The sequence below is a fragment of the Pseudomonas sp. Pse1 genome, assembly GCF_024519635.1.
Classification (GTDB): domain Bacteria; phylum Pseudomonadota; class Gammaproteobacteria; order Pseudomonadales; family Pseudomonadaceae; genus Aquipseudomonas.
On record NZ_JALJRO010000002.1, the window covers coordinates 339,040 to 396,710 of the forward strand.

Consider the following 57,671-nt stretch of genomic DNA (forward strand, 5'->3'; position numbering starts at 1 on the left):
CGCCAACAATTCCACACATGTTATTTCTCCTGGCTGACGGCCGCGCAAATCAAATGAATGCCGCGGGCCCGAATCTGATCGCGCGCGTCATCAGGCAGGCGATCATCGGTAATTAGGGTATGGACACTGCTCCAGGGCAGTTCCAGGTTGGGAATCTTGCGGCCGATCTTGTCGGATTCGACCATCACGATCACTTCACGGGCCACTTCGGCCATGACCCGGCTGAGACCCAGCAGTTCGTTGAAGGTCGTGGTGCCGCGGACCAGGTCGATGCCATCGGCACCAATGAACAACTGGTCGAAATCGTAAGAGCGTAGTACCTGCTCGGCGACTTGCCCCTGGAACGACTCGGAATGCGGGTCCCAGGTGCCGCCGGTCATCAACAGCACGGGCTCATGCTCAAGCTCGCTCAAGGCATTGGCGACGTGCAGGGAATTGGTCATGACCACCAAACCCGGCTGCAGGCCAAGCTGGGGAATCATGGCGGCGGTGGTGCTGCCGCTATCGATGATGATACGAGCGTGCTCACGAATCCGCGTGACGGCGGCGCGAGCGATGGCTTGTTTGTGCTGGGAAACGGTTTGGCCCGGCTCACTGACCAGTTCATGGGGCATGGTGATCGCGCCACCATAACGGCGCAGTAGCAGGCCATGGCTTTCAAGTGCGGCCAGATCCTTGCGGATCGTCACCTCCGAGGTCTCAAAGCGCTTGGCCAATTCATCCACACTGACTTCACCCTGCTCGGCGAGCAAGGCAAGGATGTTGTGGCGACGCTGAGGGGTGTTGCGCTTCGACATGCTGACAAGTTTCGTTTCGAAAGATAACGAAAGCAATCAAAACCTATCAGAGGAAATTCGTCAAGCGGACAGGAGAAAAAATCCCTGTGGATAAAAAGACTTGTGGGCAAGTCGTTGTAGATGCGACTTGCCCACAAATGAGCACTATCAGCTTGTGCATAACTGCTGATGGGGATAACTCAGGGCTTTTTGACTTTTTCCGGGCGCTTCCAGCCATCAATGTTTTTCTGGCGCGCGCGGCCCACCGCCAACTGGGACTTATCCACATTGGAAGTGATGGTCGAGCCGGCCGCAGTGGTTGCACCACTGGCGATATCCACAGGCGCCACCAAGGAATTATTGGAACCTATGAACACGTCCTCACCCAAGGTGGTCTTCCACTTGTTCACACCATCGTAATTGCAGGTGATGGTGCCGGCACCAATGTTGGTCCGCGCGCCAATTTCGGCGTCGCCCAGGTACGCCAAATGACCAGCCTTGGCACCTTCGCCCATATGCGCATTCTTCAGTTCAACGAAGTTACCCACATGGGCCCGGGCCTCCAATACAGTGCCTGGACGCAAACGGGCGAATGGGCCGGCATCACTGCCCTCACCCAGTACAGCACCTTCGATATGGCTGTTGGCCTTGATCACCACACCTTTGCGCAGGGTGCTGTCCTTGATCACGCAGTTCGGGCCGATCACCACGTCGTCCTCGATCACCACCCGGCCTTCAAGAATGACGTTGATGTCGATGAGTACATCGCGCCCTACCGTCACTTCACCGCGCACATCGAAACGGGCCGGATCACGCAGAGTTACGCCTTGGGCCATCAGACGACGACTGGCGCGCAGCTGGTAATGACGCTCCAGTTCGGCGAGTTGTTTGCGGTCGTTGGCGCCCTGCACTTCCATGGCGTCATGGGGTTGCTCGGTGGCCACCACCAGGCCATCGCTGACCGCCATCGCGATCACGTCAGTGAGGTAGTACTCGCCCTGGGCATTGTTGTTCGACAGTCGGCCCATCCACTCACCCAATCGCTCGAATGGCAGCGCGAGGATTCCGGTGTTGCCTTCGGTGATTGCCCGCTCGGTTTCGTTGGCGTCTTTCTGCTCGACAATCGCCGCTACTTTGCCCGATGCATCGCGCACGATACGACCGTATCCCGTTGGATCGTCCAGCTCGACGGTCAGCAGACCCAACTGTTGTGGCGTGACCTGAGTGAGCAGGCGCTGCAGGGTCTCGACTTCAATCAGCGGTACATCGCCGTAAAGAATCAGCACGGTATCGGCAGTGATGAACGGTACTGCTTGGGCTACAGCGTGACCGGTACCCAGTTGTTTGTCCTGCAGGACGAAATTCAGATCGTCCGCCGCCAGGCGCTCGCGCACCGCGTCAGCACCATGACCGATGACCACGTGGATACGCTGTGGCTGAAGCTGACGGGCGCTGTGGATAACATGCCCCAGCATCGAATTGCCTGCGACCGGGTGGAGTACTTTCGGCAGGGCCGAACGCATACGAGTACCTTGACCCGCTGCGAGGATAACGATTTCTAGCGACATGACTGGCTACCAATCCTGGGTGGTCAGCGGCTGCGACCAAGAGATGAATATCTGAAAAAGAAAAAGGGTAGCCGAGGCTACCCTTTTTAATCAATCACGCAGTCGTTGCAACGGCTAATGCCGTCTTACTTCTTGCGGATCTGCTGGAGAGTACGCAACTGAGCTGCGGCCTCGGCCAGACGTGCTGCGGCGGCACCGTAATCGAACTCGGCGCCTTTTTCGTGCAGAGCCTTCTCGGCAGCCTGGACGGCTTCCTGAGCGGAGGCTTCATCCAGGTCGGCAGCACGTTGCACGGTGTCGGCAAGTACCTTGACCATGTTCGGCTGAACCTCGAGGAAACCACCGGAGATGTAAAACACCTCGGCTTCCCCGCCCTGCTTGATCAGGCGGATCGGGCCCGGTTTCAGATTAGTGATCAGCGGCGCGTGACCCAGGGCGATACCAAGATCACCCAGTGCACCGTGCGCAATCACCATCTCGACCAGACCGGAAAAGATTTCCCCTTCCGCGCTGACGATGTCGCAATGGACTGTCATATTAGCCATCTGATTGCCTCAACCTGATTAGCGCCCGTTTCCGGGCGCCGGAATTACAGTTTCTTGGCTTTCTCGATCGCTTCTTCGATGCCGCCTACCATGTAGAACGCTTGTTCTGGCAGGTGGTCGTAGTCACCGTTGAGGATGCCTTTGAAGCCAGCAATGGTGTCTTTCAGGGAAACGTATTTACCCGAAGCACCGGTGAAGACTTCAGCCACGAAGAACGGCTGCGACAAGAAACGCTGGATCTTACGAGCACGGTTTACCAACTGCTTGTCGGCTTCCGACAGCTCGTCCATACCCAGGATCGCGATGATGTCCTTCAGTTCTTTGTAGCGCTGCAGCACGTACTGAACACCGCGAGCGGTATCGTAGTGGTCGTTGCCGATCACGTTCGGATCCAGCTGACGCGAAGTCGAGTCCAGTGGGTCTACCGCTGGGTAGATACCCAGGGAAGCGATGTCACGGGACAGAACGACGGTGGCGTCCAAGTGGGCGAAGGTGGTCGCTGGCGACGGGTCGGTCAAGTCGTCCGCAGGTACGTATACCGCTTGGATCGAAGTGATCGAACCTTCCTTGGTCGAAGTGATACGTTCTTGCAGAACGCCCATCTCTTCAGCCAGGGTCGGCTGGTAACCTACTGCCGAAGGCATACGGCCCAGCAGTGCGGATACTTCAGTACCGGCCAGGGTGTAACGATAGATGTTGTCGACGAACAGCAGTACGTCGTTACCTTCGTCACGGAACTTCTCGGCCATGGTCAGGCCAGTCAGTGCTACGCGCAGACGGTTTCCCGGCGGCTCGTTCATCTGACCGTAAACCAGTGCCACTTTGTCCAGAACGTTGGAATCCTTCATCTCGTGGTAGAAGTCGTTACCCTCACGAGTACGCTCACCCACACCGGCGAACACGGAATAACCGCTGTGCTCGATGGCGATGTTACGGATCAGTTCCATCATGTTTACGGTTTTGCCTACACCGGCACCACCGAACAGACCAACTTTACCACCCTTGGCGAACGGGCAAACCAGGTCGATAACCTTGATGCCGGTTTCCAGCAGGTCATTGCCGCCCGCTTGTTCAGCGAACGAAGGCGCTGCACGGTGGATGCCCCAACGCTCGTCGGTGTCGATCGGACCCGCTTCGTCGATCGGGTTGCCCAGTACGTCCATGATCCGGCCCAGGGTCGCTTTACCGACCGGTACGGAGATGGCTGCGCCAGAATCGGTAACTTCCAGACCGCGCTTCAAGCCCTCGGTGGAACCCATCGCAATGGTGCGAACCACGCCGTCGCCCAGCTGCTGCTGAACTTCCAGGGTGGTTTCAGCCGCGCTCACTACTTTCAGCGCGTTGTAGATGCTCGGTACGCTATCGCGTGGAAATTCCACGTCGATAACGGCGCCGATGATTTGAACGATACGTCCGCTACTCATAGCTGGATCCTCTGAATATTTGAACCGTTAAACCGCGGCAGCGCCGCCGACGATTTCCGAGATCTCTTGGGTGATCGCAGCCTGACGCGCCTTGTTGTAGACCAGCTGCAATTCGCTGATCAAATCACCGGCGTTGTCGGTAGCGTTCTTCATCGCGATCATCCGCGCTGCTTGTTCAGCTGCGTTGTTCTCGACCACCGCCTGGTAGACCTGCGACTCGACGTAACGGACCATCAAGCCGTCGAGCAGCTCCTTGGCATCCGGTTCGTAGAGATAGTCCCAGTGGTGCTTGAGTTCCTGATCCGGGGTTGCCACCAGTGGAATCAACTGCTCCACGGTAGGCGTTTGCGTCATGGTGTTGATGAACTTGTTGGAGACTACGGACAGGCGGTCAATACGGCCGTCCAGGTAGGCATCCAGCATCACCTTGACGCTGCCGATCAGATCATTGATCGACGGCTCTTCACCCAGGTGGCTGATAGCTGCTACGACGTTACCGCCGAAGTTGCGGAAGAAAGCCGCACCCTTGCTACCAACAACACACAGATCGATCTCGACGCCGTTTTCACGGTTTACCGCCATGTCCTTGACCAGGGCCTTGAACAGGTTGGTGTTCAAGCCACCACACAGACCACGGTCACTGCTCACCACAACATAACCAACGCGCTTAACTTCACGGTCGATCATGAATGGGTGGCGATATTCCGGGTTGGCGTTGGCCAGATGACCAATAACCTGGCGGATGCGCTCCGCGTAGGGACGGCTAGCAGCCATGCGCATTTGTGCCTTGCGCATTTTGCTGACCGCCACTTTTTCCATGGCGCTGGTAATTTTTTGCGTGCTTTTGATGCTCGCAATCTTACTGCGAATCTCTTTTGCGCCTGCCATGTAACACCTATCAGGTTAGCAAGCGGGAGCCTCGCGGCCCCCGCTGCGGCTTACCAGGTTTGGGTGGCCTTGAACTTCTCGATACCGGCTTTGAGGCCAGCGTCGATTTCGTCATTGAAGTCACCCTTCACGTTGATCTTCGCCATCAAATCGGCGTGATCGCGGTTGAAGTAAGCAATCAGCGCTTGCTCGAAGCTGCCGACTTTGGCGTTTTCAACGTCAGTCAGGAACCCACGCTCAGCGGCATACAGCGACAGCGACATGTCGGCGATCGACATTGGCGCGTATTGCTTCTGCTTCATCAGCTCGGTTACGCGCTGGCCATGCTCAAGTTGCTTACGGGTCGCTTCGTCCAGGTCAGAAGCGAACTGGGCGAATGCCGCCAGTTCACGGTACTGAGCCAGAGCGGTACGGATACCACCGGACAGCTTCTTGATGATCTTGGTCTGAGCGGCACCACCCACACGGGATACCGAAACACCGGCGTTCACTGCAGGACGGATGCCCGAGTTGAACATGGCCGATTCCAGGAAGATCTGACCGTCGGTGATGGAAATCACGTTGGTCGGAACGAACGCGGAAACGTCGCCAGCCTGGGTTTCGATGATCGGCAGTGCGGTCAGGGAACCGGTTTTGCCGGTCACTGCGCCGTTGGTGAACTTCTCTACGTACTCTTCCGAAACGCGGGATGCGCGCTCCAGCAGACGGGAGTGGAGATAGAACACGTCGCCTGGGTAAGCTTCACGGCCTGGTGGACGGCGCAGCAGCAGGGAAATCTGGCGGTAAGCCACTGCTTGCTTGGACAGATCGTCATAAACGATCAGCGCGTCTTCACCGCGGTCGCGGAAGTATTCGCCCATGGTGCAACCGGAGTACGGTGCCAGGTATTGCAGTGCAGGAGATTCCGAAGCACTGGCAGCCACGATGATCGTGTTGGCCAGGGCGCCGTTTTCTTCCAGCTTGCGAACAACGTTGGCGATGGTCGATTGTTTCTGACCGATTGCTACGTATACGCAGAAAATGCCGCTGTTCTTCTGGTTGATGATCGCGTCGATCGCCAGAGCGGTTTTACCGATCTGACGGTCACCGATGATCAGCTCACGCTGGCCACGGCCGACAGGGATCATGGCATCGACAGCCTTGTAGCCAGTCTGTACAGGCTGGTCTACCGACTTACGCCAGATCACGCCTGGAGCAACTTTCTCGACCGCGTCGGTCTCGGTGTTGCCCAGTGGACCTTTACCGTCAACAGGGTTACCCAGTGCGTCGACTACGCGACCCAGCAGTTCCTTACCAACCGGAACTTCGAGGATGCGGCCAGTGCACTTGGCGCTCATGCCTTCGGCAAGAGACTGGTAAGCGCCCAATACAACGGCACCTACGGAGTCTTGCTCCAGGTTGAGGGCCATACCGTAGACGCCGCCCGGAAACTCGATCATCTCGCCGTACATTACGTCGGCCAGACCGTGAATCCGCACGATACCGTCAGATACGCTGACGACAGTGCCTTCGTTACGGGCTTGGGAGGTCACATCGAGCTTGTCGATGCGGCCCTTGATAATTTCACTTATTTCGGAAGGATTGAGTTGCTGCATTGCTCTGCTGCCCCTTCAAACTCAAGATTTCAATGCTTCGGCAAGTTTCGCGATTTTGCCGCGAATCGAGCCATCGATAACCAGGTCGCCGGCGCGGATGACAACACCACCAATAAGGGAGCTGTCTTCCTCGACTTGCAGGCGCACTTCCCGGTTGAGTCGTGCACTGAGAACCTTGGCGAGTTTGTCTTGCTGTTCTTGGTTCAATGCAAAAGCACTGGTCACTTCTACGTCTACCGACTTCTCTTGTTCGGCCTTGTACAGGTCGAACAGAGCGGCAATCTCCGGCAACAGCGGGAGACGGTCGTTTTCGGCAACGACGTGGATGAAGTTCTGTACCTTTACATCAAACTTGTCGCCGCACACGTCAATAAACGTGGCGGCCTTTTCTGCGCTCGTCAGTCGCGGGGCCTTGAGCACGCGCAGCATGGTGTCGTCTTGCGACACCGCTGCTGCCAGGCCGAGCATGGCTGACCAATTGGCCAGTTGCTGGTGGGCCTGAGCGTGCTCGAAGGCCGCCTTAGCGTAAGGTCGGGCCAACGTGGTCAGTTCTGCCATGATCGCCCTCGCTTAGATTTCAGCAGCCAGTTGGTTAACCAGCTCTGCGTGCGCGTTTTGATCGATTGTGGCACCCAGGATCTTCGCAGCACCACCAACGGCCAGGCTACCCACTTGGGCACGCAGCGCGTCTTTGACACTGTTGATTTCCTGTTCGATCTCGGCCTGAGCCTGAGCCTTCACACGGTCAGCTTCGACGCGAGCCTGTTCACGGGCTTCGTCGACAATCTGAGAACCGCGCTTCTTGGCTTGCTCGATGATTTCAGCTGCCTGAGCTTTCGCTTCGCGCAGTTGTTGACCCGCTTTCTCTTGGGCCAACTCCAGGTCGCGAGCTGCTCGGCTGGCAGCGTCCAGTCCATCCGCGATCTTCTTTTGACGTTCACGCAGCGCCGTGATGACCGGAGGCCATACGAACTTCATGCAGAACAGTACAAAAATCAGGAACGCAACGGACTGGCCAATCAGGGTCGCATTAATGTTCACGCCAACACCTCGCAGTTACGTTGTCCATCACATCAAATTACTCGGAAGATCCGAGTAATTAGCCAGCGATCTGACCAACGAACGGGTTCGCAAAGGTGAAGAACAGAGCGATACCAACACCGATCATGGTTACGGCGTCAAGCAGACCGGCCACGATGAACATTTTAACTTGCAGCATTGGAACCATTTCTGGTTGACGCGCAGCGCCTTCCAGGAATTTGCCGCCCAACAGGCCGAAACCAATTGCGGTACCCAGTGCGCCCAGGCCGATCAACAGTGCAACAGCGATAGCGGTTAGACCAACTACAGTTTCCATCTTTCCTCCCGACTTTTACGTCGTATGGTTTAGGTTTTTTTAATTTAAAGCGGTAAAACAAATCGTTTCATCAAGCCCGTTATGGGCCCCCTCCCGCCGAGACGAGAGGGACATCAGACTAGCCTAAGCCAGCCTTAATGGTTCTCTTCGTGCGCCATCGACAGGTAGACAATGGTCAGCATCATGAAGATAAACGCCTGCAGGGTGATGATCAGGATGTGGAACACAGCCCACGCCCACTGCAGAACAATGCCCAGGCCGCTAAGCCAGAGCAGACCACTGCCGAACATCACAGCGATCAGAATGAACACCAGCTCGCCGGCATACATGTTGCCGAACAGACGCAGTGCCAGCGAGATTGGCTTGGCGATCAGCGTCACGAACTCCAGCAGGAAGTTCACCGGAATCAGCAGGGCTTGAACGAAGATGTTCTTGCTGCCGAACGGGTGCAGGGTCAGTTCGCCGATGAAGCCGCCGATGCCCTTGACCTTGATGCTGTAGAAAATGATCAGTGCGAACACCGAAAGAGCCATACCCAGAGTAGCGTTCGGGTCAGTGGTCGATACGGCGCGGAATGGGATGTGCGGATCGCCGCTGATCGCCATGGCCAGCTGAGGAATCCAGTCAACCGGGATCAGGTCGACGGCGTTCATCAGGAAGACCCAGACGAAGATGGTCAGTGCCAGCGGTGCGATCACCGGGCTACGGCCATGGAAGCTGTCTTTCACGCTGCCATCGACGAATTCGACCAGTACTTCAACGAAGTTCTGCAAGGCACCTGGTTGACCGGAAGTTGCTTTCTTTGCCGCCATGCGGAAAAGAAGAACGAAGATCAGACCCAATGCGACCGACCAGCCGAGAGTATCGACGTGGAAAGCCCAAAAGCCCATTTCCTTGGCTTCTGCTGCGGTGTGGGCAAAACCCCAGCCGCCGGTAGGATGCTGACCGAAAGTCAGGTTCTGCAAGTGGTGCTGGATATAGCCCGAAGCGGTTGTCTCTGCCATGGTTGCCTCAAACGCCCTAAGGTCTCGAAAGTCTTGTTCTCATCAGCAGGGGAGCGAACCAGCTGACCAGTTGGGTCAACACAAAGACACCGAAGACTGCTAACGGCGCCAATGGCTTCACACCTGCGAACGTCAGTGCAAACAGCACTGCCGTTAAAATCAATTTGCCCGCCTCGCCGGCATAAAAAGACCGGACGATGGCTTGAGCTGCTCGGGCGCCGGTAAACCGAAATGCCCTATGAGCGAAATAAACATTGGGAAGCAAGGCTATCAGGCCTCCGCAGAGTCCCGAGTACCCGGCTACGACACCCTGCCATTGCCAGAGCGCCAAAGCGGCCAATAGCAGAATGACAAATTGCGCCAGTAACACCGGAAAAACCGCCAAGCGATGGAACGGCAAGCGGTTTGGCGTGCGTGTCTCCATCACTCTTGCTCCTCAAAGGTCGGCTGCCAGAACGCAATGACTTGGCATAATTTGTGCCGACAAAATGCGCGCAGAGTATAGGGGCGGTTCAGCCCCTATTCAACTGTCAGGTAGTGATTTCCGACTGCACGCTACATGAGGAAATGTTTCAGCGGATGTGTGCAAGGACACCTTGAAGCTCATCCAATGAGTTATAGCCAATTACCAACTGGCCCTTTCCCTTCTTCCCGTGGCGAATCTGCACCGCAGAGCCTAGGCGCTCGGCCAGGCGCTGTTCGAGACGAGCGATATCCGGGTCCGGTTTGGCAGGCTCCACGGCTTCAGGTTTGCCACTCAACCACTGGCGAACCAGTGCTTCAGTCTGTCGGACGGTGAGCCCACGTGCGACAACGTGTCGCGCCCCTTCAACCTGTTGATTTTCCGGCAAACCCAGCAAAGCACGGGCGTGACCCATTTCCAGGTCGCCATGGGACAACATGGTCTTGATGACTTCCGGCAACGCAATCAGACGCAACAGGTTGGCCACGGTCACCCGGGATTTACCCACGGCATCGGCGACCTGCTGCTGGGTCAGTTGGAATTCCTGCTGCAAGCGCTGCAGCGCAACGGCTTCCTCGATCGGATTGAGGTCTTCGCGCTGGATGTTCTCGATGAGCGCCATGGCGACGGCGGTTTCATCCGTCACTTCGCGGACCATCGCCGGGATGGTCTCTTGGCCGGCCTGCTGGCTGGCGCGCCAACGGCGCTCACCGGCAATGATTTCGAAGCGACCGCCACCAATGGGACGCACCACGATGGGCTGCATGACGCCCTGGGCCCTGATCGACTGCGCCAGCTCTTCCAGCGCCTGCGGATCCATGTCACGCCGCGGCTGGTATTTGCCACGTTGCAGCAAATCCAGGGGCAGGTGCTGCAGCTCCCGCTGCTCCGCCTGCACCGCCTGTTCTTCCAGTGCGCTGACAGTCGGACCACTCAGCAGTGCATCCAGTCCACGTCCGAGACCTCGTTTCTTGACGGCCATGGGGATTCCTTAAGTTGCCTGAGCTGCGGTGGCACGTGAATTTTTGCGTTGGCGGCGAACCATCTCGCCAGCCAATGCCAGGTAGGCAATGGCGCCACGCGATGATTTGTCATACGCCAATGCCGGCATGCCATAGCTCGGCGCTTCGGCCAAGCGGATGTTGCGCGGGATGACCGTGTCGTACAGCTGATCGCCGAAGTGTTCCTTGAGCTGGGCCGACACATCGTTCATCAGGCTCAGGCGCGGGTCGTACATCGTACGTAACAGGCCTTCGACTTTCAGATTCGGATTCAGCAGCTCGGCGATACGCTTGATGTTATCCACAAGGTCGCTCAGGCCTTCGAGGGCAAAGTATTCGCACTGCATGGGGATAATTACCCCATCGGCGGCAACCAGCGCATTGAGTGTGAGCATCGACAGCGACGGCGGGCAGTCGATCAGAATGTAATCGTAACTCTCGCGAATCGGCGCCAGGGCGCTGCGCAGACGACTTTCCTTCATCTGCATTTCCAGCAGCACCACTTCGGCTGCTGTCAGGTCGCGGTTGGCCGGCAATAACTGGTAGCCACCGTGTTCGGAGTAATGCATGGCCTGGGCCAGGTCGCATTCGCCGATCAACAGGTCGTAGACCGAGTTTTCCAGGCCGTGTTTATCCACACCGCTACCCATGGTGGCGTTGCCCTGTGGATCAAGATCGATCAGCAGTACCCGGCGCTTGGTAGCGACCAGCGATGCTGCGAGGTTGATGCAGGTGGTGGTCTTGCCCACACCACCCTTCTGGTTCGCAATCGCGAATACCTTAGCCATTCTTGCTTGTGTTCCCAATCATGCCGTGCGGCGCAGTATCAGCAGATGGCGTTGGCCTTGGCAACCAGGGACGGCCAGGGCGTGTTCGCTATCGAGGTGGAAGTCTGCCGGCAATGCTACCAGCTCATCCGCGGGATGAACGCCCTTCATTGCCAGCCAACGTGTGTCGCGGTCGCCAAGATGGCGGGTCCAGTTGCTGAAGTTTTCCATGCTGCTGAAGGCCCGGGAAATGATCCCGTTGAAAGGCAACGGCGGCTGGAAGGCTTCGACGCGACTGTGGATAACTTGCAGGTTATCCAGCTTGAGTTCGAGTTTGACCTGGGTCAGGAAGCGGGTTTTCTTGCCGTTGCTGTCCAGGCAGGTGACCTGCGACTCCGGAAACAGGATAGCCAGCGGAATGCCGGGCATGCCGCCACCGCTGCCAACATCCAGCCAACGGCCATTTTCGATAAACGACATGACACTCAGACTGTCGAGCAAATGGCGGGAAACCATTTCGTCCGGGTCACGCACAGCGGTGAGGTTGTAGGCCTTGTTCCATTTGATCAACAACGCCAGATAACCCAGCAGTTGTTCCTGCTGGGTCTCACTCAGGTTGACGCCCAATTGGCGAGCACCTGTGGATAACTCTTCGGCGTGTTGCGGGGTGACCAACGAACTCAAGCGCTTTGCTCCAACTGACGGCCTGCGCCGCGTTTTTTCAAATGAATCATCAACAACGAAATGGCCGCCGGAGTGACACCCGGAATACGTGAAGCCTGGCCCAGGGTCTCCGGGCGGGTCGCGCCCAGCTTGCTCTGGATCTCTTTGGAAAGGCCGGAAATGCCCGTGTAATCGATATCCACAGGCAATTTCGTGTCTTCGCTGGCACGCAGGCGGGCGATTTCGTCCTGTTGACGGTCGATGTAGCCGGCGTACTTGGTCTTGATTTCCACCTGTTCGGCAACCTGTGGGTCCTCGGCGCCTTCACCGGTGACCGAGATCAGCCCAGCGTAGTCGATTTCCGGACGGGTCAGCAGGCTCAGCAGGCTGTACTCGTGGGTCAGCGGCGTGCCGAATTTTTCCGCAATGGCGTCGCCCTGCGCAGTGCCGGGACGGACCCAGGTGCTTTTCAGGCGCTGTTCTTCAAGCTCGATGGCTTCACGCTTGTTGCAGAATGCGGCCCAACGCACGTCATCGACCAGGCCCAGTTCACGGCCCTTCTCGGTCAGGCGCAGGTCGGCGTTGTCTTCACGCAGAATCAACCGGTATTCCGCACGGGAGGTAAACATCCGGTACGGTTCCTGGGTTCCCAGGGTGATCAGGTCGTCAACCAACACCCCGATGTACGCTTCGTCACGACGCGGGCACCAACTCTCCTTGCCCTGCGCACGCAGAGCGGCGTTGGTCCCGGCCAGTAAACCCTGGGCGCCGGCTTCTTCGTAACCGGTGGTGCCGTTGATCTGGCCGGCAAAGAACAGGCCGCCAATGACTTTGGTTTCCAGGCTGTACTTCAGGTCACGCGGGTCGAAGTAGTCGTATTCGATGGCATAGCCAGGGCGCACGATATGGGCGTTTTCCATACCGCGAATCGATTGCACGATCTGCAATTGCACGTCGAACGGCAGGGATGTGGATATCCCGTTCGGGTACAGCTCGTGGGTGGTCAGACCTTCCGGCTCGATAAACACCTGGTGGCTTTGCTTGTCGGCAAAGCGGTGGATTTTGTCTTCGATCGACGGGCAGTAACGTGGACCAATGCCTTCGATCTCACCGGCAGCCGAATACATCGGCGAACGGTCGAGGTTCGCGGCAATGATTTCGTGGGTACGGGCGTTGGTGTGGGTAATCCAGCAACTGACCTGCTTGGGATGCTGTTCCTTGTTGCCCATGAACGACATCACCGGGATCGGCGTATCACCTGGTTGCTCGGTCATCACCGAGAAATCCACAGAGCGGCCGTCAATGCGTGGTGGCGTACCAGTTTTCAGGCGACCCACACGCAGCGGCAGTTCACGCAGACGGTGAGCCAAGGCAATCGACGGCGGATCACCGGCGCGACCGCCGGAAAAATTCTGCAACCCAATGTGGATAAGTCCACCGAGGAAGGTGCCGGTGGTTAACACCACCGAATCCGCGAAGAAACGCAGACCCATCTGGGTAACGACACCGCGTACCTGGTCCTGCTCGACGATCAGGTCATCCGCAGCCTGCTGAAATATCCACAGGTTGGGCTGGTTTTCGAGAATCTCGCGCACGGCTGCCTTGTACAGAATACGGTCGGCCTGGGCGCGAGTAGCGCGCACGGCTGGGCCTTTGCGACTGTTCAAGACGCGAAATTGAATACCACCTTTATCAGTGGCCATGGCCATCGCGCCACCGAGGGCGTCGATTTCCTTGACTAAGTGGCTTTTGCCAATCCCGCCAATCGCGGGATTGCAGCTCATTGCTCCGAGGGTTTCCACGTTATGCGTCAGCAATAGGGTTTTCACCCCCATACGTGCTGATGCAAGTGCTGCCTCGGTACCGGCATGACCGCCGCCGATGACGATCACTTCAAAACGGGAAGGGAAATCCACCACGCACCTCGTGCCTGCTGCAGTTAGGTAATCAGAAAGAGTTTGGGCTCAGGTTTTTGGACCTGGTCGACAAGTATAGGGACTTCGCCCTTCCTAAAGAACCCTTTGCACAAAATTTAACCAGCTGTGGGTAAGTCACGAACAATAGAAATTAAAAAGAAAGAAATTTATAAAAGCTTTGTTTTTATGTTTATTTCTATGCACCTACCATTCTGTGGATAAAACGCTGAAGCCCTTTTATTTCGGTGTGTACAGAGATTCAAAAGTCTGTGGTCATCTAGTCAGGAGGGCATGGGATAAGCAGAATAAGCCTGTGGATGAATGGGGTGCTTATCCACAGAGGCAGTTTTCCTCAGTTTTTAGGGTCTGTTATCAACTGAGCTCAATGGCAGTTATTCACAGGGCTTATCTGATTAAAAACTGCTCAACCAGCTGAATCTGCAAAAAAGAGCTGCCCACGGGTGAGCCGCTGATCTGTCTCGGAGGACATCAGCCATCAAGGTTCAGAGGATGAAAGGCAAGGCCTTCTATTGTGGGGGGCTGCAACAAAAGCTAATAATATCTATTATCATTAACTTGCCATTCATCCTCATGTCCATGCCATCCCACACCGCTGCAATCGAGCGAATCTACGTGCAACACCATTCGTGGCTGTATGGATGGTTGAGGGCGAAACTTAACGACGCTTGCGATGCGGCGGATGTGGCACAGGACACGTTTGTACGAATCCTCGTCTCCCGCAACGCGAGCCAGATACGGGAACCCAGGGATTATCTGGCGACTGTGGCAAAGGGCTTGGTGATCGATCGCTATCGCCGGCGCGCCATTGAGTTGGCTTATCTGGAAACACTCGCGGCTCGACCTGTAGCGACAGCGATCAGTGAAGAAGACAAAGCCGTGATCATTGAAACCCTTGTCGCTGTGGATAAAGCGCTGACCAACCTTGGTGCCAGGACTCAGCGAATCTTCATGTTGTCGCAGATTGAAGGCCTGACTTATCAACAGATCGCCGCACAGATGAAGGTATCTCTGACCACGGTGAAGAAACACATGATCCGCGCGTTGACTGAATGTTCGATGATTATGGCGACGCTCTGATGGCGGCCTCTCCTGATCGCAAGGTTTTTCAGGCGGCAGCTACCTGGTACGTGCAGTTTCAGGCTGAACCGCCTACCGCCGTGCAACGCCAGGCATGGCAAAACTGGATCGACAGCAGCCCGGCGAACCTGGACGCGTGGAACCAGATGGAGCAGATCCAACGAAATCTACGCGGATCTCGTGACCTGTCGCGCCGGGCATTGTCCTCCACCCAACAGCGTCGCCAGGTATTGAAGCTCCTTATGATCGCGGCCGGAACCGGTTATCTCGGCTGGAATGTGCAACAGCACACTCCATTGAGTAACGTCTGGGCGGATTACCGAACCAAAGTGGGCCAACGCCGCTCAATCGATCTGACCGATGGCACTCGGATACATCTCAATACCGGTACGGCCATCGATGTGGTGTTTGACAACAAACAACGATTGATCCGCCTGCGTGAAGGAGAAATCCTCGTTCGCACCGGCAAGCTCGGTGATCAGCGTCCGTTCTTTGTCGAGACTCTCGAAGGACGGATCGAGGCTTTGGGCACTTGCTTCTCGGCACGGCACTTGGCGGGAGTGTCGCGAATCGGCGTACTTGAAGATCAGGTCAGGCTGTATCCGGCAAAGCACCCTGAACAGGCTCGCTTACTGGTCGCAGGCGAAAGTGCCGATTTCGATAGCAGCAACGTAGGCGCCATTCATCCCTATCGCGCCACGCAAGCCGCTTGGATCAATGGTCAATTGATCGTTCTCGACGTTCCACTGGGAGAGCTCCTCAGTGAGCTGGGCCGTTATCGAGCCGGGGTCATGCACTGCGATGAGCGCGCCGCGGGCCTGCACGTATCTGGGACTTTCCGCCTGGATTCGACCGATGCGGTGCTGGCCAATCTACAAGCGTCGTTGCCTGTCAGCATCGATTATTTCACTCGTTACTGGGTATCGATCAAACATAACGGCTGAACGAGTTCTGACTGAAAAAAATGTCGATTCAGGGTTATCTTTTTTTTTCCAGGAACGGCCCTACAGGTAATCGCGATCCAACGCGGCATTTGCCACCTTCAGGGTTTACCTACTCATGCGACTTTCGATTTTGCGCAAGCGTTTTACCCCCCATTGCATTGCTTACAGTCTGTTGATGACCAGTGCCGCCAGTTGCGCTCTGGTCGCTCCCCTTTGCATGGCTGCCGATGCCACGCAGCGTTACAGCATCGCGGCGGGTTCGCTGGATAATGCACTGAGTCAATTTGCTGCGGCAGCGAACGTGATTCTGTCATTCGCACCTTCGCAGACCACGACACTGCGCACTTCCGGATTGAACGGCAATTATTCCGTCGAGCAGGGCTTTTCGATTTTGCTCCAGGACTCCGGTTTGATGGCCGTACCCGCAGGCCCCGGCAGTTACATCCTGCAGCCGCAACCCGAGGCTGGCACGCTGGTGCTTGGGGCAACCAATATCAATGCCCAACAACCGAATGAGATGAACCTCGATTACGCCTCGGACACGGGATACAAGGCAAATAACAGTCGTGTTGGCAGCAAAACCAGCACTCCGCTTTCCGAAACACCGCGCTCAATCTCGGTCGTCACCGCCCAGCGCATGAAAGACCAAAAATCCCAGACCCTGACTGACGTCCTCGGTTATGTGCCAGGTATCTTTGCGCCGCCGTTCGCGGCAGGTGACAGCTTGGCAGGAGACCTGTTTTTCATTCGTGGTTTCAACGCGACCGATTACGGCTATGGCTTGCTTCGTGATGGTCTGCGAGTTCAGGGCAACCGATACGACACCACGACTGAACCTTATGGCCTGGAACGCGTTGAAGTATTCCGCGGTCCGTCATCACTGCTCTATGGCGAGAACGCTCCGGGAGGACTGGTCAATCTGGTGAGTAAACGCCCGACGGCAGCCCCACAAGGCGAAGTACAGCTCAGTTACGGTTCGAACAATCGCCGGCAATTGGGCGTTGATGTTTCCGGCCCGGTTAACGACAACGAAAATGTTCTGGCCCGAGTGGTGATGCTGGGGCGCAATGCTGACACCCAAACCGACCATGTACCGGATGATCGCATTTACATCGCCCCTTCCCTGACCTTGAATTTTGATGAGTTCAACACGCTGACCTTACTGGCGAATTACCAGAAGGATCACACCAATATGGAACTCGGTCTGCCGGCGGCTGGCACCCTGCTGAGCAACCCCAACGGCCAATTGTCCAAGGACACCATGCTCGGTGATCCTGACTGGAATACTTTCGAACGGGAAACCTGGAGCACCGGCTACGAATTCAGCCACAGCTTCAATGACGACTGGCAGTTCCGGCAGAACTCGCGCTACATGCAGTCGCGCATCACCCGTCATGAAACCTGGCCGGGCAGCTTGAACAATGGTGGTTTCGGCACGCGCGTGAACATGACCGCTTATGATCGCTTCAACAAGTCGATGGTCTACTCACTGGATAACCAACTCGAGGGCAAATTCCAGCTCGGCGGATTGCAGAACACCGTGCTATTTGGTGGCAGCTTTGACCGTACGTCGTTCAATCAGGACTGGAATGCGGGCCTGGTGGGGCCGATCGATATCTATAACCCGGTCTACCTTGGCGACCCGACAACGCCGATCGCTGTGCAGAACACCTTGCTTGAACAACAAATGAAGGGTGTTTATGCACAGGTGCAAAGCAAATACGACCACTGGCTGTTCCTGCTCGGAGGGCGCCAGGATTGGGTCGACAGTGATTTTCGTGACAAGGTCGCCAGCGCGGGCAATATCAGTTCCGAGGACCGCAAGTTCACCTACCAGGGCGGCGTGATGTATCAGTTCGATAACGGACTGACGCCTTATATCAGCTACTCCACCGCCTTTGTCCCGGTACAGCAGATCTCCAATGCGGGTCAGCCGCTGAATCCGATCACCAGCAGTCAGTACGAAGTGGGCCTTAAATACGATCCGGTGGGTTGGGATACGTCGTTTACGGCATCGGTGTATGACCTGCGCAAGAAAGATGACACCTACTTCGACGCAACTACCTCCACCTATCGTCAGGTTGGTGAAAGCCGCTCTAAAGGTATGGAACTGGAGCTGAACAGCAATCTCACGCCAAACCTGAATCTCACGGCAGCCTATACCTATACCGACGCCAGGATTACCAAAGATGCACAGACATCTCTGGTCAAGGATCACCAAATGACCGGCGTACCACGTAACCAGGCCTCGGTTTGGGCTAAATACCGCTTCCTCGAGAGCAGCCTCAAGGGAATGTATGTCGGCGGCGGCATCCGGTACTTTGACAGCGCATTTGCCTACACCTCGCCCTCCCTTTACGGAAAACTCGATGCCGGCGATGTCACCTTGGTGGACGCGGCCATTGGCTACCAGATCGACCGTCACTGGACCGTGGACCTGAACGCGAAAAACCTGTTCGACAAGGAATATGTGTCAGGCTGTAACGACGCTGGCCGATGCTACTGGGGCGAAGACCGCTCTCTCTTGGGATCGGTGTCCTATAACTGGTAAGCGATAACGCTGGAGCTGTGGATAACTCCCACAGCTCTAACGGTTATTTGCCAATGCAGAAACTGGAAAAAATCCGGCCCAGCAAATCATCCGAGCTGAATTCACCAGTAATTTCACCCAGCGATTGCTGTGCCTGACGAAGATCTTCAGCCAGGAGCTCGCCGGCGCCGGCCAGTGTCAGCTGTGCATGACCGTGTTCAAGCGAAGCACTGGCATGGCGCAGTGCCTCAAGGTGACGACGGCGAGCGCTGAAACTGCTCTCTGACGTCTGCTCATAGCCCATGCAAGCCTTAAGATGGTCGCGTAATAGCTCCAGGCCTTCACCGGCCGACTTGGCGCTCAGACTGATGGTCACGTGGCCATCGTCGCAAACCTGCAGTTCAATCGCTTCCCCGGTCAGGTCCGCCTTGTTGCGGATCAACGTCACTTTGCCTGGGTCCGGGCGCTGCTCGAGGAATTCTGGCCACAAGGCAAAGGGGTCCAAGGCTTCAGGCGCGGTCGCGTCGACGACCAGCAACACGCGATCGGCCTCGGAAATGGCCTTCAACGCCCGTTCAACGCCGATTTTCTCGACCTGGTCATCGGTATCGCGAAGCCCTGCCGTGTCCACCACATGCAACGGCATGCCGTCGATGTGGATATGTTCACGCAGGATATCCCGGGTCGTGCCGGCGATTTCCGTGACAATGGCCGCTTCACGACCTGCCAGGGCATTGAGCAAACTGGATTTTCCGGCATTCGGCCGGCCGGCAATTACGACCGTCATTCCGTCACGCAGCAATGCGCCCTGCCCGGCTTCACGCAGAACGGTGGATAACTCTTCGCGCACCGCGTCGAGCATGCTCAGGACATGGCCATCGGCGAGGAAGTCGATCTCTTCTTCCGGGAAATCGATCGCTGCTTCAACGTAAATGCGCAGCGCAATCAACTGCTCGGTCAACTTATGCACACGTTGCGAAAAAGCGCCCTGCAGGGAGCGCAACGCATTGCGCGCGGCTTGCGCGGAGCTGGCTTCAATCAGGTCGGCAATCGCTTCAGCCTGCGCCAGGTCGAGCTTGTCATTGAGGAACGCACGCTCGCTGAACTCACCCGGCCGCGCCAGGCGGCAGCCCAGTTGCAGGCAACGCTGCAGCAACATGTCCAGGACGATCGGGCCACCGTGCCCCTGCAGTTCCAGCACATCTTCGCCGGTGAATGAGTTCGGCCCAGGAAAGTACAAGGCAATGCCTTCGTCCAGTACGTCCTGTTCATTGCTGAAAAACGGACCGTAATGGGCGTAGCGCGGTTTCAGCTCGCGACCGCTGATGGCCCTCGCCGCAACGCTGGCCAAAGGCCCGGAAATACGAACGATACCGACGCCTCCACGGCCTTGGGCGGTGGCGACGGCGGCGATGGTTTCACGAGGAGCGCTCATAAACCGATATCTCGATAAAAATGGCAGATAGCAAAACGCCCCACGAGGGGGCGTTTTGAATGGTTACACACTGACCGGATTAAGCCTCGGCTTTTTTCGTCGCGGCTTCGATCTTGCGAGTGATGTACCACTGTTGCGCGATCGACAGGCAGTTGTTGACTACCCAGTACAGTACCAGACCCGCTGGGAACCACAGGAAGAAGAAGGTAAAGATGATAGGCATCAGCTTCATCACCTTGGCCTGCATCGGATCCGGAGGAGTCGGGTTCAACTGCTGCTGGATGAACATGGTTGCGCCCATGATGATCGGCAGAATGAAGAACGGATCCTTGATCGACAGGTCAGTAATCCACAGCATGAATGGCGCCTGGCGCATTTCCACGCTTTCCAGGAGTACCCAGTACAACGAAAGGAATACCGGCATCTGCACGAGGATTGGCAAGCAACCACCCAGCGGATTGATCTTCTCTTTCTTGTACAGCTCCATCATGGCCTGCGACATTTTCTGCCGGTCGTCGCCGTGCTGCTCTTTCAGTGCAGCCAGTTTCGGTGCCACTGCACGCATGCGCGCCATGGATTTGTAGCTGGCCGCCGACAGCGGGAAGAAGATCCCTTTGATCAGCATGGTCAGGAAGATAATCGACCAGCCCCAGTTACCCACAATCGCGTGGATGTGCTGCAGCAGCCAGAAGATCGGTTGAGCGATGAACCACAGGATGCCGTAGTCGACCGTCAGTTCCAGGCCTGGGGATAACTCTTTGAGTACCGCCTGGCTTTTCGGACCGGCGTACAGGGTAGCGCTGGTTTCAGCCTTGGCGCCTGGCGCAACGGTCAACGCCGGGCCAGTGAAGCCAATGATGTAGTTACCTTGGCTGTCCTTGCGAGTCTGCACCACGTTGCTGTCGTTCTTGGCTGGAATCCAGGCAGTCACGAAGTAGTGTTGCAGCCAGGCCACCCAACCACCGTTAACAGTTTCTTTCAGTGCGCCCTTGTCGATATCTTTCATCGACACTTTTTTGTACGGCTCGGCACTTGTCCACAGGGCCGCGCCCAGGTAAGTGGCGGTGCCAGTAGCGGTAGTGGACGATGGATCTGCACTCGCGTCACGCTTGAGCTGGGCAAACAGGTTGCCGGTCCAGGCCTTGTCACTGGTGTTGTCGATCAGATAAGTCACTTTCAGATCGTACAAACCGCGAGTGAAGGTGAAGCGCTTGATGTAATTGACCCCTGCATCGCTGAATTTCAGGTCAACGTTCAGCTCATTCTGGCCATCAGCCAGTTGATAAGTCTTCTTTTCGGTCGAGTAAACCGGACGGCCGGTAGGTCGTGCGTCCGGACCGTTGGTGCCGGTCAGGCCACTTTGTGCCAGATACGTACGTTCGCCGCCGTTATCAAACAACTGGAACGGAATTTCTGGATGGTCCTGACGACGTGGATACAGCGGCAGCATCAGCTGGGCAACATCACCGCCTTGAGGATCGATCGCCAGATCGAGCACATCCGTTTTAACGTGGATGAGATCTTTATTGGCAATTACCGGAGTTTCGGTAGGGGTGCTGGTATCGGCATTCGCGCTGGGTACATCGGCACTGGCGGCAGCATTGTTACCAAGCGGGACGTCCGGAATAGCCGGTGCATTCTGATTGGCAGCAACATTCTGAGTCGGCAGGGCAGCCTGGCCATAATCCTGGTTCCATTTAAGAACCATGACGTAGGACACGATTGCCAGGGCGACGATCAGGATCGTGCGTTTAATATCCATGATTACTCGGCCATCGAAGAAGAACGGGAGGTAGGGATAGGTGGAACCGGGTCATAACCACCGGGATTCCACGGATGACAGCGACCTAAACGACGAAAGGTCAGCCAGCCACCGCGCAGAAGGCCATGATTTTCGATGGCTTCATACGCGTAGCAGGAACAACTGGGGTAGAAACGACAGTGACTGGCCATCAGAGGACTAATGGCGTAGCGATAAAACTGGATCGGAACGAGTGCCAGTTTACGCATCGGTGCTGTCTACCCCTACAGTTTCGGTTTTGACTGCTGGGACTGGCGTGTTACGTGCCAGGCGCTTCCAGAGTTTGCCGAAATGCTGAATCAATTCGGGGTTTTCTACGTCACCCAAACCTTTGCGCGCGACGATAACGATATCCCACCCAACCAGAACATCCTGGTGGAGGCGAAATGATTCGCGCATCAGACGTTTGAGGCGATTGCGCTGAACGGAGAGCTTTACACTCTTTTTCCCGATAACCAGCCCTAGACGGGGGTGATCGAGATCGTTGGCGCGTGCAAGGAGCAGGAGATTTTTCCCCGGAACCTTGCCGGTAGGGGAGTCAAAGACTGCCTTGAAATGCCGGGGGGTCAGCAAACGCTTTTCCCGACTGAAGTCCTGACTCACCTCCAGTACCGGATTATCAAACTGCCAGACGCGCACGACCTTTGGCGCGACGACGCGACAGGACTGCGCGGCCGTTCTTGGTAGCCATGCGAGCACGGAAACCGTGGGTACGAGCGCGTTTGATAGTGCTTGGTTGGAAAGTACGTTTCATGTCGTGTTACCTGGTTCGTCCACAACGGGCCGGAATGGCCCCCGTTTTAAGAGACCGGGGATTCTAGAGAAAGCAAGCCTCTAGGTCAATTTCCAACCAGCGTTTCCTTTAAATGGTCTTTCCGGGCCGTTTCGTTGAAAGCTGGTGAACAAAATATAAAAATAAAGAAGGAAAGTATTTAAAGCTTTTCTGTAAAGCTTATAAAAGCTAGGCCCGTCGTTATCTGTGGATAAGTGACCTTAGCCCTTCTATCTTGGGCTGTACAGAGAATGACAACTACCGTGGAAAACAGTGGCAAGCCTGTGCTGCAGTAGCGGATAAGGTGTGGATGGAATCTACTGTTATCCACAGGCAGGTTATCCACTGAGTTTTGCCCACACTTGTACAAAGACCTCAGACGGGTTTATCCACAGGGCTTATTCACAGACCGCTGGTCGTGTTTTTTGCCGATAAAACCTTGTTTCTTCTGAACCTGTAAGCAACCTACGTGTGGATAAGTCTGCGTCCGGTCGCTACAATGGCCGCTTGTTTTTGCCTCACCGGCTTTCAACTTAGGGGATATCCGTGTCAGTGGAACTTTGGCAGCAGTGCGTGGAGCTATTGCGCGATGAGCTGCCTGCCCAACAATTCAACACTTGGATCCGTCCACTACAGGTCGAAGCCGAAGGCGACGAGTTGCGTGTCTACGCACCGAATCGCTTTGTTCTCGACTGGGTCAATGAAAAGTATCTGGGCCGTGTGCTCGAACTGCTTGATGAGCATGGCAACGGCATGGCGCCGGCGCTGTCCTTATTAATAGGCAGCAAGCGCAGCTCGGCACCGCGCGCGGCACCGAATGCGCCATTGGCTGCTGCGGCCTCGCAAGCCCAGGCTGCAGCTGCGCCGGTCAGCACTCCTGCGCCTGCTGCACCGAGCAAAAGGTCCACGCAAAAAGTAGTCGAGGAAAGTGAAGAGCCTTCTCGCGACAGCTTTGACCCGATGGCAGGCGCCAGTTCGCAACAGGCTCCGGTGCGTGCGGAACAGCGCACCGTGCAGGTTGAAGGTGCGCTCAAGCACACCAGCTATCTGAACCGCACCTTTACCTTCGAGAACTTCGTCGAAGGCAAGTCCAACCAATTGGCGCGTGCGGCAGCCTGGCAAGTGGCGGACAACCCCAAGCATGGCTATAACCCGCTGTTCCTGTACGGCGGTGTCGGCTTGGGTAAGACTCACTTGATGCACGCAGTGGGTAACCATCTATTAAAGAAGAACCCGAATGCCAAGGTCGTGTACCTGCATTCCGAGCGCTTCGTCGCAGACATGGTCAAGGCGTTGCAGTTGAACGCCATCAACGAGTTCAAGCGTTTCTATCGCTCGGTTGATGCTCTGCTCATCGATGACATTCAATTTTTCGCCCGTAAGGAACGGTCGCAGGAAGAGTTTTTCCACACCTTCAACGCCCTCCTTGAAGGCGGCCAGCAGGTCATTCTCACCAGTGACCGCTACCCGAAAGAAATCGAAGGTCTGGAAGAGCGTCTGAAGTCGCGGTTTGGCTGGGGGCTGACGGTTGCCGTCGAGCCGCCGGAACTTGAAACCCGTGTCGCCATTCTGATGAAGAAGGCTGACCAGGCGAAAGTTGACCTGCCACATGACGCTGCATTCTTTATTGCCCAGCGCATCCGCTCCAACGTCCGTGAGCTCGAAGGCGCCCTGAAACGGGTCATCGCCCACTCACACTTCATGGGTCGCGATATCACTATCGAGTTGATTCGCGAATCCCTCAAGGACTTGCTGGCATTGCAGGACAAGCTGGTCTCTGTGGATAACATTCAGCGCACCGTCGCTGAGTACTACAAGATCAAGATTTCCGACTTGCTGTCCAAGCGCCGTTCGCGTTCGGTGGCCCGTCCACGTCAAGTGGCCATGGCCCTGTCCAAGGAATTGACCAACCACAGCCTGCCGGAAATCGGCGACGTGTTTGGCGGTCGCGACCACACCACGGTTTTGCACGCCTGCCGCAAGATCAACGAACTTAAGGAATCCGACGCGGATATTCGCGAGGACTACAAGAACCTGCTGCGTACATTGACCACTTGATGAACACCAGCGCAGCTTATTAAGGCAAGGGACTAGACCATGCATTTCACCATTCAACGCGAAGCCCTGTTGAAACCCCTGCAACTGGTCGCAGGCGTCGTCGAGCGCCGACAGACCTTGCCGGTACTTTCCAACGTGCTGTTGGTTGTCGAAGGCCAGCAGTTGTCGCTGACCGGTACCGACCTGGAAGTCGAACTGGTCGGTCGTGTGCAACTTGAAGAGCCTGCCGAGCCAGGCGAAATCACTGTGCCGGCGCGCAAGCTGATGGACATCTGCAAAAGCCTGCCCAACGACGCGCTGATCGACATCAAGGTCGATGAGCAGAAGCTCGTGGTCAAGGCCGGCCGTAGCCGTTTCACCCTGTCGACGCTGCCTGCCAACGACTTCCCGACTGTGGAAGAAGGTCCTGGCTCGCTGACGTGCAGCCTGGAACAAAGCAAACTGCGTCGTCTGATCGAACGCACCAGCTTTGCCATGGCGCAGCAGGATGTTCGCTATTACCTCAACGGCATGCTCCTTGAAGTGTCGGCCGGGGTTATTCGTGCGGTGGCTACCGATGGACATCGCCTGGCCATGTGCTCGATGCAGGCCGACATCGGTCAGCCAGACCGTCATCAGGTGATCGTTCCACGCAAAGGCATCCTGGAACTGGCGCGGTTGCTCACCGAGCCGGACGGTAACGTCAGTATCGTCCTGGGACAGCATCACATTCGCGCCACCACCGGCGAGTTCACCTTCACCTCGAAGTTGGTCGATGGCAAATTCCCGGACTACGAGCGCGTCCTGCCGAAAGGTGGCGACAAGCTGGTACTGGGTGATCGTCAGGCACTGCGTGAAGCCTTCAGCCGTACAGCAATTCTGTCCAACGAAAAGTACCGCGGCATCCGCCTGCAATTGGCCAATGGTCAGTTGAAGATTCAGGCCAATAACCCGGAACAGGAAGAGGCGGAAGAGGAAGTTGGCGTTGAGTACAACGGCGGCTCGCTGGAAATCGGCTTTAACGTCAGCTATCTGCTGGACGTGCTGGGCGTGATGACCACCGAGCAGGTGCGCCTGATTCTGTCGGACTCCAACAGCAGTGCGCTGGTGCAAGAGTCCGACAACGACGATTCGGCTTACGTTGTCATGCCGATGCGTCTGTAAACATGTCCTGTATCCGCTAGATGTCCCTCAGTCGTGTTTCGGTCACCGCGGTGCGCAATCTGCACCCGGTGACCTTCTCCCCCTCTCCCCGCATCAATATCCTGTACGGCGCCAACGGCAGCGGTAAAACCAGTGTGTTGGAAGCCATCCACCTACTCGGTCTTGCCCGTTCGTTCCGTAGCACGCGCCTGCTGCCGGTTATCCAGTATGAGCAGTTGGCCTGCACTGTCTTCGGTCAAGTCGAGTTGGCCGAAGGTGGTCAGAGCGCGCTCGGTATATCGAGGGATCGCCAAGGAGAGTTTCAAATTCGCATCGACGGGCAAAACGCCCGCAGTGCTGCGCAATTAGCAGAAATCCTGCCACTTCAGTTGATCAACCCTGACAGTTTTCGCTTGCTGGAAGGCGCGCCGAAGATTCGTCGGCAGTTCCTCGACTGGGGCGTGTTTCACGTGGAACCGCGTTTCATGTCGACCTGGCAGCGCCTGCAGAAGGCCCTGCGCCAGAGAAACTCTTGGCTTCGGCATGGTACACTTGACGCCGTTTCGCAAGCGGTTTGGGACAGAGAATTGTGCCAGGCCAGCGCTGAAATTGATGAATACCGTCGCGCCTATATCAAAGCCTTGAAACCAGTCTTTGAACAAACTTTGAGCGAACTCGTTGAACTCGAAGGTTTGACGCTGAGCTATTACCGGGGTTGGGACAAAGAGCGTGAGCTGAGTGCCGTGCTCGCTGCGTCCGTTCACCGGGATCAGCAAATGGGGCACACCCAGGCCGGACCACAACGCGCTGATTTGCGCCTTAGATTGGGCGCCCACAATGCTGCGGACATTCTGTCTCGCGGACAGCAAAAGCTGGTGGTCTGTGCGTTGCGAATTGCCCAAGGGCACTTGGTCAGCCAAGCCCGGCGCGGCCAATGTATTTATCTGGTGGATGATTTGCCGTCGGAACTGGATGAGCAACACCGCCGCGCGCTTTGCCGTTTGCTGGAAGACTTACGCTGCCAGGTATTTATCACCTGTGTAGATCACGAATTATTGAGGGAAGGCTGGCAGACGGAAACGCCAGTTGCCCTGTTCCACGTGGAACAGGGCCGTATCACCCAGACCCACGACCATCGGGAGTGAAGGCATGAGCGAAGAAAATACGTACGACTCAACGAGCATTAAAGTGCTGAAAGGCCTGGATGCCGTACGCAAACGTCCCGGTATGTACATTGGTGACACAGACGATGGCAGCGGTCTGCACCACATGGTGTTCGAGGTGGTCGATAACTCGATCGACGAAGCCCTGGCTGGCTACTGCGACGACATCAGCATCATCATCCACCCGGATGAGTCCATCACCGTTCGAGACAACGGCCGTGGCATCCCGGTAGACGTGCACAAAGAGGAAGGCGTTTCCGCCGCCGAGGTCATCATGACCGTCCTCCACGCTGGCGGTAAGTTCGACGACAATTCCTATAAAGTCTCCGGCGGTCTGCACGGTGTAGGTGTATCGGTAGTGAACGCCCTCTCCGAGGAGCTGGTCCTGACCGTACGCCGCAGCGGCAAGATCTGGGAGCAGACCTACGTCCACGGCGTTCCACAGGCTCCGATGGCCATCGTTGGCGACAGCGAAACCACCGGCACCCAGATCCACTTCAAGGCCTCGAGCGAAACCTTCAAGAACATCCACTTCAGCTGGGACATTCTGGCCAAGCGGATTCGTGAACTGTCCTTCCTCAACTCCGGTGTCGGCATCGTCCTCAAGGATGAGCGCAGTGGCAAGGAGGAGCTGTTCAAATACGAAGGTGGCTTGCGTGCGTTCGTTGAATACCTGAACACCAACAAGACTGCGGTCAACCAGGTGTTTCACTTCAACATCCAGCGTGAAGACGGCATCGGCGTAGAAATCGCCCTGCAGTGGAACGACAGCTTCAACGAGAATCTGTTGTGCTTCACCAACAACATTCCACAGCGCGATGGCGGTACTCACCTGGTGGGTTTCCGTTCCGCACTGACCCGTAACCTGAACACCTACATCGAAGCCGAAGGCCTGGCGAAGAAGCACAAGGTCGCCACTACCGGTGATGATGCTCGTGAAGGCCTGACGGCGATTATTTCGGTGAAAGTCCCGGATCCGAAGTTCAGCTCCCAGACCAAGGACAAGCTGGTGTCTTCCGAAGTGAAGACCGCTGTCGAACAGGAAATGGGCAAGTACTTCTCCGACTTCCTGCTGGAAAACCCGAACGAAGCCAAGCTGGTTGTCGGCAAGATGATCGATGCGGCACGTGCCCGTGAAGCGGCGCGTAAAGCCCGTGAGATGACCCGTCGTAAAGGCGCGCTGGACATCGCCGGCCTGCCGGGCAAGCTGGCGGACTGCCAGGAAAAAGACCCTGCCCTTTCCGAACTGTACCTTGTGGAAGGTGACTCTGCTGGCGGCTCCGCCAAGCAGGGGCGCAACCGTCGTACCCAGGCCATCCTGCCGTTGAAGGGCAAGATCCTCAACGTCGAGAAAGCACGTTTCGACAAGATGATCTCTTCCCAGGAAGTGGGCACCTTGATCACGGCGCTGGGCTGCGGTATCGGCCGTGAGGAATACAACATCGACAAGCTGCGCTACCATAACATCATCATCATGACCGATGCTGACGTCGACGGTTCGCACATCCGTACCCTGCTGCTGACCTTCTTCTTCCGTCAGTTGCCGGAGCTGATCGAGCGTGGCTACATCTACATCGCCCAGCCGCCGTTGTACAAAGTGAAGAAAGGCAAGCAAGAGCAATACATCAAAGACGACGACGCCATGGAAGAGTACATGACGCAGTCGGCCCTGGAAGATGCCAGCCTGCACCTGAACGAAGACGCACCGGGTATCTCCGGTGGCGCGCTAGAGCGTCTGGTCAACGACTTCCGCCTGGTGATGAAGACCCTCAAGCGCCTGTCGCGTCTGTACCCACAGGAGCTGACTGAGCACTTCATCTACCTGCCGCCTGTGAGCATGGAGCAACTGTCCGACCACGCTGCCATGCAGGAATGGCTGGCCCAGTACGAAGTGCGTCTGCGCACTGTCGAGAAGTCCGGCCTGGTGTACAAAGCCAGCCTACGTGAAGACCGCGAGCGTAACGTCTGGCTGCCAGAGGTCGAATTGATCTCTCATGGCTTGTCGAACTACGTCACCTTCAACCGTGACTTCTTCAGCAGTAACGATTACAAGACCGTGGTGTCCCTGGGCGCTCAGCTGAGCACTTTGCTCGACGAGGGTGCCTACATCCAGCGCGGCGAGCGCAAGAAGCCGGTCACCGAGTTCAAGGAAGCCCTTGAGTGGCTGATGGCTGAAAGCACCAAGCGTCACACCATCCAACGATACAAAGGTCTGGGCGAGATGAACCCGGATCAGCTGTGGGAAACCACCATGGATCCTGCCCAGCGCCGGATGCTTAAAGTGACCATTGAAGACGCCATTGGCGCGGACCAGATCTTCAACACCCTGATGGGTGATGCGGTCGAACCTCGTCGTGACTTCATCGAAAGCAACGCTCTGGCCGTGTCGAACCTGGATTTCTGATCCCGCTGTCGATGGGCACATTAAGTGTCGCAAGTGGGCGAGTTACTGTCGCCGTCTAAAGAAAACCCCGTCCGTTGTGGCGGGGTTTTTCTTTGTGGCTCTAACCTACCCCAAACGATAAACACCGTACTTGCAGCCCTTGTTTGGGCCTTTTTATGGGCGATGCGATGGAACATGGTTGCGGTTTCATCGAAACGAACCACACCCTTGCTTGGCTGCTTGGCTGCTTGGCTGCTTGGCTGCTTGGCTGCTTGGCTGCTTGGCTGCTTGGCTGCTGTAGGTGGACAAAGTTATTTGCCGCTTCGGCCAAAGTAATTGGGCAATAGCTCGAAATAGAAAGCCCCTTCTGAGGAGCGTCAGCAGGGCATTTTCGTTGTAGATGACCGACCGAGCTGCTGAGAAGCCTGGCAATCAGACAAAAATGCCTAGGTGAGGCAGTGTTTAGTCCTGCTCTCCTCAACAATTTCTTCACCCGTCCGGCAACACGCATTCCTGATAACATCGTTTAGGGCAAAGGTGTCCATCATATTGAGTGGACACCATTTTAGCCTCAACAAGCAGTTCGCTCGGCGCTAACGAACCCCTTACCCGAAGCCCTTCACAGCACAAATCGTCCGGAGTGCCTGCAACCGCGTGCACCTTTTGTCAGCGTCGCGATGAATTACGGTATCAATGCCAACGTCCTGCGCTAATGGTTGCCGCTTTACGTAGATCGGCAACTCACTGACTTACCCTCTTTCTTGTCGGTGAGGCTGGAACCAAACATTCACGACGAGAAATTCGTAGCATCGAGTTGTCATGTGGACAAGCAGCGATGACCGCGAAATGTCCGACCTACGATCCTGACGGCTGTGCTTGATTCGTTCGGGGAGTTACGCTGTGATCCTCATCGACATCATCTGGCTCGGAAACGACGATGGACATGCATGTCAGCAACGACACCGCGCTTACTCGGGCCGTTGCGTTGTTCGGTGCGGCTAACGCGAATTGTGCTTACGCGCTCGTTAACCGTCGCGCCAATCGCATGAAAGTGCTGGTGCATGATGGCATGGGGATCTGATTTTCGCTCGGCGTTTGCAACGAGGGTAGTTTTTTTGGCCTGGAGTGTGGCATGGTTCCGAAGTTGGGTTGGATGCCTAGCAACTTCAGTTCTAGTTACTCGGTTTACCTTGGCAGCGCATTGGCTCCGGGAAAATTATTTCGGTGGTTTAATCCCTGCCCTGCCGTCATTGGTACTCTCTGGCAAAATCGGTGGCATGACTTCGCATCCAAATCTCGATTATTAAACCCTGAAGACTGCGTGCCTTGTACCTAGGCAGCGCAGTTGATTCAGCGCGTCGAGAATAACTGATCAAAAGTCGGTTAACGAAAAGCTAGTCCACGAGATAGCCGCTACCCCATCTGCCAATGAGCTGCCTTAATCAAACTCACAGAGTCAGGCGGCCAGAGTCGTGGAGACTAATTCCAGCTTGGCGATCTTGTTAAGCGTGGTCAGGGGTTTTTTGACTTGGCCTCGCTGTTGTGACTAAAGGCTTCTTTTAATACCGCCTGCATCAGTTGCTCGGCGTGAACTTGATTTTGGGTAATCTTGGCTTCGAGCTGGTCGCAGAGATCGAGAAGATTGTTAATTTTCACTAAAATCACAGCTTGCTCTTCGATTGAGGGGATAGCGCAAACTAAATTGTTCAAAGTTGGCAGCTTGATATTTGGCTGGCCAGCCATTTGGTAGGCAGCCTTCTTTACTGCTGGTTGGTGATATCGCAATAAATTTAGAATAAAGTCTTGATTCTTCATCGCATCTGGACGAACACCTACCATACTGTCTGGAAAGCACATATCTCGACCTAAAACCCCAAGATTCCCAATGGTTCCACCAACAATCGCTATGGCAATTGTCCCCATCTCAAAACTTTTAGAAGCTTCGAAACCTTTTTTATTTAAAGTTTGTCGGAAATGCTTTATGAGAGAACCGGTCTGATCCAAACTTCCAATTTGTATAAACGGATATTCGCCACCGAAGCAACTAGGGTCGTTTCTTGGCCTGATCGAGAATTTTCCCCGTTCAAAAAAAGCGTAGCTTCCCATCCGACACCACTCCCACCCCTGTGGTAGTTCAAATGGCTTCTCCTCATCCTTGATTGGCGGCAGCGGCTTTTGTGCTTTGATTTTATTGTTTTTGACCAGTTTCGCCCTTTCAGCAGCGATGCGTTTGAGCAGTATGTTGGCCGGTTCCATATCGAGATTTTGCGCACGCCAGCCGGCGGTGAGCTTGCCCTCAATGGCTTCCTGCAAAATCTGCTGACGAAGCTTTTTGAGTAGGATTTGTTGATTGGTGAGTTCGGATTTAATCTCCCTATCCTCATTCTCGATACGTTGAAAACGCTTGAGAATAGCCAACTGCTCCTGCTTATCTGGCAACATGATTTCAAGAGGCAAAAGATGCTTTGGTTTTATTTCAGTCTTAATTCCACCTTTCACTTGCTCTTTAAGTAATTGAATAAACAATGGCGACTTTAAGAAACGCTTGAAATACTCAACGCTCACCTTGCCTTCATCAAAAGTGTAAGACGAATAGTGAATGGTCGCTGTGACATACTCTTGTCCGTGATATACGCCAAGCGCCCCTTTCGCAACATTAATTCCGGAAATCACCAAATCACCTGGCTTTATCAGAATCATGTCAGTTTTACTAGGCTTATTGGCAATATGAAAGTTGCCAGAAAAATCAATTTTGTCGATTCGTTTCAGCCCAGCAATTTCCTGAGAGTCAGGCTTGTAGCGACCTTCTCGCTCAAACAGAAAGTCTCCAACTTTTACTTTTTTCCAAGTCTTCACTACACCAGTTCCTTCCGCAATTTCTCCAGCAACTGATCGCCCTTGGTAAAAGACTGATGAAGTAGGTCGAGAAGCTCGGTGCTGCTATGTTGCTTTTCCTCTTCGACGCGGTGTGGATTTTTGATGTCCAGGTTGTAGCCATTGGCTTTGATGGTATCGATATCGACCTGCCAGGCCTGATCTATGACTTCGCGGTTGTTCCACCAGCTTTTCAGTATGTCAAACTCGGCCAATTGGATCGGCTTGGTTTTGGAGTAGGCCTTGTAGCCTTCGGGTAGTTTGTGCTCGTAGTACCAGATATTCTGCGTTGGCTTGCCCTTGGTAAAGAACAGCAGATTGGTCGCAACCGAGGCATAAGGCTGGAACACAGAATTTGGCAGGCGCACGATGGTGTGCAGGTTGCAATCTTCTAGCAGCTTCTGGCGGATGCGTTGCTTGACGCCATCTCCAGTGAGCGAGCCATCAGGCAGAACGATGGCAGCGCGGCCTCCCTCTTTGAGCAGGTGGATCATCAGGATCAAAAACAGATCCGCCGATTCCTTGGTGCGGTAGGTTTGCGGGAAGTTGTTCTCGTTGTTGTTGGATACCACGCCACCAAAAGGCGGATTGGCGATAATCACGTCAACTCTGTCTTTGCGGGTATATTCGCTCAGGGGACGGTGCAGGGAGTCACCAAACTGGATGTTGGGGGTGACAATGTCATGCAGAATCAGGTTGGTGTTGGCCAGCATATAGGGCAGCGGCTTGTACTCCCAGCCGAGGACATTGTGGCCAATGGCTTCGCGCTCGGCAACGTTGTTGGCGGTGGCCTTGAGGTGTTCGATCACTGCGGTTAAAAAGCCACCGGTGCCACAAGCAGGGTCGAGCACTGTTTCACCGTGGGCGGGGTTGACCATCTCGGTCATAAACTGAGTAATCGCGCGCGGGGTGTAGAACTCGCCCAAGGTACCGGCACTTTGAAGCTCGCTTAGGAAGGTTTCGTAAATCTGGCCGAACAGGTGCAAGTCTTTACTGTTGTTGAAGTCAATTTCGTTGAGCTTGTTGATCACCTGACGCAGGTGAATGCCGGATTTCATGTAGTTGTAGTTGTTGGCGAATACCTCATGCACCAACACCGCTCGGCGTTTGGCGGTAGACAGATCTATCTCCGACAGCGTCGGGAATAGCTTGCGATCAACAAACTGCAACAGCTTGTCTCCGGTCATTCCTTCATCATCACCGGCCCATCCACTCCAGTGCAGTTCAGTGGGGATGGGTGATGTGTAGTTGTCGTCCATCAGCTCCAGCTCTTTATCTTTATCACTGAATATTTTCAGAAACAGCATCCAGCCCAGTTGTAGGATGCGCAGCTCGTCGCTGCCGGTGCCAGTGTCTTGCCGCATGATGTTGCGGGCGGATTTTACGATGCCTGATACGTTTGCCATTAAATTACTGCTCGCTTGTTAGTTCTTCACGCCGCTTGGTACAGCGCTTCTTCCAGCTGGCTTAAGGCCTGCAAGTATTGCTGCTTGCCGCCAAAGAGTTTGATGATTTCAGTCGGGGTGCCGAATTGGTCAAAGGGGTTAACCTTGAGCACCTTAATGTCTTCGATGTTTTCGATGCCTTCGTCAGCGTATTTTTCCAGCAGGGCTTCCAGTACCTTGCGTGCCTGGTCGCCGTATTCAGTGAATACATCGCGCTTTCGTACTTGTTTGGCGCGCTGGGCGCGAGTGAGTGGCGGCTGATCAAAGGCGGTGTGGCAGATCATGTCGAAAATATCCATTTCCTTGCCAATGGCTTCTTTGAGGTTTTCCAGCACGATGCCTTGCTCGGTAAGCTCGTCGATAATGGCTTGCTTTTTGTCGGCGTTGTGCCATTTGGTTAGAAAGTCATTCAGGGACTGGTATTGCTCGCGCACTTTCTGCCGGGTGTAGTCTTTCAAGCTGCCTGTGATCAGCTTGCCGTTGCCATCCATGTACTGAATACGTTCGTTAAGTATGGATACATTGACTCCGTTGACGTAGTACTTGGCGCGCGGCTCGCTAATGATATCGCCTCCGGTGATGATATCCGATGGCTCGGTTGGAGGCTCGAAGATGATCTCTTTTCCTTCCTCATCAGTGATGGTGTCGTCTTCGGTCAGTTCCTCTTCCGGCGTTTCAAATTCTTCATCTTCCCCCAACTCCTTGACCCGCACCGGGTCTCCATCGAAATTAGGGTCAGCAAACAGGTCGGTGACATTGCGGAAATCGAGAATGGTAAAAAAGGTTTTACCAAACTCTTCATTGATGCGAGTGCCGCGCCCTATTATCTGCTTAAACTCGGTCATGGAGCTGATATTGCTATCGAGCACAATTAGTTTACAGGTTTGCGCATCGACGCCAGTGGTCATTAGCTTGGAGGTGGTGGCGATCACCGGGTAGGGCTCTTCCGGGTTGATAAAGTTATCCAGCTCGCGCTTGCCTTCGTCGTTATCGCCGGTGATTTGCATCACGTACTTGGGGTTCTGCGCCATCAGGTCGCTGTTTGCATTAGCCAGTGCAGACCGCATCCGTTGCGCGTGGTCAATATCTACACAAAACACTATAGCCTTGTCTAAACGGTTGGTTTTTATCAGGTATTCGGTGATTTTGTTGGCTACCGCTTCTGTACGCTCATCGATAACAAGATTCTTGTCATAATCCTTTCGGTTGTAGATACGGTCATCCACCAGTCGGCCACTTTTATCGGTTTTCCCCGCTTCCGGTCGCCAGCCTTCCAGATCAACATTTAGGCCCACACGCAACACCTTGTAAGGGGCGAGAAAACCATCTTGTATCCCTTGTTTGAGTGAATAAGTGTAAATAGGGTCGCCGAAATATTCGGTACTGGAAGCAGTTTCCGTTTCTTTGGGCGTTGCCGTCAGGCCGATGTGAGTAGCCGCTTTGAAATAATCTAGAATCTCGCGCCATGCACTATCTTCAGAAGCGCTGCCACGGTGACACTCGTCGATGATGATTAGATCAAAAAAATCAGAACTGAATTCTCGGAAGGCGTCTTTTTCTTCGTCGTAGTTAGTGAGGCCTTGATAGAGCGCCAGATAGATTTCGTAGGACTTGTCAATTTTCTTGTGCTTGATGACCGTCATCTTGTCTTTGAAATGACGGAAGTCTCCACGGCGGGTTTGGTCAATCAAAGCATTGCGATCTGCCAGAAACAGGATGCGCTTTTTCGCTCCGGCTTTCCACAAACGGTGGATGATCTGGAAGGCTGTGTAGGTTTTGCCGGTACCGGTGGCCATGGTCAGCAAGATGCGCTGCTGCCCCTTGGCAATGGCCTCTACTGTGCGATTTATGGCGATTTGCTGATAGTAACGAGGACTGCGACTGCTGCCGTCAAAAAAATAATCCTGAGCGCTGATGTGTTCGGCTTCCTGCGTGACGATACCTTTGTAGCGTTTATAACGCACCCACAATTGCTCGGGGCTAGGAAATTCATGCAGCGGGATTTCACGCTCAACATTGCCACTGGAAGCGGTGCGATCGTGTTCGTAGAAACCGTCACCATTACTGCTGAACACCGTAGGAATATCCAGAATGGTGGCGTAATCCAACCCCTGCTGAATACCAGCCATAACCGATTGCTTGTTGTCCTTGGCCTCGATGATGGCTACCGGAATATTCGGTTTGTAGTAAAGAATGTAATCTGCCCGCTTGCGCTTGCCGCGAGTGGTGAGGTTGCCTTTGACATATATGCGGCCATCGGTGAAGCCTACTTCTTCACGGACTTGTTTCTGCATATCCCAGCCAGCTTTCTCCAGCGCAGGCGTGATGAACTTTGTGCAGATATCGCGTTCCGATAGGTCTTTTTTATTCGTCATCCGAGGGCTAGTTCCTTTAGTTTCTATGGGTAGTTTGGACTTATAACGAGTAAGCTAACAGGCGAGAAAAAGAGCAGTCCAGTGAGTGAAGCGACCGATTTTGAGCGTTTTAATCGCCTTCCCCACACCACCTTTTCTATTTAGTACGAAGGTTATTGTGCATTGGGGCGCCGTCATGAAACGCATAGCGTTGATCTGGCCAGTCCGTTTTCCAGGTTGTCGAAAGTATCCATGTCCGGCAGGTGCCACCATGCAAGCGGCTGAGCCGGGATGCATCGATCTGTGTATACAGCAGCAGGCGGAGCCGGTCGAGGGGCTCCCGTATAGCCCAAGGTAGGGGGGCCGGTTACCAAATTATGGATCCAGGTGTAGCAGGTTAGGCTAAACGTGGATGGCAATTGACCATAACGTCTAATTACGCGCAGCCTGCCGACTCGATGAAATGCCCGCGTGGCGGAAACGCAGTTCAAAATTGCCCCTCAAGCTCTATTCACAGCGCCCAAAGCGCCGAGGCGATTTGCGATTGCTTCTGACGTAGGCGGTCAATCTCCGATTGCACTGCCGCTTCTTCCGCCAGCGCTTCGCTGGCCATGCCCTGTTGCACGATGTTCAGCGCCGGAATTTCCATTACTTTGAGTGCTGAACCCTGAAGGGTGGGTGTGCTGCTACCCACGACCAATCGGCTGAGTTGGGCTTGTCCCATGGGAGAGCGTAAGTAGACCATCAGCGCGCCAGGATCGTACTGTCCCGGGGAGCGCGCGCGCAAAATGGCCAGTGACTGACCGGCGACCCAGCCTCCGGCCCCGCTGTCTGGTGCCGACTTCACGAGGCCGACCTTCCCCGCTGCCCCCTTCATGCAGATCAATACGTCGTCCCGCTCGACAAAATAGCTCAGTGCTTTCGGTGTTCTGAGATCGAACAACGAGTCTTTGCTGGCACGCTGCACGTGGCCAAAGTCGGGGAGGTCTGCTGCCTGAATTTCTTGAACCGGCACCCCTTGTAGGGTCGTGGCGTACTGGCGGGCGCGAACGATGTCGAAGTGATCGAGCAATTTGGTCGTGGGTTGAGTGGCCAGCAGGACGTCCAGTTTGTGTGCCTGCTCACCAAGTAAGTAGCGGCTCACTTCCAGGTTGCATTCGTCGCGTGGAATGTCGTTGACGGCCATTTTCACTGCCATGGCATTGTTGTCGCGATCTCTCACCGTTCGCAGCAGTTCCGGCAGTCTGACCAGCTCAGTGCGTTTTTTAGGTCCGCTGGCCGTGAACTCATCCGTCACTTTCACGAATCGAATGGTGTCGGAAGGATTTACCGTGTCGAGAATCAGCACCGAGGCAGCAGCAGACCCGGCGAACAACCCGCCTGGCAGGGCAATGACCGAGTGGATCATGCGCTTCTGAAGCAAATCGGCTCGAAGCAACCGTTCAGCGCCCGCATTGAAGAGCACACTGTTGGGAACGACCGCAATGATTTTGCCACTGGTCTGCGCGAGGAGATGCCGCAAGTTCAACACCATGCTCGACTGCGTCTTTTCCGGAAATCGCGCGTGTGGATCATGTTCCACATCCGTGGCGGTGTAACGCCGTCCGTGTTCGAGGATGCACAGGCTGACCGGGAAAGTTTTGAGTTGGCCCTGCTCAGTCAAGGTGGGCATTAACACGGGGTCGTTCCGGTGAACATCAGGACGCGCACCATTCAATTGTGCCAGCACCAGTTCTGCCGCCACTGGCGCGGAGGATTCCGTCCAGCAATCAATGTTTTTCCGGATACAGCGCGCCGCCAGTTGGCCGGAATTTTCCCACGGCAGGTAGACCTGGGCCGGTGAGTCTGAGGTCGCGAGTGAAACCAGGAACCTGGCAAGACTGGGGTCGTAAGCGCTGTGTGCCAAGTTCCGATCGGACGACCAGTACAGCACATCATCCGCATTCCACTCGCGCAGCTGCCCTTGCTCCTCCAGCCGCATGGCCTGTTCGATCAGCCGCGGCAGGGGCTGTGAGAGCGTGGGTTCGGTCTTCGCAAGCGTGTGACCTAGTTGCGGGGAAATCAACGGTTGCACACGTCTGAAGTTGTCTGCTTGCGCGTTCGGGGACAGCTCACGTTGACTGGACAAGCTGAGATCGGCGGGCAATTGACCGAGCCGCGACAAACGCGCCCATGCCGTGATTTGCAGAGCCAGTAGGGTCGCGTCGGCCGCCGGGAACGCCGTAGCTCCGCCGACCAATGTGTTGAAAATTTGCTCGTCCCGGGTCATAGACGTCACATGCGTGTAGAGAAGATAGACGCACAAGGCTAGTCGCAATCGCTTCGTCAGTCAAAAAGTATTGACTACTTTTTATGAGATGGTTACACTTCTCGCCATCGGGGAAGGATCGGCTAGCGTTTTCCAGTGGGGTGTAGGTGCTTTTCCCGACTTGAATGGCGCCCTCTCTAACGCTGTTATTCAGTGCATCTTTGCGAAGTGCTGAGTTTTATATCAGCGGACGCATGACCGCTGGTCTTAAAGTTTTTAGTGGTTTTGGTTTTATTATATTGCATTGATATTTAAGGATTTTTTCAATCAGTTGAAATGCCTATAGAAATTTTGTTTGATTGTTTTTGTATGTATTACTGTATTCAAATTTTGTAGTTACTTAGATATTAAGTCATTTGACTTTCTCCTACGGCGATTAACACTTTGTGCATCGTAGGAGCACCCGCATGATCCGAGACACCGATAGTCCCACTTCAGCTAGAGATGTTGCCCGCAGAGTTCGGCGCGGCCGACGTGCACTCGTGCTCAAGTCCCTGAAGGGCAAAGGCGGCGAATTGCGCGTTGAGAGCGGCCTTGAGCGCGATGTGGGATTGATGCTGGACATTGATCCGCGTGTAACCGAGCTTGCGGCGCAACCCTTCACGCTCGAATTGCAGAGCAACACCGTACTGCCTTCTCGCCAGCATTACCTCAAACGCCCAGGCGTCAAACCGCGCTTCTACACCCCCGACTTCCTCTGTCGGTTGGATGATGGCAGCGTATTGGCCATTGAAGCCAAGCACTATCGGTTCCGTGAGGCGTTCGAAGCGAAACGCGGGGAGATTGAAGACTGTCTTCGTCAGCACGGTATTGGTTTCATGGTGGTGTTCGACACCGCCGTTTCTCCTACGGTCATGCAGGCGCTGTCCAGCCTGCACCTGCTCCGAGCGGGCTATCTTGAGCCACTTCGTTCCACAGCGGAGAGAGAGATCAGCGCCCTGCTCAACTCCGCAACCTGCTGGTCGGTTGAAGAGCTTGCCCTGCGCTTGACGTCTGGCCGCGTCGGCGTGCTTGCGGGCCTTCTGGCGGGCCTGTTGAGCGCCGACTTTTCCAAATCGCTCTTCTCGCCCACCAGCGAGGTTCACGCGGCCTATGGCGATCTGTCGCACTTTCAGCTTTTGCAGGTGCGCCCATGAGTCGCGCGCTGGCGGTCGATAGCATCATCTTGGAGCGCGACCAAGTGCGCCGGGTGGTGTCCATTCGCCCCGAAATTTCCCAGATCGTTTTGCAAGGGTCGCTAGGCGAAGAGTTCGTGTTGAGAATCGACGATTTTCAGCAGCGGTTCGCACAGGGTCAGTATCGCCGCAGCTACGGTCCAACAGTATCCGCTGTCCAGCCCATGCCGGTGCGCAACCTAACGCAGACGGAGCGTGGGGGGCTCGACCAACGACTAGAGCTGCTCGAATACATTAAAGAGGCGCGTCGTGATGGCTGTTCTTGGACGGCAACGATTGAGCGTCTTCAAGCCCACTGTGTCGAGCAGAACCTGCCCCTACCCTCCATACGGACGATTCAGCGCTGGCGCAAATCGTCCGCGCTTGCTGGTTCACCGGACCAACTGGCACCCCGTTTCAGTGCCCGTGGTAACAAACGTCGGATGCAGACCCCGGATGATCTGGATTTCGAAGAAACCGTGGTCGATGAAATCATGCGGTCCTATTTTCACACCGACAAGTTCAACGTCACCCAGATCACCAAGTTGGTGAATGATCAATGTCGGGCGCGCGCAGCCCAACGCAATACTCGATTTCGTGGGATTTCGCGCCGCAGTGTTTCTCGGCGTATTCGTGAGTTGGAGCAGACGCTTATTGCCCCTGGCCGCGTTTCGAAAGCCACACTTGATCAAGAGATGCGAGCGGCCATCCGCAAGTTGTTGGTGGAACGCCCCTACGAACGGGTGGAAGTCGATGCTACGCCCCTGGACATTTTTTGCTGCGATGTTCATGGCAAGCTGATTGGTAGGGCTAACTGTTATGTGGGTATCGACGTGGCCTCCGGTGGGGTAGTCATGGTGAAATGTTGCATCGCGAAACCCTCGCAGGACTTTGTACTGTCGGCGTTGGAGTTTTGCTTTTCGCCTAAAGGCGAGGCGTTCAGCGAGCGCTACGGCCTGAATCACCCATGGTTGGTGCCGGCGGCGATCGAGACGATGGTGCTCGACAATGCGCAAGAGCATCACGGCGGTCTGGTGTTGAACGCACTGCGCTACTTGAACACCACCATCGACTATCCGATGGCTGGCAAGCCCCAAGCCAAGCCCTTCATTGAGCGGTTCTTCGGCACGCTGAAAGCCGGCCTGATCAATACGCTGCCAGGCTCCACCAAGTCCCAGTCGAAATTCGAGCGTGATCCGATTGGCCGTGCGATGAAGGAGCGCTTGTATACCGTCCAGGAGTTGGAGGCCTTGATCATCAAGTGGGTCGCAGACGTGTATATGCAGACGCCTTCTCAACGTCTGGAGTACCGCTTTGAACCGGGCTGCTCGCCAGCACGGGCCATGGAGTTGTTGAAACAACGCTACGTCCTGATACCACCACCGGATCCTGAAGAGTTTAGGAATGCTTGCTTGCGCTACAACGTGGATGAACTGACGCTGAGCCGAGAGGGTGTCTGTTACCAAACCATGACGTACAACAGCCTTGAATTGAGCAAGCTGTACCAACGCAGGGGGCAAAAAACCAAGGTCAAGGTACGATTCAATCCGCTCGACTGCCGCTCGGTTTTTGTGGTCGACCCCAGCGATGCTGGCGTATTGATCGAAGCCCACAACCGGCTAACGAGCATGCCTCTAATTAGCTTTGAAGAGGCGCGAAAGATTCGCCGTGCGCTTAGGAAGTCCGATGCCGAACTGTCGGGCGAGAACTATCAGATCGAGCATATGCAAATGCTCCGGGGAATACGTGAACGGGCAGCTGGGGGGCGCATGAAGGATCAGAATCGCGCTGCCCGAAGTCTGGAGCGCGAAGAAAAGCGGCTTGAGGCGCAGCGTCAAGAGCCGCCCCGGCCAGTTGTTGAGGCGATCACTGAAACACCGTCATCGGTGGCCACGCTCACGGCTGCGCCGCGCCGTAAGAAATCAGGCCAAGGAGACGCCGAATGAATGCGCTGGTGAAGTACGAGTTGATCGAGCACGCCACATTCAGTCAGGCATTGGACCGTTTGGAGTCGACGGTCAGGCGCGGCCTGGCCGGCGAATCGTTGATTCTGCCGATCTTCGGCCCGACTCGGGTCGGTAAGAGTGAATTGATCAAAACAGTCATGGCCGACAACGTGCCCAAAGTGGTCGATGGCATTCGGCGAATGCCTATCGTGCGAGTGGTGACACCGGTTAATCCGACCCGTCGCTCGTTGCCTATCGCCTTGCTGGAGGGCCTGGGTTCCCCGCGCTACAACCGCTCCAGCTCGGAGGAGCTGACCCGGATGGCCTGCGAGCTGATCAAAATCACCCAGACGAGAGTCCTGGTCTTCGACGAAATGCAGCATTTTGCCGAGCGTGGTTCTCGCACCGCCGCCCGGGAAGCGGCGGACTGGTTGAAGGTGCTGGGCGAAGAAATGAACCTGACTTTGGTACTCACCGGATTGCCTCTGGCAAACGAGGTTTTGGCGCGTAATGAACAATTGCGCGACCGCGCTGAAGCCGTGTTCGAATTTCGGCCTTACAACTGGAACGATAACAGTGAGCAACTGGCGTTTCGTGGTGCTCTGTTGTCGCTGAGCGAAGCCTTTAGCGACGCAGGCTGGAGCGTGCCCGATGCCAGGGATCTGGACTATGCCAAACGTGTTTATGCAGCCTGCCTCGGTCGGATTGGCATGTTGGTGAAGTTGTTTCACGCTGCGGAGCACTTGGCCAAAGATCACTGCATCACTCTGAAGACCCTGGTTCGCGCCTATGCCGAAGCGGTGAATACCCGGTTTCTCGAATTCAATCCGTTTGAAGGCAATCCGCCTGTCGACAGCCTCCTCGGACAGGGATTCGCCAAGATGCTGATCGAGTCGCACATGGCCATGCCTAAAGGCGTACTTCAAGGAGTGAAGCCATGAGTTTGATCGTTCGCCTTCAACCGCATTCTGACGAGTCGCTGCATGGCTTCCTGAGGCGTGTGAGTGAGCATAATTGGGCCCCAGGGGTTAAGTCGCTCTTGGCCAGCTTCGGGATGAAGTTCAGGTTGACCTTCAACGAGGCTGAGCTTGCCCGACTCGCAGCGGAGTTGGACGTCGATGCCGTGGATTTGGCTATTCGCCAGCTGGCTCCAGACAGCGAGAACGTAATCCTCCGGCCGAAATACCAGTGTCGCAATGGCGACAAAGTCTGTCCGCAGTGTATGGCGGACAAGCCTTATCAACGCCTCGGGTGGAGTCATGTACTGGTGACCGCTTGCCCACGTCACAACATCCAACTTGTGGCCAGTTGCGTGGCCTGTGGCCAAGGCATCAATGCTGACAGTCCGCTTGATCGCTGTGCGTGTGGTCATGCCTACGCCCTGGGCCCACCCGTCGCGGCCAGTGAGGAGTCGCTGGCGCTGTCAGCCTTCCTGCTGGGCATTGAGCACCCGGCCCGGCACTCGCTACCACCGGCATGGCGCACGGGCTCACCGCCCGCCGGTGTGGTCGACCTCCTCTACCTGCTGGGTAAGCACTTCACGGCTAAGAACGATGAAATTTCCGCGACCAAATCCTCGCGCGGCAAAGCGTCGGTCGGTGCATTGATCGTATCGGCGCAAACCGGCTTTGGCCTCCTGTGGTCATGGCCGACGCGCTTTGATGAGGCCCTGGGCGCTCGCTTGGCTAGTACCGAAGGACCCGGTCTGGCCAAGCGCTTGGGCGGTTGGTACCGCGAGCTGCATCAGCGCTATACCGATCCGGCGTATGACTGCCTACGGCAAGCGTTGGTCCAGCACCTGTCGCTGAACTTTGACGGACACCTTAACCTGAGAATCAGCACCATTGATCCCCAACACCTACAGGACAAGTGCTGGCTGTCTTCGGAAGAAGCAGGACGCCTGATCGGTATAGGCTCGGAGCTGGTGCGATCGGCCGTCACCACAGGAGAGATCAAGGGCAAAGTGACCGTTAAAGGCAAGAATCGATTCGTGTCGATTCACCGCGACGTGGTTGAAAAGGTCCGCCAAGACCGCCTGCGGTTTCTGACCACTACGGAAGTCCGTCGTCGGCTGGGTGTCAGCAAGCTGGTTTTTGAACGGCTCATGCAATCTGGAGCCTTGGATAGAAAAACCAAGTCTCAACGTCCGCCACTGGTCTCCGCAGAATTTCTGGCGGCGGATGTCGAGGCGCTGGTGGTTCGCCTTCATCAGGGTATTCAGCACAGAGATGTGGATAAGTCGACGTGGACTGGACTCCAAGATATTTCGATCAGACGAGGTATCCCGGACAGGGCTATTTGCCTGGTCCTGCAAAAAATACTGCACCAAGAAATCCTCCCTGTGGCGGTCATCGCTGGAGTACCGGGCATCTCTGGACTTCGCTTCGACCTGGCCGAACTCAAAGCGTGTTTTGACGATGAACAGCCAGAAATGGTGTTGAGCATCACCCAGCTCGCACGGATGCAAGGTTGGAAGCATGAGTCGATCAAGGAATGGATTGAGACAGGCCTTCTGGCCGCTCGCCAAGAGTCAGTCAGCGGCAAACCGCATTGGGTGATTCCCCTGGCTGATCTGTTGACGTTCATGTCGGAGTTCGCGGTACTCGCCGATCTTGCCCGCCGAACCAACACCCGGTCGATCTGGCTGTTGAATCGATTGAAGCCCGTAGGGGTTCAGCCTGCGCTGGCCCCCAGAACGGGTCAGGGAACTCGCCGTGGCATGTTGCTTCGCATCGACGACCTGGTAAGCGCTGCGCAGTCCAGCAAACGTGCACAACCCAGTGCTTGTACCGGGTCAGCGTAGCGCGATGGTTTGCGTAATGTGAAGCGGGTTGCACAACACCACTCAGCCTCTGATCGCTGAGGCCTGGGTTAAACCGCTAGTTCAGGAGGCAAGCAATGTTCACCGCCAGTCGTTATGCCTTACGCCAGTTGGCACGTGCTACGCGCACTGAATTCGAGGGGCCGGTCACGGGTTACATCGTCAATGCGCGGATTGTCGCGTGTTGCTGTGTAGGGCAGGTATACGGTCATGTCAGAGCGAGGGCCGATGGCTGGTTTCAAGATGGGCATACCATTCGCACCTCCGATATTTTCCGCCTCGAAGAATACCGACGTCATTGGATTTGTGAAACGGAAAGTGGCAGCCGTTATGTGATTGCCAGTTTTGCCGCGGCGGGTGGCCGTCGATCATTGGGCGTGTTCATCGAGATCTTGCAGAAGGGGTTTCATCCGACCGCTCGCCACCGTCATTGAGGGCCGAGGGATTGACGGTTCAAGGCCGCTCCCACGCCAGTATCGCCGTGTATGGCGGATCGGCGGTGGGAAGCCGCCTTGAGGGTAGTGCGCCGCGCCGTGACAGGTCGATCATCAGGTCAGGGGACAGCATGAACGGGTTGCGTAAATTGACGCCGCATAAAAAAAGCCTGCTGCTCACCGCCCTGCTGGAGAACTACCCCGGAGCGTTCATTACGGGGTACGTGCTGGACGCTTACATCAGCAGCTATTGCGTGGTCGGACGGGTGTATAAAAGCCCTACCTACCCCGACGGGACCTTGATCCTGTCCGAGCCGATCACTCAGGTAGTGGAGTACACACGCCGGTACCTGATCGAAACCTGTGAACACGAATGCTTTTTGGTGGTGAGCTTTCACTCGCATGGCGGGCGACAATCGTTGGAGCATTTGCTCGCTTTGTTCAAAACGGCCGCGAGGCTCGGCTCGCGTTACTGCCTACATTGACGCGGCCTATCCAGGCAGGGGGTGAACATGCGCTCTTGGATCGTTGACCGCTGTGCCGAGGAAGTAGGCTGGGTACGCTTGGGAATCCCTGCACAAGGCGATGCACTGCTGACCCTGATTCGAGCGGGTTTCCCCTTCTGCATCCTTGAGCGTGTGGGCCATGAGTTCCAGCTGACGCCGAAGCAGCTGCGCGAGCGACTGGCGATACCCGCTTCAACGCTGCGACGTCGACGTCAATCGGGACGGTTTACGCCCGGCGAAAGTGATCAGCTCTTTCAATTGGTTGTGGTCCTCACGCGCGTCTACGCCTTATTTGAAGGCGATGTGGCTCAAGCTCAGGCATGGATGGGCAAGCCGATGCATGGCCTCGGTGGCCGCTGCGCAAACAACCTGCTCGGCACTCAGGTGGAGCGACAGGCGCTACTCACGTTGGTGGGGCAAATCGAGCACGGGGTTTTAAGCTGAAGTCGGTGATGTCGTGCTGCGCCTGCCTCGCCTTGGGTCGTTGCGGCGAGTGTGCCTGAAGGAATCGGATGGAATGGCGCCTGACGGCGTTCACCCCAGTTGAGGATTAAATCATGAGCACAGTTGTTCTTCGTCATTGGCACGGGGCGCTGGTTTTTACCGTGCCAAATGCGTTTGTGTTGGAAAACAACCTGGTGGCCGGTTCAGCCATGCATTGCGCCGTGTTCGAGCAAGACACCTTGGTGCTCAGGTCGGTACGCCAGCAGCTGACACTGGATGAGCTGATGGCAGAAACCCCGGCCGGCGCGCGAGTGCCTGGTTGGTCGTCCTAGGCCCCTGCCACGAAGGGGGACAAAGCGACCGCTGCGGAGTCTCGTGATGAGGCAGCGCAGCGGTTTGCCTCCTCTAGCGGGCAGCGACGGCGGCGTCGAAGGCACGCTGAAGGTCCGCTACGAAAAACGGCTGGGAGATGTGTCCCGGCTTAAAAGCACCAGGCGGCAAAAAGGGGGTGTGATTGGCGCCGCGATAGGTGTTCACGGTGCCATTGGGAAAACACACTTGATAATTGGGGTGTATGCCCTGCCCCATTTTCCCGAATTGCACGGTTGCCCCGTCAATGCATCGCAGTTTCGTCTTCACCTCGTGCAAAAAAATACGACCTAGCGAAGCGAGGGTGTCGATATTCCACTGGAAACAGTTCATCGCAGAGTTCCTTATTGAGAGCGGGTAAGCAAGCGTTAGGTCGGCTAGTTAAACGGTGAACCAGAGTGGTTATGCGTGCGCCGACGGCGCCAGCAGCTGCGCTTCGATGTCAAACGCCTCCGCCACCGACAGGCCGTTCATGATGTTTTCGATAATGGCTTCGCGCAGAGCGCGAATGCCGCTCGGGTAAACATTCGCCGGATCGTGGTAGTGGGCGGCCATCAGCTGTTTCGCTTGCTCACGGGGGACACGCCGCAGGGGCGTGACCGCTTTTTCACTGTGCTGGCCGTACAGGTCAAAGGCCTGATCGACCGTGGACCAATCGAACGCAAAGCAACGTTGTTGTTCGGCGAGGCAATCGTGCTGCCACATGGCGCTGCCGGGGTACTGATCCCCGGCGCTGACGATGATCAGGGTCAAACGCGGCAGTTCGCGCGCGGCCACAAAGTCGTAGATCACCCACAGGATGCGCCCCATGCGCACCGGAATCAGGTTGGCCACCCGTTGATCTTCCGGGTAGCGCCCCTGGGCGCGCTCGATCAGTTGTTTGTAGGTCAGGGTTTGGCGAGCGGTGGCGAGTTCGATCAGCAGCGGGTACAGCAGGCGGGCGAGTTGGACATCCAGCAAGGTACGAGCCATGGTGCATTCCTTTTAGGGGCGTAACGTGAGGCGCTACTACGGGGCGGTAGGACGCCATCGCCGTCGCCTTGAATTGAACGGTAGGGGCTGGTGGGGTCGAGGATTATTCCAGCGCCAGCTCGATGGTGACTTTACCGTTGTGGGTCTCAAGCTTTACGATAGTGCAGGTGCTGAGGCCGATGCCCAACAACGTCTCCAGCCCCTCTTTGATGCAGGTCTGGACCGCCAACGGAGTGACCGCACGCAGGGCATCGGCGGCGTTGCCAGCAGCGGGTCGTACGGCCGCCCCCGCCGGTGCAGTAATGAGGCTCTGAGCAAAGTTCACCAGGGCTTGAACCCGCGACGCTTGGCCCGAATTGTTTTCACGCCAGCGGCGCACGCCTTGTTCGGTCACGCCGGCGGCGTCGCCGATTTTTTTGTAGGACAGGTGGGTGTGGGCTTTGATGCTCTCGACCAAGGCGGCGGTGCCGTGGATCAGGTCAGCCTCGGTGGTGAGTTGGCTCAGTGCGGCTTTAATGGTGTCGACCATGGTTATGTCCTGTTGGGTAAACGGTTGATATGGTCTTTACGGTATGTCAGCGGTTGGAGACTGTCAACACATGTTTATCAACACTTTGGTTTACAACCATACGATGGTTCCCTGGTGACGGGCGAGGTCGGCTTGGGCCCGGCAGGTGATCCGAGGGGGGCCTGACGGCTTCCCGGGTGCGTGGTTAGGCGCGGAACAGGGGGAGTCGAACCGCGCTGCGCATAATCGAGGATGAGTTAAATGGTGGAACGCTATGACCGGGCAAAGCTGCTGGAGGAAGTCTGGTCCGAGCCGGTGCAGGCGGTCGCGCCGCGCTACGGCCTGTCCGACGTCGGGCTGAAAAAGCTCTGCTCACGCCTGCAAATCCCCACGCCGCCACGGGGTCATTGGGCCAAGGTCAAGGCGGGTAAGCGCGTGCCCCCGCGCCCCAAGCTGCGCGAATACACTGGCCATCCCGGTTATTTGTATCGCCCCGTCGGGCAGCTCTCTCCTCAGGCTCAGGCCACTGAAGTGGTAGACAGCCGTCTTCAGCAAGTACTGACCTTTGAGCAGCAGCCCGAAAACCAGATTGTGGTACCGGAGCGCATCAAGGTGTGGCATCCCGTTGTCGCGGCTGCTCGCGAAGCATTAGTGCGACCGATCATCGATCAGCGCGGAATGCCTCAGACGCACGGTAACGGGCTGAATATTTCGGTATCTGCCGCGCTGCAAAGTCGCGCATTGAGGGTGGCGGACACGCTGCTGAAGGCGCTGGAGAAACGTGGGTATATCGTTCAGCAAGGGAAACACCAGGTCGAGGTCGTGATGTTTGGCGACGCTCTGCGTTTACGCCTGTATGAATCGTCCTTGCGTTCAGATTACGTGCCATCAGCTGCTCAGTTAGCCGAAAAAGCCAAGGGCGGCTGGAGCTACTGGCCGAAATGGCAATTCACGCCGTCCGGTCGACTTCAGGTGATGGCCGATGATGGTTATGGCGGAAAAATAACGGACTCGGATCGTCACTCGGTTGAGCAACAGCTCAACAAACTCGTTGGCCTGATGGCTACCAGAGCGGTCGGGTTTCTGGTTCGCAATGAACGTCAGGCGATTGAAGACGCCGAGCGCCAGCGAGTTCGCGAAGTTGCGCTGGAGCGAAAGCGTCGACAAGACGCGGAAAAGCAGCGGCTGGCAAAACTTGAAGTCGATGCGCAGAACTGGCGGCGGGCGCAAGTCATTCGTGAGTATCTCAATGCTCTGGAAGAGAGCGCCGAACGCCATGAGCATTCTATGGAGCAACTCGAACTGCTCCGTTGGGGACGCGCCAAAGCAGATTGGATCGATCCCCTCAAACCAGGCGTGGTGGACGTGCTAGATGAAGAGATTGTGATTCCTCGATAGGTGCCGCGACGCCGAGCGTTTTGTCTGTGGGCAACGAATCGATTCTAGCGAGGGGGCAGTCTATCGACTCTAGTTAAATTCGATTGGGACAGCGCTTCTCACAACATTGATTGGAGGTAAGCGGCTGTCGTGCTTAACGAAGTACGAATTGATCGCTAATGCCTCGTACCAAAACAACGTCCAGTCTGCATATGGTCTGTTTCAGGTTCTGCTAACGGAAAAAACGCGATCATCATTTTTGCCGTCGCTCCTTGCGGTCAGCGCCAGGCAGCCGAATGCCCGTCGTCACGGTCGTCCCAAAATATGCCGGCTGACAGTGCGTCTGAGGCTTACCTGTTGGTTGACGGCACGACTTCATCTACGGTTCAAGCACGGTCTATCTATGCCGATAGCTCTCTGGAATGTTTTGAACTAGACAAAGTTATACGCGACGATGTCAAATTGATGGCCCTGTTGCGTGATGGCGGGGTAGCTGAGCTGGCTACGTCCTGTCGAACTAGGATGCTGACGAGAAAATAATAGGGAGCGCACGATGGCTTATAGAGAAGATCCAGATCTTGAATTTCTTTCAAAAATTGACTCCGAATCGCTGAATGACTTGGTCTACACCCTTGTTTACGACAAGGATGGAGACATCAGAATGACAGAGGAGCTGACCACCTATGACGCTTATAAGCGTTGGCACCCGGACCATAACAAATACTGGGAATTGATCGCGGCTGAAATCCAGTGTTTTGGCGGGAACACGTTTGCAACAATGTTCCGTGGCGGCAAGGGCGTTCTCTACCGAGAGGTCTTGCAGGACGTATGCGACAAACTAAAAGTCAATTACAACAGCAATAGCAGTGTTGAGAAAATCGAAGGCAATTTGCTGATGAAAATTCTAACCGACGCTATTGAAAGCATGAGTGCAGCACAGATCAAAGAGCTTGCGGGCTCCGTAGGGATCAGTAACGCTGGTCTCTTGACACCCGAAGCGATGGTCGGTGTTTTTCAGACAGTCTTTAGAGCCGGTGGGTTTAAGTCTTATCAGTTAACTCTGATCATCGTTAATACTGTACTTAAACATCTGATAGGTAGAGGGCTGACACTTGCTGCAAACGCGGCGCTGACGAAGACCATGTCCGTGCTCATGGGGCCCGTTGGTTGGGCTATTACGGGCGCTTGGACTGCGGTTGATGTAGCGAGCGCGGCTTACCGTGTCACCATTCCTGCGGTGATTCAGGTTGCTGCGCTTCGTCAGAAGCATAGCATTGGAGATTTGGCTTCCCAGGTATCGTTTGGCTAATACTGAGGAGCCAAACGATACAGGTTTCTCTGAAAATTCTTCTATTCTGGAGCATTAAAAACCCGGCTGGTCAGTCGGGTTTTTAATTTCCAGGGAGGACGGTCCAAGGCGACCGAACGGCCCAAAAGACCCTGCGTGTCATTGCGCTCGCGTCGGAAATCTACGTTTAGCTGTTGGATTCAGATGTGACCGCCACAACTGCTCCGCTAACTGTCGCTCCAGTGACAGCGCCGGCAGCAGCACAAACCGCTGTACCACCAGCCACCCCGGCTCCTCCGGCAGCCAAACTTCCACCGCCTAGGGCGGCGAGGCCGGCTGAGCTTGCCGCAGCTCCACTAAGTGTACCTCCCGCAACACCAAAGCCTGCGGCACTAACCGCAGCTCCAATAGCTGGAGCTGCGGCCAGCGCCACCCCCCCTGTAGCTATCGTAGCTCCGATTAGCAAGGCGGTCTTACCAGGGTTTTCAGCAATCGTTTCAACTGCGGAGCTTGCTAGATCCGCTGCGCCTTCGCCAACAGTGCACGCGATGTTGGCGCCGACGCCGAATTGATCCAGTTGCCGATATGTCACTGACCCAGTCTGTTCCTCGCAAAACATTGCCTTTGCTGAATTTGGGCAGATTGGAGGTGGGTCAGTCTTGCGTCAGCACGTGGGTCAATTTGGCGTCGGCGCCAACACACAGTATTTCATAAGTGAAATCATGAAGGTTTTGCGCCTGAAGAAAACTGGGGCGCGCCCATAGGCGTTGGGCTATGATCCCGTATAGGGACGGAGGATATATGTTAGGAAAGCCGACTAGAGTAATTCTTGCGCTGACCGCAGTCGCTCCGGTTTCAATTTCGCTAGCCTATATATTTGCCGCTCGCGATCATGATTGGCTCATGGCTATATTAGCTGTATGTGCATGTCTTGCACTTGGCATTGTTTCAAGCTGGATTGTAACTGCTGCGGCCTCGAAATTTGAGCAATTACCCATAACGATAAAGAAAGTTAAGAGTGCAGATAAAGAGGTTCTGGGGTTTTTTATCGCCTATGCGCTGCCATTAATTTTTAAAGGGGAAGCGGGCCAGGAAGTTGGTGCCTGGATATTAGCTGGACTGATGCTCATGTTTGTGTTGTGGACAACTCATGCGCTTCATGTAAATCCCGTCCTAGGACTTATTGGGTACCACTTTTATGAAGTGGAAACTCAGGAAGGTGTAACATATTTACTGATAACAAAGAGAACGATTAATAATCTAAAAAGCATAACCACTGTGGTGCAGTTAACGGAATACGGTATATTGGATTCGTCAATTAAGGGATAATGGAATGAATTTGTTTGCAGTTACTGATCTCGCAGGCTCTAGGGTAATCAGGTTTCCGATGTCTGCTGAGCTTGGCGAAGAGGTTAGAGTATTATTTGAGAGCCAGCGCGACAGTTTTTTCCAAGGTATAGACGAAGTTATTCCATTTGATGGCAGATATACGCCTGACGAAAGCGAGTTGCTATCTATAGCTGATTTTCCGGATGTGGATGGCCTTGCCGCTGCGGTCGCCAACCCATTGGCTGTGGATCAGTTCGACCCTCAAAATCATAGCTTAGATCTAGTAAAGGCTCTGTTTGTCGGAGTTCAGAGCAATGGAGCTACACAGATTTTGGTCCAGCTTTTTGAAAGGAGGCGTTTAATCTCACGAACCTTACTTTCAATGTTCTTCTCTGGGGAACAGTTTCAAAAAATGACTGACTCTGGGCTGACATTTGATAAAAAGCTTCTAGCGGTTTTAGAGGGCAATGTTCTAAAATTCCAAAGCTTTCACTTCGCAAAGCGCGTGTTTGAGTTGAGCGAGTATTATCGAGAAGCCACGAACGAAGAGGTTTCTTCCTTCGCGCAGCACGAGAAAATGTCTGTAGAAGACATTAATCAATTTGTACTTGATGCTGGGCCTCAAACGCGGAAGAAAATATCTCTAATTCTTCAGTCGGGTGTGTTAGATCACTACCCTATAGAGCATATCAGCGCTGTAGCCAATACTATGCAGCTTGATCTCAATCTTACCGAGGATGGAAAAATAACCATCCCGAATAACAAAACTGACTTGAAGAAGCTTCTTCGTTTTCTGGACGAGGATTACTACGAGTCTCCTCTGTCTAGCACTCGGTATATTTCCAACTCCAAGAGAGTTGCTGATTAATTTTTTTGGGTGAGGGGGTAACGCAGCTCCAGTGCACCCTAATTTGGCCAATCTACAAGCTCAGATCGGACACCATAGGCGCGAACAGACGAAGCTAGTTGTTCAGAGTCATCGTTCAGCTATCGTAGATGCATCACGCGGATGTTGTCTGTGAGCAGCACCGGAGCCTGTTTCATTGCAGAAGGAGGTGTCGATGAGTTTGTACGAGCAGCAGGCACGCTTCAGACGACTGCTCTCCGAGCATGCGGCCTGGCGCCTGCTACATGCAGACAATGCTCCGATTGTTCTTGCGTTCATCCATGACCTCTTTGCGCAAGACAGCGAAGTGCCATTTGGTAAAGCGCGTGTTGCGCTAGAGGCCGAATTGCCCCATTGGCAAGAAGTTTTTGGCCTGCACGACAATGCCGGCACCTACCTACGTCAATGGATTCAGGCAGGCTGGTTGCGCGAGCACGATGACAAGCTCACCCGAACCGACGCCTTCGAGCTGGCGTTGCGCTTTGCCCAAAGCTTGGACCAGCGGGATACCAACGCCACGGCCTCGCACCTGCGCATCGTCCAGGACGCGGTACGAGATTTGGCTATCGCACTTAGCCCCAATGCTGAGGAACGAATCACGCTGCTGAATGCACGCCGGCAAGAACTCGATCTGGAGATTGAACGGTTGCAGATGGGCGAGGTGCCAGAACTCAAAGCCCCCGAGCAACGTGAGCGAATTAGAGGACTCTATCAGCTGACGTCAGTCCTCACGGGTGATTTTCGCCGCTTGGAAGACGAAATTCGCCAACTCGATCAGCGCATGCGTATCCGCATGATTGAGTCTGAGTCAGGACGCGGCGAGGTGGTAAAGGCGCTGATGGAGTATGAAAGCGAGCTGCTCCAAACCGATGCCGGACAGGCGTTCGACGGTTTTTATCAGTTGCTTTGTGATCAGAATCGAATCATTGAATTCCGGGAGCAAATCCGCTCAATCCTGGCACGTCCTGCATCTCAGTACCTGAAACCAGAAGAACTGCGTTACCTGTCCCATCTGGTTCGAGAGTTGGGCAAGGAAAGTGAGCGGGTGTTCTTCGTGAGGCGCCGTACTGAGGAAAGCCTTCGAGCATTTGTAGAAAGTGGTGCTCAACAAGAACGGCGGGCAGTCGAACGCCTGCTTCGCCAGCTTGAGCGGCTGGCTGTGAATTTCAAAGAGCAGGATCGGGGCTTACGCGAGCCTGTGGTAGTGAACCTACCGACAGGCAGCCTGCGCGTCCGCTCACCGTCCAGTATTCATTTGCGTCTACCTGAGGAACGATTAGACACTCGCCAAGTGACGGCCAACACGAACAGTCACGTGGCCAGCCTTGGCATGTTGGACCATCTCAATACCGTCAAAGCGCTGGAGGTAGCTCAGGACGTTAAGAAGCTGCTCAGTGAACATGGCCCGATGACGGTGGCGGGCATTGTCAATCACCGCCCTATCACCGGTGGCTTGGAAGAGCTGGTGGCCCATGTGCGAATCGCCAAAGCGGTCAGTGCGGTGATGCTGGAGCACCCAGAATGTCTGGTGGTCGTAGATCGGGCCGGCAATGGGATTCGGGCGAATATTCCCGCGCTGCTTATGTCTGCCGAGCAGTTTCCAACGGATCTAAAGGAACTGGCCTTATGAGCGAGGAAAAACAGCATTCCCAACAGGCTCCTGCACTGTTCGATCAATATCGAACGAATATCCCCGAACCGCCCTCGGTCAGCGATGAAGTGGAACCCATTGAGGATTATCTGGCTGTACCGCCTTCCGTTGAGACTTCAGATGTAGGCATGCCGTTAGAAGCCCGGCGAGCGTTGGTGCTGTTACTACGCCAAGGGGTGGTGATGGCTGATAGTAAACGCCTTGCATTCGAGGCGTTGTGCCGGCATGAGGTCCTCATCGCAGAGCATTTGGGCAATATGTTCATGCGTATGTTGCTAGACATGAAGGCCGGGATTGCCATCTTGTTACAGCAGGAGGCGGAAGAGCAGGACGAGGAAGCAGATGAAGCATCACGCCTGATCAACAAGCGCACGCTCAGCCTCTACGACACGCTGCTGTTACTGGTGCTGCGCAAGCACTACCAGGAGCGAGAAACAGCAGGTGAGCAGAAGATCATCATTGATATCGAGCGGATTGAGACATTGATGACACCTTTTTTACCACTGACTTACAGCTCGCGTTCCGAACGCAGGACGCTCAATGGATCGCTGACACTATTCAAAGAGAAGCGCCTAATCAGTGCCGTTAGGGGAGACGACGAGCGTTTTGAGATCACCCCGGTGATCCGCTATGTCGTCAATGCCGATTTTCTTGAACGCCTTCTGAAGGAATACGAGCGCCTAGCCGGCGACGCGGATGTCAGTACGGATGAAGAGGTGCAAGATGCTTGAGACGACGGAGCTGAGTCTGAGTGAGTTGTTCAGTACGGGGCAAATTCGCCTATCAGAGCTTTCTGTATATAACTGGGGGTCGTTCCATGGTCTGCATTCCGCGAAGATTGATTCCGAGGGTACTCTCATCACCGGGGACAATGGTGCAGGCAAGTCGACGCTCATCGATGGCTTGATGGCGCTGTTGCTGCCATCCAGCAAGGCGTCGTTCAACATCGCGGCTGCTCAAGGGGACCGCACGGATCGGACCCTGATGTCCTACGTTCGAGGCAACTATGGCAAGGCCCATGATGGTAACGAGACAGCCACCCTATTGAAGCGCTCTGGGGCTACCGCAACAGGGCTCCGGGCGCTTTACCAAGCGGAAGATGGTTCGCAGATCACGTTGGCGGCCTTGTTTTGGATTACCCAGCCCAGCAGCTCGCTCAAAGACCTCAAACATCTATTTGTGGTGGGTAAGCGCGATGTGCGTTTGGAGGAGCTGTTGCATGTCTTCGGTGAGGGCAATGCACGTGTGCTGAAGCAGCATCTCAAAGAAGAACCTTTAGTGGATGCGTTCGATTCTTTTACCGAATACCAAGAAACGTATTTACGCCTCCTGCGAATGGAAAATCGCAACGCTCCCGCCCTGCTTTCCCGAGCACTCGGTTTGAAGAAAATTGATGATCTCACCAGCCTAATTCGAGACTTGGTACTGGAGCCTAGCCAGGTTCGAGAGCATGCCAAGCTTGCGGTCAACGAGTTCGATGACTTGGTCAGCATCCATAACGAACTTGATGATGCTCGGCGGCAGCGGGACGCCCTGATTGAACTGCCCGCCACCAGCCAGGTGCTGAATCAAGCCAGGGAGGAAATGAGGCAAATTTTGGCAGAACTAGCGAGTCTGCCAGTCTACTTTGGTGAGCAGTGCTCTCGACTGTGGCAGGTAAGGCTGAAGCAATATGACGTGGAGCTGCTTCAGTTGGCGGATGAGGTGACGCGCCTGGAAAGCTTGGAGGGGCAAGCAACAGAACGTGTACAGACACTGTTCCATGCCTACCAGTCGCAAGGTGGTGAGCGACTAGAGGGTCTTCGGAAGGAACTGAAAATTGCAACGGACGGGTATTACGCGAGTGTACGTGATGCGCGCGCGTATCAAATGGATGCGCGATCTCTCGGTTTGCCAGAAACGTTGGCGTTAGATCCGTTCAGGCTCAATCAAGCTAAGGCGCAAGATGCACTGGAGGATATGCCCGCGTTACGCCAAGCGAAGCAGGATCAATTTGCCTCATCGGCCGCGAGTCTGTCCAGTGAGCAAGCACGGCTCAAGGAGTTAGTGAGTGAAATCGATGAAATTGAGTCCAGGCCAGACTCCAACATTGAACCCTCCTATCAGAAGCTCCGTGATCAGTTGGTTGAGAGTTTGTCCCTTGATCGAGCAGAGGTTGTCTTCGTCGGCGAGCTGATTGATGTCCAGGAGGAGCAGCGACCCTGGCGAGGTGCAATTGAACGTGCATTGGGAGGGCATCGCACCACTCTGCTGGTGCCAGACCAGCAATATCGCTTGGTTACCAAATGGCTGAATACCCGTCACACCGGACTCCACGTAAGGGTGCAGGTTGTTCGGCTCAATCAGTATCAGCAAACCGCTGAATTTCTGGTAGATGGTTTTCTAAGAAAGCTAGATTGGAAGCCCCACCGCTATCGTGATTGGCTGAAGAAGCATCTCTCGCGTTTCGACCTTCACTGTGTGGAGTCTACGGAGCAACTGGACCAAACCGACTTCTCAATGACCATTCAGGGGTTGGTACACCTAGATAAAGGGCGTTTTGAGAAAAAGGATCAGCAGCGCATTGATGACCCACGCTATTGGTGTCTGGGCTTCAGCAACAAAAGCCGCCTGACGGCATTAAGGGCAGAGCGCGTCGTGCTGGAGGCAGAAGTACTGAGCCTAGACAAGCTTGTCGTGGATGCTCGTTCAGTGATGGACGACCTCGAAAAGCACATAAGAGTGTGGGAGCGGATCGCCCAAGTCAGTTGGACGGCCATCGATATACAGTCTGCACAAGATCGTATGCAATCGCTCAAGGACGATCTACAGGCACTTGAGCGACCGGGCAGTGAGCTGGGAGTGGCGAAGGCGCGCTGGGAACAGGCTGGCGATGACTTGAAGAAAGTTCAGGAACAGAAAGGGCAAGTTAGCAAAAGGGTTGGTGGGGTGGAAATCAACGTCGCGCAAGCGAATCGGCAGCTTGATCGGGCGTACGAGATAGCCAAATCTGGTGTGACGGATACCGTGCGCGAGTTGCTAACCAAACGAATCGGACAGCTGCATCTCGATGACTTGGATGCGGCTGTGGAGATTGAAGGCCGCCACCGTTCAGAGTTGGAGGATGTGCAAAAGAAAGCCCATACCCGTGAGGTTAAAGCCTCTACGAAAGCGAGCGGCATAGTCGCTGAATTCAAAGCAAAATGGCCAATCATTGCGAATGACTGGCTCGCAGGTGTGGAAGGGCTGGATGAGTATGTCGACCACCTTACCCATTTGGAAAAGGAGGGCTTGCCAGATCTGGTGGAGCGTTTCCGAGAGCGTCTGAACCGCAACGCAACCCAGTCTCTGGCTCGAATCAGCCAGGGCATCCAAGCGGAGCGCGAAGATATTCAGGACCGAATCGAAACTATCAACGGTGTCTTGGAGCGCACTGAGTTTAAGCAAGGTACTTATCTTCGCTTAGGAAGCCGGCCAGAAATTTTCGAGCACGTGAAAGCTTTCAACAGCCAACTGATGCGTGTGCTCGCGAGAGCCGGAAGTGATGATCATGAGGCTCGGTTTGTCGAGCTAAAGGATTTGATCGAGAAGCTGGATAAGGCTACCAATCCTGCGACTTCAGGCAACATGGAAAGCCTTCGCCTCCTTGACTCGCGTTACCAGCTGTCCTTCTTTGCCGAGGAGGTTGAGAAAGGCAGTAAAAGAGTTCGCGATGTGCTGGAATCTTCCAGCGGTAAGTCCGGCGGGGAAAAG

Annotated in this window: 51 protein-coding genes (2 of these 51 only partly in view); 23 read left to right on the forward strand and 28 right to left on the reverse strand. The window is 55.3% G+C overall.

What is annotated here, in order from left to right:
• The 16 genes from glmS to mnmG all read right to left on the reverse strand — a co-directional run.
• On the reverse strand, window positions 1–19 hold the 5' portion of the coding sequence (glmS, locus tag NR126_RS04250) for a glutamine--fructose-6-phosphate transaminase (isomerizing) (RefSeq protein WP_256829731.1). The gene continues 1,814 nt to the left of window position 1, outside the view; 19 of the gene's 1,833 nt are visible here — the first part of the coding sequence; it begins with the start codon at window positions 17–19; the stop codon falls past the left edge of the window.
• A gap of 1 nt (window position 20) precedes the next feature.
• On the reverse strand, window positions 21–797 hold the full coding sequence (locus tag NR126_RS04255; RefSeq protein WP_027616711.1) for a DeoR/GlpR family DNA-binding transcription regulator: 777 nt from the start codon (window positions 795–797) through the stop codon (window positions 21–23).
• 179 nt (window positions 798–976) lie between these two features.
• A complete protein-coding gene (glmU, locus tag NR126_RS04260) occupies window positions 977–2,344 on the reverse strand; it encodes a bifunctional UDP-N-acetylglucosamine diphosphorylase/glucosamine-1-phosphate N-acetyltransferase GlmU (RefSeq protein WP_105753527.1) in 1,368 nt (455 codons plus the stop codon).
• A 125-nt stretch (window positions 2,345–2,469) separates the two neighbouring features.
• A complete protein-coding gene (locus NR126_RS04265) occupies window positions 2,470–2,880 on the reverse strand; it encodes a F0F1 ATP synthase subunit epsilon (RefSeq protein WP_371321463.1) in 411 nt (136 codons plus the stop codon).
• 53 nt (window positions 2,881–2,933) lie between these two features.
• Window positions 2,934–4,313, reverse strand: a complete 1,380-nt coding sequence (atpD, locus tag NR126_RS04270) for a F0F1 ATP synthase subunit beta (RefSeq protein WP_027616708.1) — start codon at window positions 4,311–4,313, stop codon at window positions 2,934–2,936.
• A gap of 27 nt (window positions 4,314–4,340) precedes the next feature.
• Complete coding sequence (atpG, locus tag NR126_RS04275; protein ID WP_027616707.1) at window positions 4,341–5,201, reverse strand: F0F1 ATP synthase subunit gamma; 861 nt, start codon at window positions 5,199–5,201, stop codon at window positions 4,341–4,343.
• 50 nt (window positions 5,202–5,251) lie between these two features.
• Window positions 5,252–6,796 carry a F0F1 ATP synthase subunit alpha gene (gene atpA / locus NR126_RS04280; protein ID WP_027616706.1) on the reverse strand — a complete coding sequence of 515 codons (1,545 nt, stop codon included), beginning with the start codon at window positions 6,794–6,796 and terminating at the stop codon, window positions 5,252–5,254.
• Window positions 6,797–6,817: 21 nt separating this feature from the next.
• Window positions 6,818–7,354: a F0F1 ATP synthase subunit delta gene (locus tag NR126_RS04285; protein WP_027616705.1), complete on the reverse strand. Its 537-nt coding sequence runs from the start codon at window positions 7,352–7,354 to the stop codon at window positions 6,818–6,820.
• 12 nt (window positions 7,355–7,366) lie between these two features.
• Window positions 7,367–7,837: a F0F1 ATP synthase subunit B gene (locus NR126_RS04290; RefSeq protein WP_027616704.1), complete on the reverse strand. Its 471-nt coding sequence runs from the start codon at window positions 7,835–7,837 to the stop codon at window positions 7,367–7,369.
• A 58-nt stretch (window positions 7,838–7,895) separates the two neighbouring features.
• Window positions 7,896–8,153 (reverse strand): F0F1 ATP synthase subunit C, encoded by a 258-nt coding sequence (atpE, locus tag NR126_RS04295; protein WP_003097235.1) that lies wholly within the window; start codon window positions 8,151–8,153, stop codon window positions 7,896–7,898.
• Window positions 8,154–8,287: 134 nt separating this feature from the next.
• Window positions 8,288–9,157 carry a F0F1 ATP synthase subunit A gene (atpB, locus tag NR126_RS04300; protein ID WP_027616703.1) on the reverse strand — a complete coding sequence of 290 codons (870 nt, stop codon included), beginning with the start codon at window positions 9,155–9,157 and terminating at the stop codon, window positions 8,288–8,290.
• A gap of 16 nt (window positions 9,158–9,173) precedes the next feature.
• Window positions 9,174–9,581 carry a F0F1 ATP synthase subunit I gene (locus tag NR126_RS04305; protein WP_027616702.1) on the reverse strand — a complete coding sequence of 136 codons (408 nt, stop codon included), beginning with the start codon at window positions 9,579–9,581 and terminating at the stop codon, window positions 9,174–9,176.
• A 148-nt stretch (window positions 9,582–9,729) separates the two neighbouring features.
• Window positions 9,730–10,602, reverse strand: a complete 873-nt coding sequence (locus tag NR126_RS04310) for a ParB/RepB/Spo0J family partition protein (protein WP_027616701.1) — start codon at window positions 10,600–10,602, stop codon at window positions 9,730–9,732.
• A 9-nt stretch (window positions 10,603–10,611) separates the two neighbouring features.
• Window positions 10,612–11,409: a ParA family protein gene (locus tag NR126_RS04315; protein ID WP_027616700.1), complete on the reverse strand. Its 798-nt coding sequence runs from the start codon at window positions 11,407–11,409 to the stop codon at window positions 10,612–10,614.
• 18 nt (window positions 11,410–11,427) lie between these two features.
• Window positions 11,428–12,072: a 16S rRNA (guanine(527)-N(7))-methyltransferase RsmG gene (rsmG, locus tag NR126_RS04320; protein ID WP_027616699.1), complete on the reverse strand. Its 645-nt coding sequence runs from the start codon at window positions 12,070–12,072 to the stop codon at window positions 11,428–11,430.
• Window positions 12,069–13,967 (reverse strand): tRNA uridine-5-carboxymethylaminomethyl(34) synthesis enzyme MnmG, encoded by a 1,899-nt coding sequence (mnmG, locus tag NR126_RS04325; RefSeq protein WP_027616698.1) that lies wholly within the window; start codon window positions 13,965–13,967, stop codon window positions 12,069–12,071. The genes rsmG and mnmG overlap by 4 nt, the downstream gene beginning before the upstream one ends.
• A gap of 591 nt (window positions 13,968–14,558) precedes the next feature.
• Between mnmG and NR126_RS04330 the strand changes: the two genes are divergently transcribed.
• The 3 genes from NR126_RS04330 to NR126_RS04340 all read left to right on the forward strand — a co-directional run bounded on the left by NR126_RS04330 (window position 14,559) and on the right by NR126_RS04340 (window position 18,560).
• The gene (locus NR126_RS04330) at window positions 14,559–15,065 is read left to right on the forward strand and encodes a sigma-70 family RNA polymerase sigma factor (RefSeq protein ID WP_027616697.1); all 507 of its coding nucleotides are present in this window, start codon (window positions 14,559–14,561) and stop codon (window positions 15,063–15,065) included.
• Window positions 15,065–16,009 (forward strand): FecR domain-containing protein, encoded by a 945-nt coding sequence (locus NR126_RS04335; protein WP_256829814.1) that lies wholly within the window; start codon window positions 15,065–15,067, stop codon window positions 16,007–16,009. The genes NR126_RS04330 and NR126_RS04335 overlap by 1 nt, the downstream gene beginning before the upstream one ends.
• Window positions 16,010–16,124: 115 nt before the next feature.
• Entirely contained in the window at window positions 16,125–18,560 is a 2,436-nt protein-coding gene (locus tag NR126_RS04340) for a TonB-dependent siderophore receptor (protein WP_256829735.1), read from the forward strand.
• A 43-nt stretch (window positions 18,561–18,603) separates the two neighbouring features.
• Here NR126_RS04340 and mnmE read toward each other — a convergent pair whose 3' ends face one another.
• The 5 genes from mnmE to rpmH form a co-directional block, all read right to left on the reverse strand.
• Window positions 18,604–19,974: a tRNA uridine-5-carboxymethylaminomethyl(34) synthesis GTPase MnmE gene (mnmE, locus tag NR126_RS04345; protein WP_027616694.1), complete on the reverse strand. Its 1,371-nt coding sequence runs from the start codon at window positions 19,972–19,974 to the stop codon at window positions 18,604–18,606.
• Window positions 19,975–20,053: 79 nt separating this feature from the next.
• Window positions 20,054–21,736 (reverse strand): membrane protein insertase YidC, encoded by a 1,683-nt coding sequence (gene yidC / locus NR126_RS04350; protein WP_027616693.1) that lies wholly within the window; start codon window positions 21,734–21,736, stop codon window positions 20,054–20,056.
• A 2-nt stretch (window positions 21,737–21,738) separates the two neighbouring features.
• Complete coding sequence (yidD, locus tag NR126_RS04355) at window positions 21,739–21,984, reverse strand: membrane protein insertion efficiency factor YidD (protein ID WP_010465488.1); 246 nt, start codon at window positions 21,982–21,984, stop codon at window positions 21,739–21,741.
• The gene (gene rnpA / locus NR126_RS04360; RefSeq protein ID WP_027616692.1) at window positions 21,977–22,378 is read right to left on the reverse strand and encodes a ribonuclease P protein component; all 402 of its coding nucleotides are present in this window, start codon (window positions 22,376–22,378) and stop codon (window positions 21,977–21,979) included. Before rnpA ends, yidD begins: the two co-directional genes overlap by 8 nt.
• Window positions 22,379–22,394: 16 nt before the next feature.
• The gene (gene rpmH / locus NR126_RS04365) at window positions 22,395–22,529 is read right to left on the reverse strand and encodes a 50S ribosomal protein L34 (protein WP_003213577.1); all 135 of its coding nucleotides are present in this window, start codon (window positions 22,527–22,529) and stop codon (window positions 22,395–22,397) included.
• 564 nt (window positions 22,530–23,093) lie between these two features.
• Here rpmH and dnaA point away from each other — a divergent pair.
• From dnaA to NR126_RS04390, 5 genes are all read left to right on the forward strand, one after another.
• Window positions 23,094–24,605, forward strand: a complete 1,512-nt coding sequence (gene dnaA / locus NR126_RS04370; RefSeq protein ID WP_027616691.1) for a chromosomal replication initiator protein DnaA — start codon at window positions 23,094–23,096, stop codon at window positions 24,603–24,605.
• A gap of 39 nt (window positions 24,606–24,644) precedes the next feature.
• Complete coding sequence (dnaN, locus tag NR126_RS04375) at window positions 24,645–25,748, forward strand: DNA polymerase III subunit beta (RefSeq protein WP_027616690.1); 1,104 nt, start codon at window positions 24,645–24,647, stop codon at window positions 25,746–25,748.
• A gap of 20 nt (window positions 25,749–25,768) precedes the next feature.
• Window positions 25,769–26,872: a DNA replication/repair protein RecF gene (gene recF / locus NR126_RS04380; RefSeq protein WP_027616689.1), complete on the forward strand. Its 1,104-nt coding sequence runs from the start codon at window positions 25,769–25,771 to the stop codon at window positions 26,870–26,872.
• Window positions 26,873–26,876: 4 nt separating this feature from the next.
• The gene (gene gyrB, locus NR126_RS04385; protein ID WP_027616688.1) at window positions 26,877–29,294 is read left to right on the forward strand and encodes a DNA topoisomerase (ATP-hydrolyzing) subunit B; all 2,418 of its coding nucleotides are present in this window, start codon (window positions 26,877–26,879) and stop codon (window positions 29,292–29,294) included.
• Window positions 29,295–30,210: 916 nt separating this feature from the next.
• The gene (locus NR126_RS04390) at window positions 30,211–30,354 is read left to right on the forward strand and encodes an IS66 family insertion sequence element accessory protein TnpB (RefSeq protein WP_256829737.1); all 144 of its coding nucleotides are present in this window, start codon (window positions 30,211–30,213) and stop codon (window positions 30,352–30,354) included.
• Between the two features lie 431 nt (window positions 30,355–30,785).
• Here the strand turns inward: NR126_RS04390 and NR126_RS04395 are convergent, their stop codons facing one another.
• The 4 genes from NR126_RS04395 to NR126_RS04410 all read right to left on the reverse strand — a co-directional run bounded on the left by NR126_RS04395 (window position 30,786) and on the right by NR126_RS04410 (window position 38,215).
• Complete coding sequence (locus NR126_RS04395; protein WP_256829739.1) at window positions 30,786–32,129, reverse strand: restriction endonuclease subunit S; 1,344 nt, start codon at window positions 32,127–32,129, stop codon at window positions 30,786–30,788.
• On the reverse strand, window positions 32,129–33,553 hold the full coding sequence (locus tag NR126_RS04400) for an N-6 DNA methylase (protein WP_256829740.1): 1,425 nt from the start codon (window positions 33,551–33,553) through the stop codon (window positions 32,129–32,131). The genes NR126_RS04395 and NR126_RS04400 overlap by 1 nt, the downstream gene beginning before the upstream one ends.
• Before the next feature lie 26 nt (window positions 33,554–33,579).
• Window positions 33,580–35,967, reverse strand: a complete 2,388-nt coding sequence (gene hsdR / locus NR126_RS04405; protein ID WP_256829741.1) for an EcoAI/FtnUII family type I restriction enzme subunit R — start codon at window positions 35,965–35,967, stop codon at window positions 33,580–33,582.
• Between the two features lie 490 nt (window positions 35,968–36,457).
• Window positions 36,458–38,215, reverse strand: coding sequence for an N-6 DNA methylase (locus tag NR126_RS04410; RefSeq protein WP_256829743.1), 1,758 nt, complete (start codon window positions 38,213–38,215; stop codon window positions 36,458–36,460).
• Between the two features lie 521 nt (window positions 38,216–38,736).
• On the opposite strand from NR126_RS04410, the gene NR126_RS04415 reads away from it, so the two are divergent.
• The 8 genes from NR126_RS04415 to NR126_RS04450 all read left to right on the forward strand — a co-directional run bounded on the left by NR126_RS04415 (window position 38,737) and on the right by NR126_RS04450 (window position 45,891).
• Window positions 38,737–39,390: a TnsA endonuclease N-terminal domain-containing protein gene (locus NR126_RS04415; protein ID WP_256829744.1), complete on the forward strand. Its 654-nt coding sequence runs from the start codon at window positions 38,737–38,739 to the stop codon at window positions 39,388–39,390.
• Window positions 39,387–41,354 carry a Mu transposase C-terminal domain-containing protein gene (locus NR126_RS04420; protein WP_256829746.1) on the forward strand — a complete coding sequence of 656 codons (1,968 nt, stop codon included), beginning with the start codon at window positions 39,387–39,389 and terminating at the stop codon, window positions 41,352–41,354. The genes NR126_RS04415 and NR126_RS04420 overlap by 4 nt, the downstream gene beginning before the upstream one ends.
• Window positions 41,351–42,295 carry a TniB family NTP-binding protein gene (locus tag NR126_RS04425; RefSeq protein WP_256829747.1) on the forward strand — a complete coding sequence of 315 codons (945 nt, stop codon included), beginning with the start codon at window positions 41,351–41,353 and terminating at the stop codon, window positions 42,293–42,295. The genes NR126_RS04420 and NR126_RS04425 overlap by 4 nt, the downstream gene beginning before the upstream one ends.
• Window positions 42,292–44,157: a TniQ family protein gene (locus NR126_RS04430; RefSeq protein WP_256829748.1), complete on the forward strand. Its 1,866-nt coding sequence runs from the start codon at window positions 42,292–42,294 to the stop codon at window positions 44,155–44,157. Before NR126_RS04425 ends, NR126_RS04430 begins: the two co-directional genes overlap by 4 nt.
• Before the next feature lie 95 nt (window positions 44,158–44,252).
• Window positions 44,253–44,609: a hypothetical protein gene (locus NR126_RS04435; RefSeq protein WP_256829749.1), complete on the forward strand. Its 357-nt coding sequence runs from the start codon at window positions 44,253–44,255 to the stop codon at window positions 44,607–44,609.
• Between the two features lie 131 nt (window positions 44,610–44,740).
• Entirely contained in the window at window positions 44,741–45,094 is a 354-nt protein-coding gene (locus NR126_RS04440; RefSeq protein ID WP_163943660.1) for a hypothetical protein, read from the forward strand.
• A 27-nt stretch (window positions 45,095–45,121) separates the two neighbouring features.
• Entirely contained in the window at window positions 45,122–45,559 is a 438-nt protein-coding gene (locus NR126_RS04445) for an antitoxin Xre-like helix-turn-helix domain-containing protein (RefSeq protein ID WP_256829751.1), read from the forward strand.
• A 113-nt stretch (window positions 45,560–45,672) separates the two neighbouring features.
• Window positions 45,673–45,891, forward strand: a complete 219-nt coding sequence (locus NR126_RS04450) for a hypothetical protein (protein WP_256829752.1) — start codon at window positions 45,673–45,675, stop codon at window positions 45,889–45,891.
• Window positions 45,892–45,964: 73 nt separating this feature from the next.
• On the opposite strand, the gene NR126_RS04455 is transcribed toward NR126_RS04450, so the two are convergent.
• From NR126_RS04455 to NR126_RS04465, 3 genes are all read right to left on the reverse strand, one after another.
• The gene (locus NR126_RS04455; protein ID WP_160106025.1) at window positions 45,965–46,261 is read right to left on the reverse strand and encodes a hypothetical protein; all 297 of its coding nucleotides are present in this window, start codon (window positions 46,259–46,261) and stop codon (window positions 45,965–45,967) included.
• A gap of 69 nt (window positions 46,262–46,330) precedes the next feature.
• Window positions 46,331–46,900 carry a hypothetical protein gene (locus tag NR126_RS04460; protein ID WP_256829754.1) on the reverse strand — a complete coding sequence of 190 codons (570 nt, stop codon included), beginning with the start codon at window positions 46,898–46,900 and terminating at the stop codon, window positions 46,331–46,333.
• Window positions 46,901–47,003: 103 nt separating this feature from the next.
• Complete coding sequence (locus NR126_RS04465; protein ID WP_256829755.1) at window positions 47,004–47,429, reverse strand: hypothetical protein; 426 nt, start codon at window positions 47,427–47,429, stop codon at window positions 47,004–47,006.
• A gap of 240 nt (window positions 47,430–47,669) precedes the next feature.
• Here NR126_RS04465 and NR126_RS04470 point away from each other — a divergent pair, with 240 nt between their 5' ends.
• The 7 genes from NR126_RS04470 to NR126_RS04500 form a co-directional block, all read left to right on the forward strand.
• Complete coding sequence (locus NR126_RS04470; protein WP_256829756.1) at window positions 47,670–48,806, forward strand: hypothetical protein; 1,137 nt, start codon at window positions 47,670–47,672, stop codon at window positions 48,804–48,806.
• Between the two features lie 532 nt (window positions 48,807–49,338).
• A complete protein-coding gene (locus NR126_RS04475) occupies window positions 49,339–50,094 on the forward strand; it encodes a DUF3944 domain-containing protein (protein ID WP_256829757.1) in 756 nt (251 codons plus the stop codon).
• A gap of 780 nt (window positions 50,095–50,874) precedes the next feature.
• Window positions 50,875–51,402: a hypothetical protein gene (locus NR126_RS04480; RefSeq protein WP_256829759.1), complete on the forward strand. Its 528-nt coding sequence runs from the start codon at window positions 50,875–50,877 to the stop codon at window positions 51,400–51,402.
• Window positions 51,403–51,406: 4 nt separating this feature from the next.
• Window positions 51,407–52,270, forward strand: a complete 864-nt coding sequence (locus NR126_RS04485) for a Kiwa anti-phage protein KwaB-like domain-containing protein (protein ID WP_256829760.1) — start codon at window positions 51,407–51,409, stop codon at window positions 52,268–52,270.
• A gap of 193 nt (window positions 52,271–52,463) precedes the next feature.
• The gene (locus NR126_RS04490; RefSeq protein ID WP_256829761.1) at window positions 52,464–53,918 is read left to right on the forward strand and encodes a DUF3375 domain-containing protein; all 1,455 of its coding nucleotides are present in this window, start codon (window positions 52,464–52,466) and stop codon (window positions 53,916–53,918) included.
• Window positions 53,915–54,670, forward strand: a complete 756-nt coding sequence (locus tag NR126_RS04495; RefSeq protein ID WP_256829762.1) for a DUF4194 domain-containing protein — start codon at window positions 53,915–53,917, stop codon at window positions 54,668–54,670. The genes NR126_RS04490 and NR126_RS04495 overlap by 4 nt, the downstream gene beginning before the upstream one ends.
• Window positions 54,663–57,671 carry the 5' portion of an ATP-binding protein gene (locus tag NR126_RS04500; RefSeq protein WP_256829763.1) on the forward strand. It continues 378 nt past the right edge of the window, so the window shows 3,009 of its 3,387 coding nt (coding positions 1–3,009); its start codon is at window positions 54,663–54,665; its stop codon lies off the right edge, out of view. The genes NR126_RS04495 and NR126_RS04500 overlap by 8 nt, the downstream gene beginning before the upstream one ends.

Excerpts from the sequence above, each read along its gene's own strand:
- atpA (WP_027616706.1), bottom strand. The coding sequence starts at position 6,796 with ATGCAGCAACTCAATCCTTCCGAAATAAGTGAAATTATCAAGGGCCGC.
- NR126_RS04410 (WP_256829743.1), bottom strand. The coding sequence starts at position 38,215 with ATGACCCGGGACGAGCAAATTTTCAACACATTGGTCGGCGGAGCTACG.
- NR126_RS04480 (WP_256829759.1), top strand. The coding sequence starts at position 50,875 with ATGTTAGGAAAGCCGACTAGAGTAATTCTTGCGCTGACCGCAGTCGCT.
- yidC (WP_027616693.1), bottom strand. The coding sequence starts at position 21,736 with ATGGATATTAAACGCACGATCCTGATCGTCGCCCTGGCAATCGTGTCC.
- NR126_RS04470 (WP_256829756.1), top strand. The coding sequence starts at position 47,670 with ATGGTGGAACGCTATGACCGGGCAAAGCTGCTGGAGGAAGTCTGGTCC.
- hsdR (WP_256829741.1), bottom strand. The coding sequence starts at position 35,967 with ATGACGAATAAAAAAGACCTATCGGAACGCGATATCTGCACAAAGTTC.
- NR126_RS04255 (WP_027616711.1), bottom strand. The coding sequence starts at position 797 with ATGTCGAAGCGCAACACCCCTCAGCGTCGCCACAACATCCTTGCCTTG.
- NR126_RS04425 (WP_256829747.1), top strand. The coding sequence starts at position 41,351 with ATGAATGCGCTGGTGAAGTACGAGTTGATCGAGCACGCCACATTCAGT.
- NR126_RS04450 (WP_256829752.1), top strand. The coding sequence starts at position 45,673 with ATGAGCACAGTTGTTCTTCGTCATTGGCACGGGGCGCTGGTTTTTACC.
- mnmE (WP_027616694.1), bottom strand. The coding sequence starts at position 19,974 with ATGAGCGCTCCTCGTGAAACCATCGCCGCCGTCGCCACCGCCCAAGGC.
- gyrB (WP_027616688.1), top strand. The coding sequence starts at position 26,877 with ATGAGCGAAGAAAATACGTACGACTCAACGAGCATTAAAGTGCTGAAA.
- yidD (WP_010465488.1), bottom strand. The coding sequence starts at position 21,984 with ATGCGTAAACTGGCACTCGTTCCGATCCAGTTTTATCGCTACGCCATT.
- NR126_RS04420 (WP_256829746.1), top strand. The coding sequence starts at position 39,387 with ATGAGTCGCGCGCTGGCGGTCGATAGCATCATCTTGGAGCGCGACCAA.
- NR126_RS04455 (WP_160106025.1), bottom strand. The coding sequence starts at position 46,261 with ATGAACTGTTTCCAGTGGAATATCGACACCCTCGCTTCGCTAGGTCGT.
- NR126_RS04285 (WP_027616705.1), bottom strand. The coding sequence starts at position 7,354 with ATGGCAGAACTGACCACGTTGGCCCGACCTTACGCTAAGGCGGCCTTC.
- NR126_RS04400 (WP_256829740.1), bottom strand. The coding sequence starts at position 33,553 with ATGGCAAACGTATCAGGCATCGTAAAATCCGCCCGCAACATCATGCGG.
- atpG (WP_027616707.1), bottom strand. The coding sequence starts at position 5,201 with ATGGCAGGCGCAAAAGAGATTCGCAGTAAGATTGCGAGCATCAAAAGC.
- NR126_RS04315 (WP_027616700.1), bottom strand. The coding sequence starts at position 11,409 with ATGGCTAAGGTATTCGCGATTGCGAACCAGAAGGGTGGTGTGGGCAAG.
- atpE (WP_003097235.1), bottom strand. The coding sequence starts at position 8,153 with ATGGAAACTGTAGTTGGTCTAACCGCTATCGCTGTTGCACTGTTGATC.
- NR126_RS04305 (WP_027616702.1), bottom strand. The coding sequence starts at position 9,581 with ATGGAGACACGCACGCCAAACCGCTTGCCGTTCCATCGCTTGGCGGTT.
- NR126_RS04265 (WP_371321463.1), bottom strand. The coding sequence starts at position 2,880 with ATGACAGTCCATTGCGACATCGTCAGCGCGGAAGGGGAAATCTTTTCC.
- NR126_RS04335 (WP_256829814.1), top strand. The coding sequence starts at position 15,065 with ATGGCGGCCTCTCCTGATCGCAAGGTTTTTCAGGCGGCAGCTACCTGG.
- atpB (WP_027616703.1), bottom strand. The coding sequence starts at position 9,157 with ATGGCAGAGACAACCGCTTCGGGCTATATCCAGCACCACTTGCAGAAC.
- NR126_RS04495 (WP_256829762.1), top strand. The coding sequence starts at position 53,915 with ATGAGCGAGGAAAAACAGCATTCCCAACAGGCTCCTGCACTGTTCGAT.
- atpD (WP_027616708.1), bottom strand. The coding sequence starts at position 4,313 with ATGAGTAGCGGACGTATCGTTCAAATCATCGGCGCCGTTATCGACGTG.
- NR126_RS04310 (WP_027616701.1), bottom strand. The coding sequence starts at position 10,602 with ATGGCCGTCAAGAAACGAGGTCTCGGACGTGGACTGGATGCACTGCTG.
- glmU (WP_105753527.1), bottom strand. The coding sequence starts at position 2,344 with ATGTCGCTAGAAATCGTTATCCTCGCAGCGGGTCAAGGTACTCGTATG.
- rpmH (WP_003213577.1), bottom strand. The coding sequence starts at position 22,529 with ATGAAACGTACTTTCCAACCAAGCACTATCAAACGCGCTCGTACCCAC.
- NR126_RS04485 (WP_256829760.1), top strand. The coding sequence starts at position 51,407 with ATGAATTTGTTTGCAGTTACTGATCTCGCAGGCTCTAGGGTAATCAGG.
- NR126_RS04440 (WP_163943660.1), top strand. The coding sequence starts at position 44,741 with ATGAACGGGTTGCGTAAATTGACGCCGCATAAAAAAAGCCTGCTGCTC.
- dnaN (WP_027616690.1), top strand. The coding sequence starts at position 24,645 with ATGCATTTCACCATTCAACGCGAAGCCCTGTTGAAACCCCTGCAACTG.
- NR126_RS04390 (WP_256829737.1), top strand. The coding sequence starts at position 30,211 with ATGGACATGCATGTCAGCAACGACACCGCGCTTACTCGGGCCGTTGCG.
- NR126_RS04445 (WP_256829751.1), top strand. The coding sequence starts at position 45,122 with ATGCGCTCTTGGATCGTTGACCGCTGTGCCGAGGAAGTAGGCTGGGTA.
- NR126_RS04330 (WP_027616697.1), top strand. The coding sequence starts at position 14,559 with ATGTCCATGCCATCCCACACCGCTGCAATCGAGCGAATCTACGTGCAA.
- NR126_RS04435 (WP_256829749.1), top strand. The coding sequence starts at position 44,253 with ATGTTCACCGCCAGTCGTTATGCCTTACGCCAGTTGGCACGTGCTACG.
- NR126_RS04340 (WP_256829735.1), top strand. The coding sequence starts at position 16,125 with ATGCGACTTTCGATTTTGCGCAAGCGTTTTACCCCCCATTGCATTGCT.
- NR126_RS04490 (WP_256829761.1), top strand. The coding sequence starts at position 52,464 with ATGAGTTTGTACGAGCAGCAGGCACGCTTCAGACGACTGCTCTCCGAG.
- NR126_RS04475 (WP_256829757.1), top strand. The coding sequence starts at position 49,339 with ATGGCTTATAGAGAAGATCCAGATCTTGAATTTCTTTCAAAAATTGAC.
- NR126_RS04460 (WP_256829754.1), bottom strand. The coding sequence starts at position 46,900 with ATGGCTCGTACCTTGCTGGATGTCCAACTCGCCCGCCTGCTGTACCCG.
- NR126_RS04430 (WP_256829748.1), top strand. The coding sequence starts at position 42,292 with ATGAGTTTGATCGTTCGCCTTCAACCGCATTCTGACGAGTCGCTGCAT.
- recF (WP_027616689.1), top strand. The coding sequence starts at position 25,769 with ATGTCCCTCAGTCGTGTTTCGGTCACCGCGGTGCGCAATCTGCACCCG.
- NR126_RS04465 (WP_256829755.1), bottom strand. The coding sequence starts at position 47,429 with ATGGTCGACACCATTAAAGCCGCACTGAGCCAACTCACCACCGAGGCT.